The organism is Actinomadura rudentiformis (assembly GCF_008923185.1).
Lineage (GTDB): Bacteria > Actinomycetota > Actinomycetes > Streptosporangiales > Streptosporangiaceae > Spirillospora > Spirillospora rudentiformis.
In genome coordinates, this window is the sequence record NZ_WBMT01000012.1 from 277,951 (window position 1) to 335,621 (window position 57,671).

At 71.1% G+C, this 57,671-nt stretch carries 34 protein-coding genes (2 of these 34 only partly in view); 19 read left to right on the top strand and 15 right to left on the bottom strand.

Going from position 1 to position 57,671, the window contains the following annotated elements:
- A protein-coding gene (locus tag F8566_RS25945; protein ID WP_225993530.1) for a DHA2 family efflux MFS transporter permease subunit crosses the window boundary here: on the bottom strand, positions 1–810 show its 5' portion. Its footprint begins 663 nt before the window's first position; only the first 810 of its 1,473 coding nucleotides appear in the window; the start codon lies at positions 808–810; its stop codon lies off the left edge, out of view.
- A gap of 138 nt (positions 811–948) precedes the next feature.
- Between F8566_RS25945 and F8566_RS25950 the strand changes: the two genes are divergently transcribed.
- Positions 949–2,091: a methyltransferase gene (locus tag F8566_RS25950; RefSeq protein ID WP_225993531.1), complete on the top strand. Its 1,143-nt coding sequence runs from the start codon at positions 949–951 to the stop codon at positions 2,089–2,091.
- Positions 2,092–2,108: 17 nt separating this feature from the next.
- On the opposite strand, the gene F8566_RS25955 is transcribed toward F8566_RS25950, so the two are convergent.
- Both F8566_RS25955 and F8566_RS25960 read right to left on the bottom strand, forming a co-directional pair.
- On the bottom strand, positions 2,109–3,302 hold the full coding sequence (locus tag F8566_RS25955; protein WP_151564314.1) for a cytochrome P450 family protein: 1,194 nt from the start codon (positions 3,300–3,302) through the stop codon (positions 2,109–2,111).
- Between the two features lie 43 nt (positions 3,303–3,345).
- Entirely contained in the window at positions 3,346–4,128 is a 783-nt protein-coding gene (locus tag F8566_RS25960) for an SGNH/GDSL hydrolase family protein (RefSeq protein WP_151564315.1), read from the bottom strand.
- A 126-nt stretch (positions 4,129–4,254) separates the two neighbouring features.
- Here F8566_RS25960 and F8566_RS25965 point away from each other — a divergent pair, with 126 nt between their 5' ends.
- Complete coding sequence (locus F8566_RS25965; RefSeq protein WP_225993532.1) at positions 4,255–5,175, top strand: ACP S-malonyltransferase; 921 nt, start codon at positions 4,255–4,257, stop codon at positions 5,173–5,175.
- Between the two features lie 2 nt (positions 5,176–5,177).
- Here the strand turns inward: F8566_RS25965 and F8566_RS25970 are convergent, their stop codons facing one another.
- Entirely contained in the window at positions 5,178–5,414 is a 237-nt protein-coding gene (locus F8566_RS25970) for a phosphopantetheine-binding protein (protein WP_151564316.1), read from the bottom strand.
- A gap of 100 nt (positions 5,415–5,514) precedes the next feature.
- On the opposite strand from F8566_RS25970, the gene F8566_RS25975 reads away from it, so the two are divergent.
- The 6 genes from F8566_RS25975 to F8566_RS26000 all read left to right on the top strand — a co-directional run bounded on the left by F8566_RS25975 (position 5,515) and on the right by F8566_RS26000 (position 27,151).
- Positions 5,515–7,041 (top strand): AMP-binding protein, encoded by a 1,527-nt coding sequence (locus F8566_RS25975; protein WP_151564317.1) that lies wholly within the window; start codon positions 5,515–5,517, stop codon positions 7,039–7,041.
- A 95-nt stretch (positions 7,042–7,136) separates the two neighbouring features.
- A complete protein-coding gene (locus F8566_RS25980; RefSeq protein WP_151564318.1) occupies positions 7,137–8,651 on the top strand; it encodes an AMP-binding protein in 1,515 nt (504 codons plus the stop codon).
- The gene (locus F8566_RS25985; RefSeq protein ID WP_225993533.1) at positions 8,648–9,883 is read left to right on the top strand and encodes a type III PLP-dependent enzyme domain-containing protein; all 1,236 of its coding nucleotides are present in this window, start codon (positions 8,648–8,650) and stop codon (positions 9,881–9,883) included. The genes F8566_RS25980 and F8566_RS25985 overlap by 4 nt, the downstream gene beginning before the upstream one ends.
- Positions 9,880–10,374 (top strand): cobalamin B12-binding domain-containing protein, encoded by a 495-nt coding sequence (locus F8566_RS25990; protein WP_151564319.1) that lies wholly within the window; start codon positions 9,880–9,882, stop codon positions 10,372–10,374. Before F8566_RS25985 ends, F8566_RS25990 begins: the two co-directional genes overlap by 4 nt.
- Positions 10,371–11,678, top strand: a complete 1,308-nt coding sequence (locus F8566_RS25995; RefSeq protein ID WP_151564320.1) for a methylaspartate mutase — start codon at positions 10,371–10,373, stop codon at positions 11,676–11,678. Before F8566_RS25990 ends, F8566_RS25995 begins: the two co-directional genes overlap by 4 nt.
- On the top strand, positions 11,675–27,151 hold the full coding sequence (locus F8566_RS26000; RefSeq protein WP_151564321.1) for a type I polyketide synthase: 15,477 nt from the start codon (positions 11,675–11,677) through the stop codon (positions 27,149–27,151). Before F8566_RS25995 ends, F8566_RS26000 begins: the two co-directional genes overlap by 4 nt.
- A 139-nt stretch (positions 27,152–27,290) precedes the next feature.
- On the opposite strand, the gene F8566_RS26005 is transcribed toward F8566_RS26000, so the two are convergent.
- The 5 genes from F8566_RS26005 to F8566_RS26025 form a co-directional block, all read right to left on the bottom strand.
- Complete coding sequence (locus F8566_RS26005; RefSeq protein WP_151564322.1) at positions 27,291–28,100, bottom strand: ABC transporter permease; 810 nt, start codon at positions 28,098–28,100, stop codon at positions 27,291–27,293.
- Complete coding sequence (locus F8566_RS26010) at positions 28,097–29,062, bottom strand: ATP-binding cassette domain-containing protein (protein ID WP_151564323.1); 966 nt, start codon at positions 29,060–29,062, stop codon at positions 28,097–28,099. Before F8566_RS26010 ends, F8566_RS26005 begins: the two co-directional genes overlap by 4 nt.
- A 127-nt stretch (positions 29,063–29,189) precedes the next feature.
- Positions 29,190–30,176 carry a hypothetical protein gene (locus F8566_RS26015; RefSeq protein ID WP_151564324.1) on the bottom strand — a complete coding sequence of 329 codons (987 nt, stop codon included), beginning with the start codon at positions 30,174–30,176 and terminating at the stop codon, positions 29,190–29,192.
- 29 nt (positions 30,177–30,205) lie between these two features.
- Positions 30,206–30,919, bottom strand: coding sequence for a class I SAM-dependent DNA methyltransferase (locus F8566_RS26020; protein ID WP_151564325.1), 714 nt, complete (start codon positions 30,917–30,919; stop codon positions 30,206–30,208).
- A 19-nt stretch (positions 30,920–30,938) separates the two neighbouring features.
- Positions 30,939–32,399: an activator-dependent family glycosyltransferase gene (locus F8566_RS26025; protein WP_449692484.1), complete on the bottom strand. Its 1,461-nt coding sequence runs from the start codon at positions 32,397–32,399 to the stop codon at positions 30,939–30,941.
- 79 nt (positions 32,400–32,478) lie between these two features.
- Between F8566_RS26025 and F8566_RS26030 the strand changes: the two genes are divergently transcribed.
- Genes F8566_RS26030 through F8566_RS26055 form a run of 6 tightly spaced genes read left to right on the top strand, consistent with a single transcriptional unit; the run spans position 32,479 to position 38,589 of the window.
- Positions 32,479–33,783, top strand: coding sequence for an activator-dependent family glycosyltransferase (locus tag F8566_RS26030; protein WP_151564327.1), 1,305 nt, complete (start codon positions 32,479–32,481; stop codon positions 33,781–33,783).
- Between the two features lie 16 nt (positions 33,784–33,799).
- Positions 33,800–35,149: an activator-dependent family glycosyltransferase gene (locus tag F8566_RS26035; RefSeq protein WP_151564328.1), complete on the top strand. Its 1,350-nt coding sequence runs from the start codon at positions 33,800–33,802 to the stop codon at positions 35,147–35,149.
- Between the two features lie 56 nt (positions 35,150–35,205).
- Positions 35,206–36,729, top strand: coding sequence for an acyl-CoA carboxylase subunit beta (locus F8566_RS26040; RefSeq protein WP_225993539.1), 1,524 nt, complete (start codon positions 35,206–35,208; stop codon positions 36,727–36,729).
- Positions 36,726–36,932, top strand: coding sequence for an acyl-CoA carboxylase subunit epsilon (locus F8566_RS26045; protein ID WP_151564330.1), 207 nt, complete (start codon positions 36,726–36,728; stop codon positions 36,930–36,932). Before F8566_RS26040 ends, F8566_RS26045 begins: the two co-directional genes overlap by 4 nt.
- A complete protein-coding gene (locus tag F8566_RS26050) occupies positions 36,929–37,705 on the top strand; it encodes a thioesterase II family protein (RefSeq protein WP_151564331.1) in 777 nt (258 codons plus the stop codon). The genes F8566_RS26045 and F8566_RS26050 overlap by 4 nt, the downstream gene beginning before the upstream one ends.
- An 8-nt stretch (positions 37,706–37,713) precedes the next feature.
- Positions 37,714–38,589 (top strand): proline iminopeptidase-family hydrolase, encoded by an 876-nt coding sequence (locus F8566_RS26055; RefSeq protein WP_151564332.1) that lies wholly within the window; start codon positions 37,714–37,716, stop codon positions 38,587–38,589.
- A 64-nt stretch (positions 38,590–38,653) separates the two neighbouring features.
- Here the strand turns inward: F8566_RS26055 and F8566_RS26060 are convergent, their stop codons facing one another.
- A complete protein-coding gene (locus F8566_RS26060) occupies positions 38,654–39,865 on the bottom strand; it encodes a cytochrome P450 family protein (RefSeq protein ID WP_151564333.1) in 1,212 nt (403 codons plus the stop codon).
- 221 nt (positions 39,866–40,086) lie between these two features.
- Here F8566_RS26060 and F8566_RS26065 point away from each other — a divergent pair, with 221 nt between their 5' ends.
- Positions 40,087–41,307: an FAD-dependent oxidoreductase gene (locus tag F8566_RS26065; RefSeq protein WP_151564334.1), complete on the top strand. Its 1,221-nt coding sequence runs from the start codon at positions 40,087–40,089 to the stop codon at positions 41,305–41,307.
- A 112-nt stretch (positions 41,308–41,419) separates the two neighbouring features.
- Complete coding sequence (locus F8566_RS26070) at positions 41,420–42,715, top strand: activator-dependent family glycosyltransferase (protein WP_151564335.1); 1,296 nt, start codon at positions 41,420–41,422, stop codon at positions 42,713–42,715.
- A gap of 62 nt (positions 42,716–42,777) precedes the next feature.
- On the opposite strand, the gene F8566_RS26075 is transcribed toward F8566_RS26070, so the two are convergent.
- The 3 genes from F8566_RS26075 to F8566_RS26085 are packed head-to-tail and all read right to left on the bottom strand — an operon-like array spanning position 42,778 to position 46,662.
- Entirely contained in the window at positions 42,778–43,974 is a 1,197-nt protein-coding gene (locus F8566_RS26075) for a class I SAM-dependent methyltransferase (RefSeq protein ID WP_151564336.1), read from the bottom strand.
- 29 nt (positions 43,975–44,003) lie between these two features.
- On the bottom strand, positions 44,004–45,494 hold the full coding sequence (locus F8566_RS26080; RefSeq protein WP_151564337.1) for an NDP-hexose 2,3-dehydratase family protein: 1,491 nt from the start codon (positions 45,492–45,494) through the stop codon (positions 44,004–44,006).
- A 58-nt stretch (positions 45,495–45,552) separates the two neighbouring features.
- On the bottom strand, positions 45,553–46,662 hold the full coding sequence (locus F8566_RS26085) for a DegT/DnrJ/EryC1/StrS family aminotransferase (RefSeq protein ID WP_151564338.1): 1,110 nt from the start codon (positions 46,660–46,662) through the stop codon (positions 45,553–45,555).
- 238 nt (positions 46,663–46,900) lie between these two features.
- Between F8566_RS26085 and rfbA the strand changes: the two genes are divergently transcribed.
- The gene (gene rfbA / locus F8566_RS26090; protein WP_151564339.1) at positions 46,901–47,851 is read left to right on the top strand and encodes a glucose-1-phosphate thymidylyltransferase RfbA; all 951 of its coding nucleotides are present in this window, start codon (positions 46,901–46,903) and stop codon (positions 47,849–47,851) included.
- 76 nt (positions 47,852–47,927) lie between these two features.
- Here rfbA and F8566_RS26095 read toward each other — a convergent pair whose 3' ends face one another.
- Complete coding sequence (locus F8566_RS26095; RefSeq protein WP_151564340.1) at positions 47,928–48,998, bottom strand: nucleotide disphospho-sugar-binding domain-containing protein; 1,071 nt, start codon at positions 48,996–48,998, stop codon at positions 47,928–47,930.
- A 32-nt stretch (positions 48,999–49,030) separates the two neighbouring features.
- Positions 49,031–50,029: an NAD-dependent epimerase/dehydratase family protein gene (locus F8566_RS26100; protein ID WP_151564341.1), complete on the bottom strand. Its 999-nt coding sequence runs from the start codon at positions 50,027–50,029 to the stop codon at positions 49,031–49,033.
- Positions 50,030–50,195: 166 nt separating this feature from the next.
- Here F8566_RS26100 and F8566_RS26105 point away from each other — a divergent pair, with 166 nt between their 5' ends.
- Positions 50,196–55,217: a type I polyketide synthase gene (locus F8566_RS26105; RefSeq protein ID WP_151564342.1), complete on the top strand. Its 5,022-nt coding sequence runs from the start codon at positions 50,196–50,198 to the stop codon at positions 55,215–55,217.
- Between the two features lie 8 nt (positions 55,218–55,225).
- Positions 55,226–57,671, top strand: partial view of a type I polyketide synthase gene (locus F8566_RS26110; RefSeq protein ID WP_151564343.1) — the 5' end (the start) only. It continues 2,684 nt past the right edge of the window; 2,446 of the gene's 5,130 nt are visible here — the first part of the coding sequence; it begins with the start codon at positions 55,226–55,228; its stop codon lies beyond the right edge, outside the window.

Here is a 57,671-nt window from a genome sequence, read left to right on the forward strand (position 1 = left end):
GGTGACCAGTCCGGCGATGAGCGGGACCAGCGAGTCGGTGGACGTCCAGCCGTACGTCTCGGTACGCGTGATGCCGAAGTTGAGCAGCGCCACACCGGCGGTGACGAGCGCGGCGCCGGGCAGGTCGAGGCGCGGGCGGCCGGTGGTGTCGCGCTCGTCGCGCAGCCACACCGCGGCGATGACCGTCACGACGATGCCGATCGGCACGTTGATCAGCAGGACCCAGCGCCAGTCGAGGTAGTCGGTCAGCAGCCCGCCGACCAGGCCGCCCGCCGCGCCGCCGGCCGTGCCGACGGCGGTCCAGGTGGCGATGGCCTTCGTCCGGGCCGGACCGGCCGGGAACGTGCTGGTGATCAGTGACAGCGTGACGGGCGCCAGGATCGCGGCGCCGAGGCCCTGCGCGGCGCGGGCGGCGATCAGGGTCCCACCGTCCGGCGCGAGGCCGCCGGCGAGGCTGGCGACCGTGAAGACGCCGAGTCCCACGATGAAGATCCGCTTACGGCCGAACAGGTCGGCGGCGCGGCCGCCGAGCAGCAGGAAACCGGCGAACGTGAGCGAGTAGGCGTTGACGACCCATTGCAGGCCGGTGGCGCCGAGCCCGAGCCCGCTGCGCATGCCGGGCAACGCCACGTTGACGACGGAGATGTCCAGGACGACGAGGAACTGCCCGATGCTCGCGGCGAGGAGCGCCGCCCACGCCGGCGTGGAGGGGCGCCCTCCGGTCTTGTGCGCTGTGGGCTCCGTGTGCGGCATGGATTTCGTGTGCGGTGTGGACTCGTCGGCGAGCCCGGGCTCTTGGGTCGCGGTCATGGCCTTCATGCTGGCCATGGTCCGTCCGGTCCCGCGTCGGCCAGGGGGACCAGGATCCGCCGGTAGTTGGACCTAGGACCATCGCGCCGGGGCTGGGAGACCTGGGTGGCTCAACGATGCCGTTAGCCTGGTCAGGCTATGGATCTGCTGGCGACGGCCTGGGGCGACTTCACGCTCGCGCGCTTCCCGGACAACCCGCGTGACAGGCTGCGGGCCTGGGACGCCTCCGACGAGTACGTGCTCCGGCACCTGGCCGATGAACGAGTGGACCTCTCGGGTCCGGTGGTCGTGGTCGGTGATCGCTGGGGTGCCCTGTCCACCGCGCTGGCCGCGTTCCGTCCCGTCCAGATCTCCGACTCGTTCCTGGCGCAGTCAGCCACCCGGGCCAATCTGGAGCGGAACGCCGTCGGCACAGGCGCGGTCCGGCTCATGACCACCAGGGACGCGCCGCCCGAACGCATCGACGTCCTGCTGATCCGGATTCCCAAGAGTCTCGCGCTGCTGGAAGACCAGCTGCACCGTATCGCACCCGCGATCCACGAGCGCACGGTGGTCGTCGGCACGGGCATGGTCAAGGAGATCCACACCTCGACCCTGCAACTGTTCGAGAAGCTCATTGGCCCGACCCGTACCTCGCTGGCGGTCAGGAAGGCCCGGCTCATCTTCTGCACACCCGACCCGAGCATCCCCAGGCGTCCCAGCCCTTGGCCCCACACCTACTCCTTGCCGGACGGCATCGGCATCGCATCGGGCCGTACGGTGGTCAACCACGCCGGGATCTTCTGCGCCGACCGCCTCGACATCGGCACCCGCTTCTTCCTCCAGCATCTTCCCGAAGACGGCGACTTCGGCCGCATCGTCGACCTCGGCTGCGGAAACGGAGTGGTGGGCATGGCCGCCGCGCTGGCGCACCCCGACGCGGACGCGCTTTTCGTGGACGAGTCCTTCCAGGCCGTCGCGTCCGCCGAAGCCACGTTCAACGCCAACACGTCCGGTACCCGCGATGCGGAGTTCCTTGCGAGTGATGGGCTCTCGGCCGTTCCGGCCAAGTCGGCGGATCTCGTTCTCAACAACCCGCCGTTCCACTCGCACCAGGCGACCACCGACGCGACCGCTTGGCGGATGTTCACCGGCTCCCGCAAGGTCCTCCGGCCGGGCGGTGAGCTCTGGGTCGTGGGCAACCGGCACCTCGGCCACCACGTGAAGCTCCGGCGGATCTTCGGCAACTGCACGACCGTGGCCGCCAATCCCAAGTTCGTCATCCTGCGGGCCACTGTCTGACAGGAACGCGCCGGGTCCTACCGCAGGCGAACGGGGAGGCTGGAGAGACCGCGGACGATCGAGCCGGAGCGTTTCCAGTCGAGCTCGGCGGGGTCGACGGCGAGTGCGAGTTCGGGGAAGCGGGCGAGCAGCGTGCCGATGGCGACCTGCCCCTCCAGCCGTGCGAGCGGGGCACCCAGGCAGTAGTGCGGGCCGTGGCCGAACGCGACGTGCCGGTTGTCGGCGCGTGCCACGTCCAGGGAGTCCGGCTCGTCGAACGCCCCGGGATCCCGGCCTGCGGCGCCGATCGACACATGCACCCAGGAGCCCTTCGGGATCGGGACTCCGGCGATCTCCACGTCCGCCAGCGCGATCCGCTGGGTCGCCCGTTCGACCGGGCCGTCGTACCGCAGCAACTCCTCGATCGCGCCGGGCAGCAACTCCGGACGTTCCTTGAGCAGTTTGAGCTGGCCGGGTGAGGACAGCAGCGCCAGCACGCCGTTGCCGATCAGGTTGACCGTGGTCTCGTGCCCGGCGATCAGCAGCAGCGCGATGGTGTTGAGGAGCTCTCCGTGCGAGAGGCGGGCGTCGCCGTCCCGCACCGCGAGCAGCGCGCTGATGAGATCGTCGCCCGGTGCCGCGCGGCGTTCGGCGAACACGCCCAGCAGGTAGTCGTTGAACGCGATCGCCGCTGCACGCCGCCGTTCGGCCGTCTCCCGGGAGACCACCGGCACGGTCAGGTCCGCGGTCCAGTGCCGGAAGTCCGCCTGATCGTCCGCGGAGACCCCGAGCAGCTCGCAGATCACGATGATCGGCAGCGGGAACGCGAACGCGTCGATGAGATCCGCCTCGTCCCGTCCGGCCAGCGCGTCGAGCAGCCCGTCGGTGATCTCCTGCACGCGCGGCCGCAGCGCCTCGGCGCGGCGAGGGGTGAACGCCTTGGCCACCAGCCCGCGCAGTCTGGTGTGGTCCGGCGCGTCCAAGCCCAGCAGCGTCTCGCCGAAGAACTCCTCGGCGCGCACCGGCGTACCGCTGTGCCGCGTGTCCTTCGCCAGCCGCGGATCGCTGAGCGCCGCGCGCCCGTGCTCGTGGTCCACGACAAGGAACGCCTGGACACCGGCCGGAAACTCGATCGCGTGGACCGGCCCCTGCTCGCGCAGGTCCGCGTACACCTCGTACGGATCTTGGTTGAACGCGCGGCCGAAGAACATCTCTGCGGAAAGAACGGCCATCAACGCTCCCTCTCCAAACGACGTTCCCCTCGGGTGGCTTCGGTCAGGGAGCGGGCTGTGTGTCGCGCACGGGAAGGAGGTCTGGGCGCTTGGCCACCCGGCCGTCGCCGGACGAGCGGCCGCGCAGGCGGCGCATCACCCAGGGGCCCAGGAAGCTGCCGACCCAGAACGCCTCATTGCCGACGCGGCGCAGGGTGCCGATGGGCCTCGCGGCTGGAAGCGGATTCGTCCACGAGTCGTCGCTGTCCGGCAGGCCGAGCGCGTGGGCCGCGGCGGCGGCCATCAGGGCGTGCCCGAGGGGCGCGGCGTGGATCCGGTCGGGACTCCACAACCGTGCGTCGCAGGTCACGGCATGCGGAAAGGCGTCGACGACGATGACCCCATGCCGGCGCGCCGCGTCCCGGATGCCCGCGTTGAGCTCCAGCACCCGCGGCCGCAGCCGCGCCACGACCGGTGCGATCTTCGCGATGTCGGGGAAGGTGAACGTGACCACCTGGGCACCCTGGCCGGTCAGTGCCGCGAACATCGCCTCCAGCTCACCCGTCACCGCCGCCGCGTCGAAGCCCGGCCGGACCAGGTCGTTCATCCCCGCCATGACCGAGGCCAGATCCGGCTTGAGGGCCAGTGCGGGCGCCAGCTGTTCGGCTCTGACCTGAGCCGCGAGCTTGCCCCGTACCGCCAGGTTGGCATAGGTCACCGCCGGCTCGGTCGCCGCAAGCAGTTCGGCCAGGCGGTCCGCCCACCCCCGGTAGCCCGTGAGCTCGTCACCGTCCATGAGCCCCTCGGACTGGCTGTCTCCGATCGCGACATACCGCAGGTAGGACATGGCGAGCCACCTAGTCAAAAATTGGAATATTCCATCTGCGGGTCATCGTACTGGACAATCTGGACTATGAGGAGTTAGGGGAACGTAGGGGTTCTCCGGGGATGAGGCGATCAGCAGGCTGGGCCCATGGAACCCGATGTTCGCACGGGCAGCGCCGTCGTCTTTCCGGGAATGGGCCCGTCGAGTTTCGCCGACGTGGCGCGGTTCATGCTCATCAATCCAGCGGCGCGGAAGCTGGTGAAGGCCGCTGACGAGGTCCTCGGCTACTCGCTGGTCGACCGGTACCGCGAGAACGACGGCGACTACAGCGAATATGCGCAGGTGGCGTTCTTCGTCAACTGCCTGGCGCTCGCCGGGGAAGGGCTCGACCCCGAGGTGTGCACCGGCCCGAGCTTCGGCGGGAAGATGGCGGCGGTCTACTCGGGGGCCCTGTCGTTCGACGACGGCGTGTGGATGACCTCGCGGTGGGCTCGGTGCCTTGACGAGTACTTCGCCGAGGAGCACGGCGAGCTGATCACCCATTCGTTCGCACGGACTCCGCCAGAGCGGCTGGGCGAGATCCTGGCCGAGTTGGACGCGCGGGGCACGTGGCACGAGATCTCGTGTCACGTCGACGACGACTTCACGATGCTCACCCTCGGCCAGAACGAGCTGGAGTGGCTGGAGAAGAGGCTGCGGCAGGCCGGGGGGCTGCCGCTCTACTCGATGTATCCGCCGATGCACGCGAGCGTCTTCGCGCCGCTGCGGGAGAAGATGGAGAACGAGGTCTTCCGTGAGCTGACGTTCTCCGATCCCGCGCTACCAGTGATCGCGGACCAGGACGGGGCCGTGCTGGAGACCGGGGCGCAGGTCCGGGAGATGTTGCTGGACGGGCTCGTCCGGGCGGTGCGGTGGCCCGACGTGGTGGCCGCCCTGAAGGCGCGGGGGATCGGGCGGCTCGACGTCGCCGGGCCGGATCGGCTGTTCGGCCGGGTGCCGTGCACGACACGGAACTTCGAGGTCGTCCGGCACGATCCTCGATCGGCCACCCGGCCGCGCCGACGCTGATGTCACGTCATCTGGGTGAGCGTCTTCCAGAGAGTGGCGGGGGTGGCGAAGGTCTCCATGGTGAGCGCGTCGTCGACGAAGCGGACGCCGTAGGTGCCTTCGAGCAGGGCCAGCAGTTCGACGGTGCCCAGCGAGTCCAGGCCGAGGTCGCGCAGGCTCGCGTCGGCCCCGAGCTCCTCGTCCGGCTCGATGAAGGGCAGGAATCCGCGCAGAATGTCCTCGAATTGTGCATCCCACATGGCTACTCCCTGGGTCTTTCGACTTTTTGTGCGCTGTCACCACTTAATGCGGTCGCCGGGGAATGGGACAACCCTTGGCGACCCCTATGGAGGGACTCCGATGAATGACCAGGCATTGCACGCGCGATTCATGCGAGGGCTCGGCAAGGCGCCACGACAGGTCGCCGTGCGGGTGGGGGCCGATTCGCTCACCTACGAGGAACTGCACGAGCGGGCGGCGCTGTGGGCGGGCGCGCTGCTGGCGAGCGCGGACGAGCGCCCGCGGCAGGTCGGCGTGCTGGCGGCGAAGAGCCTCGACGCCTACGCGGCGGTGCTCGCGGCACTCTACGCGGGGGCCACGGTCGTGCCGCTGAACCCCGGCTTCCCGGCGGCGCGGATCCGGCGGATGCTGGAGTTTGCGGACGTGTCGGCCGTCGTCGCCGACGAGCGTGGGCTGGACGCGTTGCCGCACGTGCTGGACGCCGGATTCGCCCCGCCGGTGCTGGCGGCCGGCGGGCGGATGCCGGTCTCGGCGGTCGCCGCGCAGGTGCCGGTCACGGCGGCGGGCGCGCTGAGCGAGCCCTGTGCGGTACGGGGAGACGACGTCGCGTACGTCCTGTTCACCTCCGGGTCGACGGGCAGGCCGAAGGGCGTGCCGATCACGCACGGGAACATGGCCCACTACTTCGGGCTCCTCGACCGGCGGTACGACTTCAACGCCGATGACGTGTTCTCGCAGACGTTCGACCTCAACTTCGACTGCGCCACGTTCGACATCTTCTGCGCCTGGGGAGCGGGTGCCGCGGTGCACGCCGTGCCGCCGCAGGCGTACCGGGACATGCCCGCGTTCGTCGAGGAGCGGGGGATGACGGTGTGGTTCTCGACCCCGAGCGCCATCTCCCTGGTGCGTCGGCTCGGCGGTCTCGGAGCGGGCACGATGCCGTCGTTGCGGTGGAGCTTCTTCGCAGGGGAGGCGCTGAGGTGCGCCGACGCGGCCGGCTGGCAGGAGGCGGCGGACGGGTCGACGGTGGAGAACCTCTACGGGCCGACCGAGCTGACCGTCACGGTGACCGGGCATCGCTGGGATCCGGAGATCTCGCCCGGACTCGGCGTGAACGGGATCGTTCCCATAGGCCGGCCGCACGACGGCCACGACCACCTGCTGCTCGACGAGCATGACGGCGAGGGTGAGCTGTGCGTCGCCGGGCCCCAGCTGACGCCGGGATATCTCGATCCGGCCGACAACGAGGGCAGGTACCTGGAGCGGGACGGACGGACCTGGTACCGGACGGGTGACCGGGTGCGGTGCCTGGGCAACGGGGAACTGGCCTACCTGGGGCGGCTGGACTCGCAGGTGCAGGTCCAGGGCGTACGCGTCGAACTCCCCGAGATCGAGCACGCGCTGCGGGGTTGTGACGGGGTGGAGGACGCCGTCGTCGTGCTGGGGGAGAGCACCGCCGGGGGCGATGAGCTCGTCGCCTTCTACACCGGTGCGCGGACGGGCCCGGGTGAGCTGGCGGCGCGGTTGCGGGAGACCCTCCCGGCCGCGATCGTGCCGCGGCGCTACCGGTATCTGCGCGACTTCCCACTGAATTCCAATCGGAAAATCGACCGCCGTTCGCTGGCCGCGGAGGCTAGGGGCTCTTAGGGGTGTGGGTGTGAGGCGGCCCCTGCCTACATTTTCTGGTATCGCAGTCCAAAATATGTGTGCCTTTTGGGTGCGCATTTTCCTGTCATAGGGGAATGGCGTTGGAAGCGCAGCTGATCCACGATCTGTTGTACGACGCGGTGTCGACCGCGCCGGACGTGCCCGCCATCCGAGACGCCACCGGGGTGTGGTCCTACCGAGAACTGTCCGAAGCGAGCCACGCGTTCGCCCGCTGGCTGCGGGCGCGGGGCCTGCGGCCGGGCGATCGCCTGGTCGTGCGACTGCCGAGCCGCCGCGAGTTGGTGGCCATGTTCTACGGCGCGAGCCGGTGCGGGGTGGTCTTCGTGCCGCTCAACCCGGCGATGAAGACGTTCCATCTCTCGTCCGTGCTGGCCAATGCCGAGCCGGCTCTCGTCGTGGGCGAGGGAGAGGGGCTCGGGAGCCTCCGGGCGGCCACCGAAGCGCCGGTCCGGGACGCACGCGAGATCTGGGCCGAGGTCGCGGGGACGGCGGGGCAGGGACGCGGTGCCGATGCCGACGACGACGTCGACGTCCGGCCGGACGACCTCGCGGTACTGATCTACACCTCCGGCAGCACCTCGGCGCCCAAGGCGGTGATGTGCGCGCACGCCCAGGTCGTCTTCGCAACGGCGGCGATGCAGGCGGAGCTGGGGTACCGGCCGGACGACGTGGTCTTCTGCCGCTTTCCGATCTCGTGGGACTACGGCCTCTACAAGGTGCTGATGTCGGCGGTCGGGCGGTGCGAGCTCGTGCTGGCGGGTGAGGAGGGGGACCTCACGCTGCTGCGGCGGATGCGGGAGGTCGGCGCGACGATCGTGCCGATCGTGCCGTCGTTCGCCGCGATGGTCGTCACGATGGCCGGGCGGGACGGCGCGGCGCCGCCGCCGGTCCGGATGTTCACCAACACGGGCGCGGCGCTGCCTGCCGCCACCATCGACGCCCTCCGGGACCGCTTCCCCGGGGCCCGGGTGGTCCGCCAGTTCGGGCTGACCGAGTGCAAGAGGATCTCGATCATGCCTCCGGAGCAGGACCGGGAACGGCCAGGCTCGGTCGGCCGTCCGCTGCGCGGCACCACCGTGGAGATCCTCGGCCCCGACGGCGCGCCGGTGCCGGCCGGGGAGGTCGGTGAGATCGTCGTGAGCGGACCGCACGTCATGCCCGGCTACTGGAGGCTGCCGGAGCTCACGGCCCGGACGTTCCGTCCCGATCCGCGCACGGGCACGCCGCGGCTGCACACCGGCGACTACGGGAGCGTCGACGAGGACGGCTACCTGTACTTCGAGGGCCGCCGCGACGACGTCTTCAAACGCAAGGGCATCCGGATGAGCACCCTGGAGATCGAGGCCGCCGCCATGGACCTTCCGGGGGTGCGCGGAGCCGCCGCGCTGCCGCCGGGCGAGGGGCGCGACCTGGCGATCGTGGTGGCGGGCGACCTGGCTCCGCGCGAGGTGCTGCGCGGCCTGGCGGAACGTCTCGAACCCGCGAAGGTGCCGGGCATCTGCAAGGTCGTGGACGAGCTGCCGCTGACCCAGCACGGCAAGAACGCCCGCGACGCGCTCGCCGGCCTGCTCACGGCGGGCACGCGATGAACGGCCGGCACGCGATGAACGGCCGGTACGCGGAGCTGGCCGCCCGGTTCGGGACACCGCTGTACGTGTACGACCTCGACGAGGCGGAGGCGGCGCGCCGCGAGCTGGCCGAGGCTCTGCCGGACGGGGTCGAGATCTTCTACGCTCTGAAGGCCAACCCGCATCCCGAACTGGTCCGGGCGCTGCGCTGCCGGCCCGAGATCAGCTCCACGGGCGAGCTGGCGGCCGCGCTCGCCGCCGGGGCCGCCGGCGCCGACTGCCTCTACACCGGACCGGGCAAGACGGCCGGTGAGCTGCGCGAGGCGATCGCACGCGGCGTCCGGGCGTTCTCCGCCGAGTCCGCCACGGACGTGGAGCACATCGGCGCGGCGGCGCGGGAGCGGAACGTCGTCGCCGACGTGCTGCTGCGGATCAACGCCGCGTCGGCGAGCGCCACCACCGGGATCCGGATGACGGGCACGCCGACGCAGTTCGGCTTCGACTGCGAGGCGCTGCCCGCGGTCATGCCCCGGCTCCGGCGCGCGCGGGGCGTACGGCTGGCGGGCCTGCACTTCTTCCCGCTGAGCAACGCCACGGACGAGGCCGCGCTGACCGGCGAGTTCCAGGCGACGATCGAGCTGGCGGCGCGGCTGGCGGGCGAGCTGGAACTGCCGCTTCGGCTGGTCGACATCGGTGGCGGGTTCGCGGCGCCGTACGCCGTGCCGGGGCGGCGGGCCTCCTATCCCAAGCTGCGTTCCGACCTGGAGAGCGCCCTCGACCTGCACCTGCACGGATGGCGCGACGGCGAGCCGCAGATCGCCTGCGAGTCCGGCCGGTACCTGATCAGCGGCGCCGGGACGCTGGTGGCCTCGGTCAGCAACGTCAAGGTCAGCCGGGGCCGCAAGTTCGTGATCCTGGACGCCGGCATCAACGCCCTCGGCGGCCTGTCCGGGCTGGGCCGGCTGCTGCCCGTCGAGGTCGGGCCGGACTCGGGCGAACCGGTCGAACGCGCCAGCCTCGTCGGGCCGCTCTGCACGCCCGGCGACATCCTCGGCCGCCAGATCGAGGTGCCGGCGCTCGGCCCGGGCGATCTGGTGACCGTCCCGAACGTCGGCGCCTACGGGGTGACCGCGAGCCTGCTGGCGTTCCTCGGCAGGCCCGCACCCGTCGAGGTGATCGTGCGGGGCGAGGAGGTCGTGTCGGTCTCGCGGCTGGAGTACGCCCGCCGCCACCAGGTGAGCAGCAGCGGATGAGCGACGTCGTGCCCCGTCCCGGGGTCGTGGTGGTGAGCGGCGTCGCGTCCGACTCGCACACGTGGAATCTGGTCTTCCTCCAGCTGCTCTTGGAGGAGCTGGGGTACGAGGTCGTCAACCTTGGGCCGTGCGTACCCGACGACGTCCTGGTCGAGGAGTGCGAACGGCTGGCGCCCGTGATGGTGGTCCTCAGCAGCGTCAACGGGCACGGTCACCAGGACGGCGCGCGGTCTGTCCGGCGGCTGCGGGCATCACAGCAGCTGGTGGGCCTGCCCATCGCGATCGGCGGGAAGCTCGGCATCCACGAGAAGGACAACGCGGCGCACGTGCGCAAGCTGCTGGACGCGGGCTTCGACGCCGTCTTCGCCGACGGCGACGAGCGGGTGGTCGACTTCCAGCGGTTCGTCCGCGCCCTTCCGGGCGGTGCTCCAGGACCGGCCGTGGACGGCGGTGTTCCGGAACCGGCGGTGGACGGCGGCGTTCCGCGATGAGGCCGCCTCTGGACTTCGGTGCGTTCGTCCGGCGGCACGGCGGCGGGGACGGCGGCCCCGTCGTCCAGCCGCGCATGGGGTTCGGCCGGCCCGCGCAGATGCGGGCCGGGCTGGCGGCGACGCGGCGGGCGAACGCCACCACCGTCGGCACCATCACGCTCGACTCCTACACCCGGGTCGGCGAGCCCGACATGGCGGCGCGGGCGCTGCACGAGGGCGCCGAGCTGAACGGGTATCCGATCGTCACCCACGACGCGGCGGTCACGGGCGCGGTGCTGTCCGGGATCGTCGATGACGACTTCCCTGTGCAGATCCGGCACGGCTCGGCGATGCCGCGCGACATCTTCACCGCGCTCACCGCGCTCTCCCTGAACGCCACCGAGGGCGGCCCGATCTCCTACTGCCTGCCCTATGGCCGCACCCCGCTGGAGGAGTCGGTCCGCAACTGGGCCGAATGCGCGGAACGTTTCGCGGGGCTTCGCGAACGCGGGATCGAGCCGCATCTGGAGACGTTCGGCGGTTGCATGCTGGGGCAGTTGTGCCCGCCCGGCCAGCTCGTGGCGCTGAGCGCCCTGGAGGCGCTCTTCTTCTACCAGCACGGCATCCGCAGCCTCTCGGTGAGCTACGCGCAGCAGACCAGCTTCGAGCAGGACTGCGAGGCGCTCACGGCGCTGCGGCGGCTCTGCCGGGCACTGCTGCCGACCGACAACTGGCACGTTGTGGTCTACGCGTACATGGGCCTCTACCCGGCCACCGACGGCGGCGCCTACCGGCTGCTGGGGCAGGCCGCCGAACTCGCGGCGGCCACGGGAGCCGAACGGCTCATCGTCAAGACCGTCGCCGAGTCGCGGCGCATCCCGACCATCGAGGAGAACGTCGCCGCCCTCGAGTACGCGGGGGCGGCCGCGGCGGCGACCGAGACGATGGCGGGCGGCGCCCCGGCCGACTCGGAGACCTACCAGGAGGCGCTCGCACTGATCGAGGCCGTCCTGAACCTCGACGGCGACGTCGGGCGCGCGCTGCTGACCGCGTTCCGGCGCGGCTACCTCGACATTCCCTACTGCCTGCACCCCGACAACGCGGGCCGCGCCCGCGGCTACATCGCCGACGACGGGCGGCTGCGGTGGGCCGAACGGGGCGCGCTGCCCCTGGGCCGCGGCGGTCCGGGCGGTGACGGCGGCACGGGCGCGCGGCGCGTGACCTCGGCGGGTCTGCTCGCCGACCTCTCGTACGTACGGCGGACCTTCGACACGGAACCGCTGAAGCCCGGAGACACACAGGGCCGATTGGGAGCACACCAATGACTGATCTCGACCGTTGTGACATCTCAGGCCTGGCGGCGCTTCCGGAGGCCGAACGGGCCCATCGGCTGCTGGAGGTCGTGCTCGCGCACACCGAGGCCGCCCTGCGGCAGGTCGAGCGGGCCGGAGACATTCCGTCCCCCGAACCGGCGACCGCGTTCCGCGACCTGGGCCTGGACTCGCTCGCCCTGGTCGACCTGCAGACCCGCGTGAACGCCGCGACGGGGCTGTCCCTGCCGCCCACGGTCGCGTTCGACCATCCGAGCCCGGCCGCGCTGGCCCGCCATCTGGGTGAGCTGCTCTTCCAGGACACCGGCACCGGCACGGGAACGGGCACGGGCATCCGGGAAGAGGCCGCTCCCGCTCCCGCCGTCCACGACGAGCCGATCGCGATCGTGGGGATCGGGTGCCGCTATCCGGGCGGGGTGGCGTCGCCGGAGGACCTGTGGAGGCTGCTCGCCGACGGCCGCCACGTCATGTCCGGGTTCCCGGCCGACCGCGGCTGGGATCTGGACCGGCTCTTCGCCGACGACCCCGACGAGCCCGGGACGACGTACGTGCGGGGCGGCGGTTTCCTGCCGGACGCCGCCGAGTTCGACGCGGACTTCTTCGGGATCGGCCCGCGCGAGGCCGGCGCCATGGACCCGCAGCAGCGCCTGGTGCTGGAGACCGCCTGGGAGGCCATCGAGCGGGCGGGCATCGACCCGCACTCGCTGCGCGGCAGCCGTTCCGGCGTCTTCATCGGAGCCGAGCCGCAGGACTACGGGATGCGGCTGCACGAGGCGCCGGACGGGCTCGACGGCTACCTGCTGACCGGCAACACCCCGAGCGTGGTGTCCGGACGGGTCGCCTACGTGCTCGGGCTGGAGGGCCCGGCGCTCACGATCGACACGGCGTGCTCGGGGTCCCTGGTGGCGCTCCACCTGGCGGTCCAGGCACTGCGGCGCGGCGAGTGCTCGCTCGCCCTGGGCGGCGGCGTCGCGATCATGGGGAGCCCGGGGACGTTCACCGCGTTCAGCAGGCAGCGCGGCCTGGCGGCGGACGGGATCGTCAAGCCGTTCGCGGCGGCGGCCGACGGCACCGGCTTCGCCGAAGGCGTCGGCGTCCTGGTGCTGGAGCGGCTGTCGGACGCGGTCGCGGCCGGTCATCCGGTGCTGGCGGTGGTGCGCGGCTCGGCGATCAACTCCGACGGGGCCAGCAACGGCCTCACGGCACCGAGCGGACCGGCGCAGCAGCGGGTCATCCGGCAGGCGCTGGCCGACGCGGGCCTCACGGCCGGCCAGGTCGACGCGGTGGAGGCGCACGGCACCGGGACCACGCTCGGCGACCCCATCGAGGCGACCGCGCTCCTGGCCACCTACGGGCAGGACCATCCGGCCGAGCGGCCGCTGTGGCTGGGGTCGGTCAAGTCCAACCTCGGCCACACCCAAGCCGCGGCGGGCGTCGCCGGTGTGATCAAGATGATCCTCGCGATGCGGCACGGTCTGCTCCCGAAGACGCTGCACGTGGACGAGCCCTCGCCGAACGTGGACTGGTCGGCGGGCGAGGTGCGGCTGCTCACCGAGCCGGTGGACTGGCCTGCCGATGACCGCCCGCGCCGCGCCGGCGTCTCGTCGTTCGGAGTCAGCGGGACGAACGCGCACCTGATCGTGGAGGATGCTCCGGCGGCGGCCGAGCCCGCGGAAGGCGGCCAGGCCGACTTCGTGACGCCCGTCGTCCTTTCGGCCAAAAGCGAGGAGGCCCTGCGCGGACAGGCCGCACGGCTCCTGGACGTCGAGGTCACGGCAGGCGACCTCGGCTACTCGCTGGCCACGTCGCGTGCTCTCTTCCGGCATCGTGCGGCGATCGTCGCCGCCGGACGTGACGAACTGGCACGAGGGCTGCGAGCCGTCGCGGCCGGGGAGATCCCCGGCACGGTGGCGGGAGGCAGGCTCGCCTTCCTGTTCACGGGGCAGGGCGCGCAGCGGCCCGGGATGGGCCGCGAGCTGTACGAGGCGTTCCCGGCGTTCGCCAAGGCCCTCGACGACGCGATCGGCTATCTCGATCTGCAGCTGGACGTCTCGCTCTGGGACGTGCTGTTCGGGAACGAGCCGGATCTGCTCGACCAGACGATGTACGCCCAATCCGCTCTGTTCGCGGTGGAGGTGGCTCTTTTCCGGTTGGTGGAGTCGTGGGGGTTGCGGCCTGATTTTGTGGCGGGTCATTCGGTGGGGGAGTTGGCGGCGGCGCATGTGGCGGGTGTGTTGTCGTTGGAGGATGCGGCGACGTTGGTGGGGGCGCGTGGTCGTTTGATGCAGGAGCTTCCGGCTGGTGGCGCGATGGTGGCGTTGCGTGCGTCGGAGGCCCAGGTCGCTCCGCTGTGTGGTGAGGGTGTGGCGATCGCTGCGGTGAACGGGCCGGAGTCGGTGGTCATTTCTGGCGTGGTCGAAGCGGTGGAGGCGGTCGCGGCGCGGTTTGAGAAGGCGACGCGGTTGAGGGTGTCGCATGCGTTCCACTCACCGCTCATGGAACCGGTGCTGGAGGAGTTCCGGCGGGTCGCCCGGATCCTGGAGTACGCGCCGCCCCGGATCCCGGTCGTGTCGAACGTCACCGGGCGGGCGGCCACCACGGAAGAGCTGTGCTCACCGGACTACTGGGTCAGGCACGTGCGGGCGGCCGTCCGGTTCCGCGACGGCATCGAGTGGCTGGCGGCGCAGGGCACCGAGACGTTCCTCGAACTGGGGCCGGACCCGGTGCTGTCGGCGATGGGCCGCGAGTGCGTCGACTCCGACGTCGCGTTCGCGTCGGCGCTGCGCCGTGAACGTGACGAGACACGGGAACTGCTGGCGGCGGTGGCCATCGCGCACACGCGAGGCGCCCGAGTGGACTGGGAGGCGTTCTACCAGGGACGCGGCGTGCGGAGAGCCGATCTGCCGACGTACGCGTTCCAGCGGCGCCGTTTCTGGCTGAACACGCCCGCCCCCTCCGCGGGCCCGGCATCGGTCGGCCAGGGCGAACTCCGGCATCCGCTGCTGGGCGCGGTGGTCGCGCTGGGCGATTCCGGTGGGGTGGTGCTGACCGGAGTGTTGTCGCCGCGCACACAGCCGTGGCTCGCCGACCACGTGATCGCGGGATCGACGCTGGTGCCGGGGACGGCGTTCGTCGAGCTCGCCGTGCGGGCCGGTGACGAGGTCGGCTGCGGGACGGTCGAGGAGCTGACGCTGGAGGCGCCGCTGGTGCTGCCGGGCGACGAGGGCCTGCCGGTGCAGGTCGTGGTCGGCGCGGCGGACGAGAGCGGTCGCCGTTCGGTGGAGTTCCACGCGCGTACCGCCGAGGAGACGTGGGTGCGGCACGCGAGCGGTGTCCTCGGTCCCGGCACGGTCGCGGGCGGTGAGCTGATCCAGTGGCCGCCGACCGGTGCCGAACGCATCGACATCGACTGCCTCTACGAGGAGATGGCCGAGCAGGGCTACGGCTACGGGCCGTCGTTCCACGGACTCCGGGCCGTTTGGCGCCGGGACGGGGAGGTCTTCGCCGAGGTCGCCCTGCCGGGTCCGCTCCGGGACGAGGCGGCGGCCTTCGGGCTGCATCCGGCATTGCTGGACGCCGTCCTGCACGCCACGGACTTCGCCGCCGAGCCCGCGTCCGAAGGGGAGATCCGGCTGCCGTTCGCGTGGTCGGACTTCGTGCTGCACTCCACCGGCGCGTCCGCCCTGCGGGCGCGGATCGTGGCGACCGGCGCCGACGAGGTCTCGATCGACCTCGCCGACGCGACCGGTGCCCCCGTCGCGTCGGCGGGCTCCTACCGCGTGCGGCCGGGAACGCCGGTGTCGAACGCGCCGCTCATGGGCGTTGAGTGGGTGCCCGTGCCGGTGCCCGCCGAGAATGATTCGGCGTTCGAGGTCTTCGAGGTCCCCGCCGGTCCCGATGCGCTCCACCGCACGCTGGAGGCCGTTCAGGGCTGGGACGGCGACGCGAAGCTCGTCGTGGTGACGCGCGGCGCCGTGGCGACGGACGATCCTGATCTGGACCAGGCGCCGGTGTGGGGGCTCGTGCGCGCGGCGCAGGCGGAGAGCCCCGGCCGGTTCGTCCTGGCCGACATCGACGAGGATGCGGCGCTGGCCGCCGCGGTCGCCTCGGGCGAGCCGGAGGTCGTGGCGCGCGGAGGGCGGCTGCGCGTTCCGCGCCTGCGCCCCTTGCCTCGCGCGGAGAGAGCCGTGCCCTGGGAGAGGGAGGGGACCGTTCTCATCACGGGCGGCACGGGAGCGCTCAGCCGCGTCGTCGCGCGGCATCTCGTCGAGCAGCACGGCGTCCGGCATCTGCTGCTGCTCTCCCGGAGCGGTGGCCCGGCGCCCGAACTGGACGCCGAGGTCACGGTCGTCCAGGTCGACGTCGCCGACCGGGACGCGCTGGCCGCCGTTCTCGCGGAGATTCCCGCCGAGCTTCCGCTGACCGCCGTCGTGCACACGGCGGGCGTGCTCGACGACGGGCTGATCGGGTCGCTGACGCCCGGAAGGATCGACGCGGTCATGCGGGCCAAGGCCGGCGGCGCCCGCAACCTCCACGAGCTGACCGCCGGGCTGGACCTGTCGGCGTTCGTGCTGTTCTCCTCGACGGCCGGGCTGCTGGACGGCGCCGGGCAGGGCAACTACGCGGCGGCGAACACCTACCTCGACGCCCTCGCGGCGCACCGCCACGCGGCCGGTCTTCCGGCCACCTCGCTGGCGTGGGGTCTGTGGGCGGACGCAGGCGGCATGGGCGCCACCCTGGACGAGGCCGCACGCCGCCGCATCGCCCGCCTCGGGCTGGTCACGTTGTCGTCCGGCGAGCATCTGCGGCTGCTGGACGAGGCGGTCGCCGCCGGTCACCCGTGCGCGGTGCCGGTCCGCGTCGACCGTCGTGCGCTGCGGGATGCGGGAGAGCTGCCGCCCGTGCTGCGCGGCATGGTCGTCCAGACGCGCCGGCAGGCCGCGGACACTGCCACGGCCGGCATGAACGTCATGGACGAGGGCGCGCTGCTGGAGCTGGTCCGTGCCCACACCGCCGCCGTGCTGGGGCACGACGGGCCCGGCGAGATCGACCCGGCGCGGGCGTTCAACGAGGCGGGCTTCGACTCGCTCGCCGCCGTGGAACTGCGCAACCGGCTCGCCTCGGCGCTCGGGGTGAGGCTGAGCGCGACCCTGACCTTCGACCACCCGTCGCCCGCGGCCCTGGCCGCCCATCTGGCCGAGCGGACGGGGGCGCCCGCCGAACGGGCCGAGGCGCGGCCCGCCGTCGCCGACGACGGCGAGCCGATCGCGATCGTCGGCATGGCCTGCCGCTATCCGGGCGGCGTGAACTCGCCGGAAGATCTGTGGCGCATGGTCGCCGAGGGCCAGGACGTCATCTCGCCGTTCCCGGCCGACCGCGGCTGGGACGGGGACGGGCAGGGCGGTTTCCTCGCGGGCGCCGCCGACTTCGACCCCGGCTTCTTCGGGATCGGGCCGCGCGAGGCCCAGGCCATGGACCCGCAGCAGCGGCTCATGCTGGAGGTCTCCTGGGAGACGCTGGAACGCGCGGGCATCGACCCGCACTCGCTGCGCGGCACCGCCACCGGAGTCTTCGCGGGCGTGATGTACCACGACTGGGGGCTGCGGCTCGGCCCGCTGCCCGAGGACCTCGCCGGCTACCACGGCACCGGAAGCCTCGGCAGCGTGGTGTCCGGCCGCGTCGCCTACGCGCTGGGGCTGGAGGGCCCGGCGGTCACCGTCGACACGGCCTGCTCGTCCTCGCTGGTCGCGATGCACTGGGCCGCGCAGGCGCTGCGGCGCGGTGACTGCGTGCTCGCGCTGGCCGGCGGCGTGACCGTGATGTCGACGCCCGACACCTTCGTGGACATGCAGCGCCAGGGCGGCCTGGCCGCCGACGGGCGCTGCAAGTCGTTCGGCGACGGCGCCGACGGCACCGGCTGGAGCGAGGGCGTCGGCATGGTGCTGCTGGAACGCCTGTCGGACGCGCGCCGCAACGGCCACCGCGTGCTCGCGGTCGTGCGCGGGTCGGCGGTCAACTCCGACGGCGCCTCCAACGGGCTGACCGCGCCGAACGGGCCGTCCCAGCGGCGCGTGATCCGGCAGGCCCTGGCAAGCGCCGGGCTGACGGGCGCGGACGTCGACGCCGTCGAGGGCCACGGCACCGGGACCACGCTCGGCGACCCGATCGAGGCACAGGCCCTCCTGGAGACCTACGGGCAGGACCGCCCGGACGGACGCCCCCTGTGGCTGGGGTCGATCAAGTCCAACATGGGGCACACGCAGGCGGCGGCCGGTGTCGCCGGGGTCATCAAGATGGTGCTGGCGCTGCGGAACGACAGGCTGCCCGCGACCCTGCACGCCGCCGAACCGTCCGGCGAGGTCGACTGGTCGGCGGGCGAGGTGCGGCTGCTCACCGAGCCGGTGGACTGGCCCGCCGATGACCGCCCGCGCCGCGCCGGCATCTCGTCGTTCGGCATCAGCGGGACGAACGCTCACCTGATCCTGGAACAACCACCGGCCGAGGAGCGGGCACCGGTGGGGGACGGGCCCGCCGTCGTGCCGTGGGTGATCAGTGGCAGGTCGGCGTCGGCTCTGCGCGGCCAGGCCGAACGGCTCCGCGCGCACCTGAACACCGTGGCCGACGACCGGATCGCGGCGGTGGGCGCTGCGCTCGTGACGACGCGGGCGGCGCTGGAGCACCGCGCCGTGATCACCGGTAAGGGCCGCGACGAGCTGGCACGCGGGCTGGAGAACATCGAAGTCGTCGAGCCGCGCAAGGGCAAGGTCGCGTTCCTGTTCACCGGGCAGGGTGCGCAGCGCCTCGGAATGGGCCGTGAGCTGTACGAGACGTTCCCGGCGTTCGCCGAGGCGTTCGACGCCGTCACCACCGCACTGGACCTTCCGCTGCGCGAGGTGATCTGGGGCGAGGACGAGGCGTCGCTGAACGAGACCGGCAACGCCCAGCCCGCGTTGTTCGCGGTGGAGGTGGCTCTTTTCCGGTTGGTGGGGTCGTGGGGGTTGCGGCCTGATTTTGTGGTGGGTCATTCGGTGGGGGAGTTGGCGGCGGCGCATGTGGCGGGTGTGTTGTCGTTGGAGGATGCGGCGACGTTGGTGGGGGCGCGTGGTCGTTTGATGCAGGAGCTTCCGGCTGGTGGCGCGATGGTGGCGTTGCGTGCGTCGGAGGCCCAGGTCGCTCCGCTGTGTGGTGAGGGTGTGGCGATCGCTGCGGTGAACGGGCCGGAGTCGGTGGTGATCTCTGGTGCGGTGGAGGCGGTGGAGGCGGTCGCGGCGCGGTTTGAGAAGGCGACGCGGTTGAGGGTGTCGCATGCGTTCCACTCACCGCTGATGGACCCGATGCTGGATGGCTTCGGTGACGTCGCGCATTCGCTGACGTATGCGCGACCGCTGGTTCCGCTGGTGTCGACCGTCACAGGAGGGCTGGAAGGCGAACTTCCGGCGCACTACTGGGTCCGGCAGGTCCGCGAGCCGGTCCGCTTCGCCGACGCCGTCGCGGAACTGGAGGCACAGGGCGTCACGACCTTCGTCGAGATCGGGCCGGACGCGGTGCTGTCGGCCATGGTGGACGCCGTTCCCCTGATGCGCCGGGACCGGTCCGAGGCGCGGGAGTTGGTCGCCGGACTCGGCCGGGCGTACGCACATGGGGCGGACGTCGACTGGCGCGCGTACTTCGGCGACCCCACGGGCTTCGTGGATCTACCGACCTACGCGTTCCAGCACGGCCGCTTCTGGCTGGACGTGCCCAGCGCCCGAGCCGCACGTGGCGCCGGGCTGGAGGACGTCGGGCATCCGCTGCTGAGCGCGGCGGTGACCTCGCCCGACTCGGGTGAGACGGTGCTGATCGGATGGCTTTCGACCGCCGACCAGCCTTGGCTCGCCGACCACGGCGTGCTCGGCGGGGTCGTCGTGCCCGGCACCGCGTTCGTGGAGATGGCGGTCAGGGCCGGGGACGAGGTGGGCTGCGGCGCGGTCCATGAGCTGACCATCGAGAATCCACTCACGCTTCCCGAGCGGGGCGGTGTCGCGCTCCGGGTCGTCGTCGGCGCACCGGACGACGGCTCCGGCGTACGGACGATCACCGTCCACGCGCGCGACGCCGACACCGAGGCGTGGACCCGGCACGCCTCCGGGCTCCTCAGCCCGGACGTTCCAGGGCCGTCGTTCGAGTTGACGCAATGGCCGCCCGCCGGAGCGGTCGCCGTGGACGTGGAGGACGCCTACGAACGCTTGGCGGAACGCGGTTACTCCTACGGCCCGGCCTTCCAGGGACTGCGTGCGGCTTGGCGGCGCGGTGCCGACGTGTTCGCTGAGGTGGAGCTCCCGGAGCATGCACGGGACGAGGCCTTCGCCCTGCATCCGGCGCTGCTGGACGCCGCCATGCACGCCGATCTGCTGAGCGAGAACGACGAGACGCTGATGCCGTTCTCCTTTAACGGCGTCGTCCTCTACGCCTCCGGCGCGTCCGCGCTGCGGGTGCACATCCGCGGTCTTCGCGGCGAGGAGCTGTCGGAGATCAGGCTCGCGGACGAGACCGGTGCGCCCGTGGCCGCCATCGTGTCGCTCACCTCGCGTCCTGTTACGGAGGAGCGGCTCAGGGGTAACAGGGCTGGTCTCCTACAACGTGTCGAGTGGCGGGCGCTCTCCGCCGCCCCGGCAGCCGCCGCGCGTGAGGCCGCGGTTCACGTGCCCGCAGGTGAGGACGTCTATGAGATCGCGAACGACGCGCTCCAGGCGATCCAGTCCTGGCTGACCGGCGATCGTTCTGAGCCGCTGACCGTGCTGACCAGCGGTGCCGTCTCCATCGGAGGGGAGGACGTCGACCTCGTTCAGGCTCCGGTGTGGGGCCTGGTCCGCGCGGCTCAGGCGGAGCACCCGGGGATGTTCGTGTTGGCGGACACCGACGGGTCGGTGGACCCCGCGCAGGCCCTCGCCTCGGGAGAGCCCGAGATGGCGTTCCGGAACGGACGGATCCTCACGCCGCGACTGACCCCGTCGACAGGCGGAACCGAGACCTGGGACCCGGACGGAACGGTACTGATCACTGGTGGCACGAGCGGTCTCGGCGCGCTCATCGCCCGTCACCTCGTCGAGCGGCACGGCGTCCGTCACCTCATCCTGACCAGCAGGCGCGGCCCGGACGCCCCGCAGGCTCGGATGCTGCGCGACGAGCTGGACGCCGACGTCGAGATCGTCGCGTGCGACGTGACCGACCACGACGCGTTGGCTGCCCTGCTGGCCTCTGCCCCGGACGGTCGGCCGCCGGTGCGCGGCGTCGTGCACGCGGCCGGAGTCGTGGATAACGGGCTGGTGGAGGCGCAGACCCCGGACCGGCTCGCGGCCGTCCTGCGGCCGAAGGTCGAGGGCGCCCGGAACCTGCACGAGCTGACCCGGGACCTCGATCTGACGGCGTTCGTGCTCTTCTCGTCCGCCGGCGGCCACATCCTGGCGGAAGGCCAGGCCGGATACGCGGCGGCGAACGTCTACCTGGACGCCCTCGCGGCTCACCGCCGTGCGGCCGGGCTCCCGGCACTCTCGCTCGCGTACGGGATGTGGGCCGTCGACACCGGGCTCGGCGGCCCGCTCACCGGCGCGGACCTGGACCGGCTGCGCCGCCTCGGCCTGCCCGCCCTGTCCGCCGAGGAGGGACTGGCGTCGTTCGACGCCGCGCTCGGCGCCGATGCCGCCGTCCTGCTGCCGCTGAAGGTCGACACTGCGGCCGTGTCCGCGCGGGGCGAGGTCCCGGCGTTGCTGCGCGGCCGTCGCCCGGTGCGGCCCGCCGCCCGGGAGGACGGCCTGGCGCGGCTTCTGGGCGGACGGACCGAGTCCGAACGCGACCACGTCCTCGTCGAGCTGGTGCGCGACCATGCCGCCGCCGTCCTCGGACATGCCTCCGGCGATGCCGTGGAACCCGATCGGGCGTTCCGCGACCTCGGATTCGACTCCCTGGCCGCAGTCGAGCTGCGCAACCGGCTCGGCGCCGCGACCGGCCTGCGGCTCCCGGCGACCCTCGTCTTCGACCACCCCACGTCCCGGGCCCTGGCCGCCCACCTCACGACGCACTTCACCGAGCCCGCCGTGGCATCCGAGCCCGCAGTGGTGTCGCGGGCCGAGGACGACGAGCCGATCGCGATCGTCGCGATGAGCTGCCGCTTCCCCGGCGACGTCCGGACGCCCGAGGATCTGTGGCGGCTCGTCGCCGAAGGCCAGGACACGATCTCCGGCTTCCCCGAGGACCGTGGCTGGGACCTGGCGGGGTTGTACGATCCGGAGCCCGGCGTCCCCGGCAAGACGTACGTGCGCACCGGCGGATTCCTCCACGACGCCGCCGACTTCGACCCCGAGTTCTTCGGGATCATGCCGCGTGAGGCCCTCGCGATGGACCCGCAGCAGCGGCTGCTGCTGGAGACGGCCTGGGAGGCCTTCGAACGCGCCGGGATCGACCCGGGGGCGATGCGCGGCAGCCGCACCGGTGTCTACGCCGGCGTGATGTACCACGAGTACGCCAGCCGCCTCGGCGAGCTGCCCGACGACCTGGCGGCCTACGCCGGCAACGGCAGCGCCGGGAGCATCGCGTCCGGCCGGGTCGCCTACGCGCTCGGGCTCGAGGGCCCGGCGGTCACGGTCGACACGGCCTGCTCGTCGTCGCTGGTCGCCCTGCACATGGCGGCCCAGGCGCTGCGCCGGGGCGAGATCTCGATGGCCCTGGCCGGCGGCGTGACCGTGATGCCGACACCCGAGATCTTCGTCGACTTCTCCCGGCAGCGCGGCCTGGCCGCCGACGGCCGCTGCAAACCGTTCGCCGCCGCCGCCGACGGCACCGGCTGGGCCGAGGGAGCGGGCCTTCTGCTGCTGGAACGGCTGTCGGACGCCCGCCGCAACGGCCACCCGGTGCTCGCGGTCGTGCGCGGGTCGGCGGTCAACTCCGACGGTGCGTCCAACGGGTTGACCGCGCCGAACGGGCCGTCCCAGCAGCGCGTGATCCGGCAGGCACTGGCGGAGGCCGGGCTGTCGGCGGCCGACGTGGACCTGATCGAGGGCCACGGCACCGGTACCCGCCTCGGCGACCCGATCGAGGCTCAGGCGTTGCTCGCGACCTACGGGCAGGACCGTCCCGCCGGCCGTCCGGCCTGGCTCGGCTCGATCAAGTCCAACATCGGGCACGCCCAGGCGGCCGCCGGAGCGAGCGGCCTGATCAAGCTGGTGATGGCCCTCCGGAACGGCCTGATGCCCAAGACCCTCCACGTCGACGAGCCGTCCCCGCACGTGGACTGGGCCGCCGGGTCGGTCCGCCTGCTGACCGAGCCCGTCGAGTGGCCGCGGAACGGTCACCCGCGCCGCGCGGCGGTCTCCTCGTTCGGGCTCAGCGGCACCAACGTGCACGTCATCATCGAGGAGACACCCGCCGAGGAGACACCCGCCGAGGAGACACCCGCCGGGGGGACCGGGCACGCCCCTGCCGGCCCGGCCGTCGTGCCGCTCGTGCTTTCGGCCGCCAACCCCAAGAGTCTTCCCGCGCAGGCCGAGCGGCTCCGCGCGTTCCTCGCCGGGCAACCCGAGCTGAGCCTGACCGACGTCGCGTACTCGCTGGCGACCGGCCGCGCCGCGCTGCCCCACCGGGCCGTGATCGTGGCCGGGGGCCGCGAGGAGGCACTCCGCGCACTGGCGGGTGGCGTGGAGCCGGCGGCCGCCCCGTCCGGCGGGCTGACCGCGTTCATGTTCTCCGGCCAGGGCAGTCAGCGCTCCGGCATGGGCCGCGAGCTCTACGACGCCTACCCGGTCTTCGCCGAGGCGCTGGACGCCGTCTGCGAACACCTCGGCCGCGACGCCGTCTTCGCCGAGGGCGAGTCGCTGGACGAGACCGCCAACACCCAGCCCGCCCTCTTCGCCATCGAGGTCGCGCTGTTCCGGCTCCTGGAGTCGTGGGGGCTGAGGCCCGACTTCGTGATGGGCCACTCCATCGGCGAGCTGGCCGCCGCGCACGTCGCCGGAGTCCTGTCCCTGGCCGACGCGTGCACGCTGGTGGCCGCCCGGGGTCGACTGATGCAGGCGCTCCCCGCGGGCGGCGCGATGATCGCCGTCCAGGCGGCCGAGGAGGAGGTCGCCGGACACCTCGGCGACCAGGTCGGCATCGCCGCGATCAACGCTCCCGGCTCCGTGGTGCTGTCCGGGGCGAGCGACGCCGTTACCGAGGTCGCCGCCCGCTTCGAGGCAGAGGGCCGCCGGACGACCCGGCTGCGGGTGTCGCACGCGTTCCATTCGCCGCTGATGGAACCGATGCTGGCGGAGTTCCGGGAGATCGCAGGGCGCCTGTCGTTCCGCCCGCCGCGGATTCCCGTCGTGTCCAACGTGACCGGCGGCGCGATCGACGACGAGACGCTCTGCTCACCCGAGTACTGGGTTCGGCACGTACGGGAGGCCGTCCGTTTCGCCGACGCCGTGCGGCACCTCCGCACGGAAGGCGTTACCCGATTCGTCGAGATCGGTCCTGACGGCGTTCTGACCGGGCTGGTACAGGCATGTCTTGAGGGCCAGGACGCCGTGACCGTCCCCGTTCTGATCGTCCCCGTTCTGACCAGGGACGCGCCTGAGCCGTACGCGCTCCAGCGCGCACTCGGGCGTCTGCACGGTGGCGGGCTGAGCCCCGACTGGCCCTCGGTCTTCGCCGGGTTGAACGCACGCCGGGTCGACCTGCCGACCTACGCGTTCCAACGCGATCGTTACTGGCTGGATGAGGCCGCCTCCGAGCCCCCGCTCCTCACCGCGACTGTCCCGTCCCCCGACTCGGACGCGGTCGTCCTGACGGGCCGCCTGTCGACCGCCACGCATCCCTGGCTGGCCGACCACGACGTCCTCGGCATGGTGCTCTTCCCCGGCACGGGCTACGTCGAGCTGGCCCTGCGCGCCTGCGAGGAGACCGGCTGCGACATCATCGAGGAACTGACGATCGAGGCCCTCATGCCGCTGGCCGAGAGCGGCGGCGTCGCGATCCAGGTGGTGGTCGGCGCTACCGACGCGGCGGGCCGCCGCGCGTTCACCGTGTACTCCCGGCCGGACGGCGCCGAGGAGTGGAGCCGCCATGCCTCCGGATCCCTCGCGACCCAGGACGTGCCGCGACCACCGCACCGCACCGGAGCCTGGCCGCCCCCCGGCGCCACCGAGGTCGACATCTCCGGCGTCTACGACTACCTCACCAGCCAGGGCTACGGATACGGTCCGATGTTCCGGGGCCTGCGCGGGATCTGGTCACGCGGCGAGGAGACGTTCGCCGAGGTGGCGCTGCCCGAGTCGGCGACCGACGCCGCGGCGCGGTTCGCGCTGCACCCGTCGATCCTGGACGCCGCCCTGTCGGCCACCGACTTCATGGACGGCCGCAGACCGCAGGACGTCGGCGGAACGCAGCTTCCGTTCGCCTGGGAGGGCGTCAGCCTGCACGCCACCGGTGCGTCCCGGTTGCGGGTGCGGATCGTCCGGGGTCCCGCCCGGGCCGAGCAGGGCTCCGACTCCGTACGCCTGGAGCTGTCCGACCCGTCCGGGACGCCCGTCGCGACCATCGAGTCCCTGGTGGTCCGGCCCGTGACCGCCGCCAGGGTGAACGCCGCCGCGGCCACAGGGCGGCACCGCGAGTCGCTCTTCCGCCTCGATTGGACCCGACTGCCGCTGGGAAGCGCCGTCGCCGCGGACACCACCGGCTGGGCCGTGCTCGGTGCGGATCCTGGCCTGGGCGTTCCTGGCCTGGAAACCCTGGAGACGGTGCCCGAAACCGTGATCTACCCGGTGGTCGCCGCGCCCGGAGACGTCCCGGAGGCGGCGCGCGCCACCACGGCGGCGGTCCTGCGGGATCTGCGCGACTGGCTGGCGGACGCGCGGCACGGTGGCTCCCGCCTTGTCGTCGTCACCCGGAACGTCGCCGCCGATCTTGTCCAGGCGCCGGTCTGGGGCCTGGTCCGCGCGGCCCAGGAGGAGAATCCGGACCGCTTCGTCCTGGTGGACGTGGACGGCTCCGACGCCGCCCTCCGCATGCTCCCCGCCGTGGTCGCCTCGGGCGAGCCCGAAGCCGCACTGCGCGGCAGCGAGGCCTTCGTCCCCCGCTTGGCCGCGGTGCCGGCAGGCGACGACGCGCCACCGCCCTGGACGCCCGCCGGCACCGTACTGATCACCGGCGGCACCAGCGGGCTGGGGGCCCTTGTGGCCCGGCACCTCGTCACCGAACACGGCGTCCGCCGCTTGATCCTCACCAGCCGCAGGGGAACGGCCCCGGATCTCCACGAGGAGCTGGCCGGCCTGGGCGCGGACGTCACGATCGCGGCCTGCGATGTGGCCGACCGCGACGCCCTGGCCGCACTTCTGGCCGAGCGGCCGCCGACCGCCGTCGTCCACGCCGCGGGCGTGATGGACAACGCGCTCCTCGCCTCCATGGACGAGGACCGGCTGAACGCGGTGCTCCGCCCGAAGGTGGACGGCGCCTGGAACCTTCACGAGCTGACCCGGGGGATGGACCTGACGGCGTTCGTCCTGTTCTCCTCGACCTCCGGTCTGGTCGTCTCCGCCGGGCAGGCCAACTACGCCGCGGCGAACCGTTTCCTGGACGCCCTGGCGGCGCATCGCCGTTCGGAAGGGCTTCCCGCGACGTCCATGGCCTTCGGGCTGTGGTCGCACAAGACGGGAATGGGCGGAGGGGTGTCCGAAGCGGACCTCCACCAGCTCGACCGGCTGGGGATGCCCGCCCTCTCCACGGACGAGGGCCTGGCCCTCTTCGACGAGGCCCTGGGCGTCGACGTGCCGGCCCTCGTCCCGTTGCGGCTGTCCGAACCGGACCCCGGCACCCCGGCCCCCGCGCTCCTGCGCGATCTGCGCCGCTCCAAGCAACGCCGCGTGGTCCCTGCGGCGGCCCCGGCCCCGGCTTCAGCAGCGGCCGCGCCCGCCGTGACCGAACGGACCCTGGAGCAGCAGCTGGCGGACCTGCCGGAGGTGGACCAGAAAGAGCTGGTGCTCGACCTGGTGCGCTCGCACGTCGCCGCCGTCCGGCATGCCGACCCCGACTCCATCGACCTGACCATGGGCTTCACCCAGCTCGGCCTGGACTCCCTGGCCGCGATCGAGCTGCGCAACCGCCTGCAGACCGCCACGGGGCTGCGCCTGGCCGCGACCCTGATGTTCGACTACCCCAACCCCGAGTCGCTGGCGGGGTACCTGCACGACGAGGTCCGCCCCGCCGGATCTCCGGCCCCGCCCGTTCACGAGGGGGACGAGGCCCTCCGCCGGATCATCGAGTCCGTCCCGCTGGCCCGGATCCGCGAGGCCGGCCTCCTGGACGCGCTCCTCGACCTGGCGAACGAGAGGGAAGAACTCCCGGCCCAGGAACCGGCTGAGGAGCCGGCCGGGGAAGCGGTCGAGGACCCGAGCGAGGCCATTAAGAACATGAACGTCGACGACCTCGTCCGCGCGGCCCTGGCCGCTCGGGAAGGCTGAGGGCCGCCGCTCCACTCCACGGCCGTGCTCCCGGTGGTCCGAGATCTACTGAGATCTTGAACCACCGGGAGCTTCGTTCATGACCTGTGGAAACACGAAGTCCCCGCCCGGGGAGCCGGGCGGGGACTCTGGGAGTCGTTCAGGAGAAGCGCCTGCGGAAGACGCGGTTGGAGAGGGGAACGGCGACGGCCAGGATGCCGCCCCACCAGAGGATCGCCAGCCACGCGTTGTTATGGACGGGCTGGTCGAGGAGCAGGGCGCGGACCGCGTCGATGACGGCGGTGACCGGCTGGTTGGCGACGAAGTGCCGCAGGCCCTCGGAGATCATGTCGGTGGGGGTGAAGACGTTGCTGGCGTACGGGAGGAACGCCAGGATCAGGCCCAGGCCGCTGGCGCCGTCGGCCGTCTTGGCGATCTGACCGAACAGGGCGGAGACCCAGGCGACGGAGACGGCGAAGAGAGCCATGATCGCCATGGCGAACAGCCACTGCAGCGGGTCGGCCTTGGGGCGGAAGCCGATGGCCAGGCCCAGGGCGATCACCACGGACAGGGCGATGGCGGCGCGCAGGACGGCGGCCATCACATGGCCGACGATGATGGAGGTGGTCATCATCGACATGGAGCGGAACCGGTCGACGAAGCCCTCCTGCATGTCCATGAAGACGCTCACGGTGGTCGACACCGCGATGAGCGTCACGCAGACGGCCATCACACCGGGGACCAGGAAGTTCGCGTACGAGCCCGCGTCGCGCGCGTCGATCGCGCCGCCCAGCATGTAGCGGAACAGCAACATCATCACTGTCGGGATGAGCACCGCCATCACGATCTCCTCCGGCTGGCGGAGGATGTGGTTGACGTAGCGGCGGGTGAGGACGGCCGAGTCGGTCATGGCGGCCGACAGCCAGGAGATCTGAGGGGTGCCGGCGGGCCGGTGGGTGACGGTGGTCATTTCTGCAGGATTCCTTCCGCCGGTGCCGGCTCCGGGGTTCGCTGGGTGAGTCTGAGGAACACGTCGTCGAGCGAGGGCTGGTCGAGGGAGAGGTTCGCGATCTCGGCCCCGGCGCGCTCGACCCGGTCCAGCGTCCAGATGAGGTGCTTGATGTCACTGGTGGCGAGGCTGAGCCGGCTCGCCTCGCGGTCCCAGTGCAGGCCCTCGTCGTCGACGAGGGCGCGTGCGGTCTGGAAGTCGGCGTCGGTGGCGAACTCGACCTGCATGCGTTCCGTGCCGACCCGCTCCTTCAGCTCGGTGGCGGTGCCGTGGGCGACGATCCGGCCGTCGTCGATGACCGCGACCCGGTCGGCGAGCTCGTCGGCCTCCTCCAGATACTGGGTGGTCAGCAGGATCGTCGAGCCGCCGTCGAGGAGCTCGCGGATGGCGTCCCACAGCACGTTGCGGCTGCGGGGGTCCAGGCCGGTGGTCGGCTCGTCGAGGAAGACGACGGGCGGCGAGGTGATGAGGCTGATCGCCAGGTCGAGCCGGCGGCGCATGCCACCGGAGTAGGTGTTGACCGGGCGGTCGGCGGCCTCGACCAGATCGAACTGCTCCAGCAGCTCGTCGGCGCGGCGTTTGGCGGCGGCGCGGCCGATGTGCTGGAGGCGCCCGAGCATGACCAGGTTCTCGCGGCCGGAGTGGACGTAGTCGAGCGCCATGAACTGGTTGACCAGGCCGATCGAGGAGCGCACCCGGCCCGGGTCGCGCGCCACGTCGAAGCCGTTGACGGTCGCCGTGCCGCCGCTCGGCGCGGTCAGCGTGGTCAGAATCTTCACCGTGGTGGTCTTGCCCGCGCCGTTCGGTCCCAGGAGCGCGAGCATGTCGCCGCGCTCGACCGTGAGGTTCACTCCCTTGAGGACCTCGCGTTCCCCATAGGATTTGCGGAGATCTGAAATCTCGATCGCGTGACTTCTCTGCACTTGTCGACCTCTCCCTGCTAGGTCTCGGGGGTTGGCGAGATCACCTTCTTTTCACTACGGAACGTTATTGAGTGCTCCGGAGCGTCGATACCCCTAGAGACCCTTGAAAGGGAGGGTCGAGGTCAGTTCATTCGCGGTACGCGGCGGCCATGGCGTGGAAGACCTCCTTGGGCTCCCACTGCACCTCGTCAAGCATCTTGACGACGCCGTAAGAACCCAGGTCGAGATCGCGACCGGGTTCGGGGTCGTGCGGGCGCGCGTACCCGGCGAACGTGAACCAGAACGCGGCGTCGACGCCCTCGGCCTCGTAGACCGCCAGCAGGTCGTTCAGGTAGCGGACCTGCTCTGACTCGTCACGGACCAGTTCCGGCGAGACCCGCGGCGTGCCGCCCGACCAGTCCGTGACGGCCCAGGCCATCCCGCCGCGGTCGGCGGCGCCCTGGTAGGCGCAGGTGCCGAACTCGGTCACCGCGACCGGTTTTCCGTGCTGGAAAAGGCCCCTGATCTCGTCCGAATAGGTGTCGGTGTTGTAAGAGGCGCGATAGGCGTCAACGGAGACGATGTCGAACGGCGTCCAGTCGATGAATTCCCAGGGTGCGGCGGCATAGGTGACCTTGCCGTGGAAACGTTCGCGGACGGCGGCGGTCGACTCGGCCAGGAACGCGCTCAACTTTTCCAGAACGGGACCCAGATTGCTCCAGTCCTCCATCGTGAAGGCGGACATTCCTTCGATCCGTTCCGAGGTGGTCGCGCCGGGCAGGAAACCCGGGGCGAACGCGCTCAGCTCGCAGCCGGTCACCAGCACGACCTCCGCGCCGCCCGCCCTGAGCGACTCGGCCCGTTCGGCGCAGTCGGCGAAATAGGGGAGCATGTCCGCGGCCGCCAGCTCGCACGGGAAGGGCGAGTACCAGATCTCCAGCCCGGCGGCGGCGGCGTGCTCGGCCGCGGCGGTCAGGCGCGCGGGGTCCCCGCCGGAGATCCGTACCGCCGAGCAGTGCAGTTCCTCGGCGATGACCCGCAGTTCGCGGCGGGCGAGCTCGGGGTCGAAACGCGGGCGGGTGTCGCCACCGTCGGGAAAGAAGCCGGTGTCGTAGTTGATGCCTTTGGCGCGCAACGGGCAGCTCCTGAGCGAAGGGAAGGGGGTCAGCGGCGGATGCCGACGAACAGGCCGCGCCCCGTCGGGCCGCCCGCCACATAGGTTGGTGTCCAGGATGCCTCGTCGAACGCGGTCTCGTACTCTCTCCGCGTGAAGAGCGAGACGATCGAGGTCTCCACGAAATGGTGCGCGCCGCCGTCGGCGTCCGCGACCAGATAGTGGACCTCCATGCGGGTGTTCCCCTCATGCCAGGAGGAGTGCGAGACCCGCGCCACCGAACGCCGCTCCGTCCGGGCCACGTCCGCCGCGACCCCCGGGTGGTAGGCCTCGGGGAACCACCACGGCTCGATGACCGCGACGCCGCCCGGCACCGTGTGCCGCGCCAGGCAGGTCATCGCCGCGCGCAGCTCGGACACGTCGGCCATGTGCCCGATCGAGCTGAACATGCAGGTCACGGCGTCGAATTTGGCGTCCCCGAGGTCGAAGTCACGCATGTCACCCAGATGGAACGGGACGTCCGGCAGCCGCCGCCGGGCGATGTCGAGCATGTCGGCCGACAGCTCCAGGCCCGCGACGCGGTCGAACTCCGTGCGGAAGTGGCCCAGGTGCAGCCCGGTCCCGCAGGCCACGTCCAGCAGCGAGGCGGCGTCCGGCCGGTGGGTCCGGATGAGGTCGATCACGAGGCGTGACTCGCCCGCGTAGTCCTTCCCCCGGCCCTCGTTGACGAGGTCGTAGATCTCGGCTTCCGTGCCCTCGTACATGCGATCTCACCCTGTCCGGTCACCCGGCCCGGCCCTTCCGGCCGGACCTTCCTGGTCGACGGTCTCCGGGCCGCCGGCGCGGCGTCGTGTGCCGGGCGGCCAGCTCCTGCAGTTGTGGAACGATCTCGTGCGGGCTCGGGGTGGCGGCCATCTCCTTGCGGAGCCGTCCGGCCGACTCGGCGAACCCGGGTTCGGTCAGCAGCCGCGACAGCTGCCGGGTCAGCGCCTCGGCGGTCAGCTCGCCGGCCTCCAGCACCAGCCCCGCGCCACGCTCGGCCAGCCGCCGCATCTCGTCTGCCTCGCCCCAGGTGTTGCCGGGCACGGCCAGTTGCGGAACGCCGTGCACCAGCGCGCCGCCGAGAACCCCGGTGCCGCCGTGGTGGACGACCGCCGAGCAGGTCGGCAGCAGCTCGTCGAGCGGAAAATAGTCGAAGAGCCGCACGTTGTCGGGCACGCGGGTGCCGGGCGGCAGCTGGTCGGCGCTCAGCGTCGCGACGACCTCGACGTCGAGCGAGGCGATCGCCTCCAGCAGCTCGGGAAGCGTGATGCGCTTGCCGACGCCTTCCCTGCCCTTGGCGCCGACGCTGCGCAGCGCCTCGCCGAGCGTGAGGCAGACGCGGGGGCGCCGGGGAGGCCTGCGCAGCCATACAGGGCGCGTGGCGGGGCCGGTGTAGGGGATGAAGCGCACGGAGCGGTAGTCCACGCCGGGCAGGGGCGGCCGCATCCATTCGGGCCGCGGGTCGAGGGTCGCGTGCGCGTCGACCATTTCGGCGTCGAACGCGTGGCCGTGGGGCGCCAGCTTGCCGCCCAGATAATCTGCGAGAGGGTCCGCGGGCGGGCTCTCCTCCCGCGCGGCGAGCTCGTGGAAGAGGCGCCACATGCGGGGCCAGTGGTCGGGCGCGTTCAGGATCCGGACGTGGGCGGCGCCGCAGACCTTGGCCACCACGGGGCCCGTAAAGGTGTGCGCGTCCCAGATCACCAGGTCGGGCCGCCACCGCCGCGCGAAGTCCAGCAGGTCGTCGAGGACGGCCTCGCCGGCCATGCGCTCGCAGATCACCGACGAGTAGGCGGCCAGGGCGCCTCGCACGTAGTCGAGCGTCAGCACCTCGGGCCGCGTCTCGGCGATGTCGTAGCCGAGGCCGTACGGGGTGGTCGTGCCGTCGTCCGGCATCGCCTCGGCGTCCATGCCGTCGCGGGGCCGGGGAAGGTCGAGCGGCTCGCCCACCGGGATGGCGGGCAGGCCCGACCGTCGCATGGTCGCGAGCAGGTTCGGCTGACTGGCGAAGACGACGTCATGGCCCGCCGCGCGCAATGCCCACGCCGTCGGGACCATATTGAAGAAATGTGAGGTCACGGCGATCGTCGTACAAAGGACTCGCATGACACCCCCGGGACCCTGAAAAACGGTCGGCTCATTGGCTCGTATTGCTCCGGATTGCCTCGGTGGCGTCACGCTAGCGTGGGGGACCGCTTTCAACATCCCCTATCTTTCGCTTCCGCCGTACCGCCAGGGGTGCCTAGGGGTGGGCGATATCGGGCCGTGCGCCGACCATGGGATCATGCGCGTTCTGTTCACGGTATTCGCGGCGAAGACACATTTCTTCAATCTGGTGCCGCTGGCTTGGGCGCTGCGCGCAGCCGGGCACGAGGTGCAGGTGGCCAGCCAGCCCGACCTCGCCGAGGCCATCACCCGCGCGGGCCTCACCGCCGTTCCGGTCGGGGAGCCGCTCAACATGGGCGGGGCCTCCGCCGGCGGGTCTGGCGGCGGGTCCATGACGCGGACGTTCGAGACGCTCGCCGGGGGCATGATCGACGACAGCGGGGAGCCGCCGACCTGGGATCGGGCGCTGGGCGCGTTCACCGTGGCGTGCTCGGTGGAGTACGAGTACTTCTCCGGCGGGCAGGTGCTGGACGACCTCGTCGAGTACGCCCGGCACTGGCGGCCGGACCTGGTGGTCTGGGACGCGCTGACGTTCAGCGGCGCCGTCGCGGCGAAGGCGTGCGGCGCGGCCCACGCGCGGACGCTCTTCGGCATCGACTACGTGCAGCAGATGTACGGCCATTACCTGCGGCTGCTGGAAGAGCAACCCGAAGAACGGCGCGACGACCCGGTGTCGGACTGGTTGCGCGGCCGTCTCTACCGTTTCGGATGCGACTTCGATGAGAGTTCGGCGCGGGAAATGCTCGCTGGTCAGTGGACCATCGACCCCACTTTTCCCGGAATGCAGCTTCCCCTGGACCTTCCCTACGTGCCGGTGCGGTACGTGCCTTACAACGGCCAGTCGGCCATCCCGGACTGGGTCCATCAGGATCCGGGCCGCCCGCGGGTGTGCCTGTCACTGGGAATGTCGGAGCGTTATCTCCCGGGCGGAGCCCAGGTCTCGATCGGCGGTGTGCTGGAGAGCCTGGCCGAGCTCGACATCGAGCTGGTCGCGACGCTGAACGCCGACCAGGTCGCGTCGGTGCCGTCGATGCCGCCCAACGTGCGCGCCGTCGCGTTCGTCCCGCTGTACGAGCTGCTGCCGACCTGTGCGGCGGTCGTGCACCACGGCGGATTCGGAACGCTCGGGAACGTGCTGGTCCACGGCCTGCCGAGCGTGACCGTCCCGGCCGCGTGGTGGGACGAGGACAGCCTCGGACGGCAGCTCGGCGCGCGCGGCGCCGGGATCTACCTCGCGCCGCAGGACGTCACCCCCGCCCGCCTGGCGCAGGCCGTCAGCCGGGTGCTGGACGAACCGTCGTTCCGGGACGGCGCGCTGCGGCTCCAGAGCGAGCTGCGGGCCACGCCAGGTCCTGGCGACCTCGTTCCCGAGCTGGAGGAATTGACCGAACGCCACCGCGTCCGCCGGCCGGTGCACGCCTGATCACGGGAGCACCGCGATGCGCGTCCTGTTCACTGTGTACGCGGCCAAGCCGCACTTCTACAACCTCGTCCCGATGGCGTGGGCGCTGCGCGCCGCCGGGCACGAGGTCGTCGTCGCCAGCCAGCCGGACCTCGTCCCGGCGATCACCCGGGTCGGCCTCACCGCCGTCCCGGTCGGCGATCCGCTCGACCTGGCGGGCTCGTTCCAGGCGTCGCCCGGGGACGACGGCCCGGCGGGCGGCGGCGGGTGGCAGCGCCTCAGCGGTGTCACCGAGACCCGGCCCGACAAGCTCACCTGGAACTACGTGCTGGGCACGTTCACCATTGCCTGCTCCATGGAGTACGAGCACGTCACGGGCGTGTCGATGGTCGACGACCTGGTCGATTTCGCCCGGTACTGGCAGCCGGACCTGGTGGTCTGGGACGCGCTCACGTTCGCGGGCCCGATCGCCGCCAGGGCGTGCGGCGCCGCGCACGCGCGCACGCTCTTCGGCATCGACTACCTGTCCAGGATGCTCGCCACCTACCGTCGTCTTCTGGCCGAGCAGCCGCCCGAGACACGCGACGACCCGGTCTCGGACTGGCTCACCGGCCGCCTGGCCCGCTACGGTCTGCCGTTCGAGCCGGACATGGTCACCGAGCTGATGACCGGCCAGTGGACCATCGACCCGACGCCCGGCTGGATGCAGCTCCCGCTGGAGATCCCGCACCTGCCCGTCCGCTACCTGCCGTTCAACGGCTCGGCCTCGGTGCCCTCCTGGGTGCACGAGACACCGGAACGCCCGCGGGTCTGCTTCTCGCTCGGCCTGTCCGGCCGTGAGCTGGTGGGCCGCGACAAGGTCGCCATCAGCCCCGATACCAGCGCCGACACCAGCGCCGAGGTCGCGATCGGCGACATTCTCACCGCGCTGGCCTCGCTGGACGTCGAGCTGGTCGCCACCCTCACCGCCGAGCAGCGCGCCGCCGTTCCCGACCTGCCGGCTAACGTGCGCGCGGTCGATTTCGTCCCGCTGAACGAGCTGCTGCCGAGCTGCGCCGCGATCGTCCACCACGGCGGCTTCGGCACCGTCGGCAACGTCGTCAACCACGGCGTGCCGAGCATCACGATCCCCGCGCCGTGGTGGGACGAGGAGGCGCTCGGCCGGCTGCTGGACGAGCGCGGCGCCGGAATCCTCATCGACCCGTCCGAGGCCACGCCGGCGGCGCTGCGCGACGGTGTCGCCCGCCTGCTCGCCGAGCCCTCGTTCGCCGTCGCCGCCACCGGTGTGCGCAGCGAGCTGCGGGCCGTCCCGACCCCGTACGAGGTCGTTCCGGAGATCGCACGGCTGACCGCTCACCACCAGAACCGACAGGGGAACCAGAGTTGACGGTAGACACGGCTTGCACGGAAGACACCGCTCACACCGAAACGCACGTGGCCAAGGTGACCGAGCTGCTGCTCCTCAAGGAGGAGGTGGCGCGCGGCCCGTCCGCCGAAGCCCAGCATGCCCGCGGCAAGCTCACGGTCCGCGAGCGCCTGGAACTCCTCTTCGATCGCGGGACCTTCCGCGAGATCGAGGGGCTCCGCCGGCACCGCGCCACCGGATTCGGCCTGGAGGACCGGCGTCCCTTCACCGACGGCGTGGTCACCGGCTGGGGCCGGGTCCACGGCCGCGAGGTGTTCGCCTACGCGCACGACTTCGGCATCTTCGGCGGCTCGCTCGGCGAGGCCCACGCCGCCAAGATCCACAAGCTGATGGACCTCGCCGAGTCCGCCGGCGCGCCCCTGGTCAGCCTGAACGACGGAGCGGGCGCCCGCATCCAGGAGGGCGTGACGGCGCTGGCGGGCTACGGTGGCATCTTCCGCCGCAACGTGCGTGCCTCCGGCGTCATCCCGCAGATCAGCATCGTGCTCGGCCCGTGCGCGGGCGGCGCCGCCTACTCGCCGGCCCTGACCGACTTCGTGTTCATGGTGCGAGGCATCGCCCAGATGTACGTGACCGGTCCCGACGTGGTCCGGGCCGTGACCGGCGAGGAGATCACCCACGAGGGCCTCGGCGGCGCCGACGTGCACGCCGCCGTCTCCGGAGTGGCCACGGTGGTGTGCGACAACGAGCACGAGTGCTTCGAGGAGGTCCGCTACCTCCTGTCGCTCCTGCCGTCCAACAACCGTGAGCTCCCGCCGGGCGCCGCGACCGCCGACCCGCCCGACCGCCGCAACGACGTGCTGCTGGACCTCGTCCCCGCGCAGCCCAACCAGTCGTACGACATGCGCGCGGTCATCGGCGAGATCGTGGACGACGGCGACTTCTTCGAGCTGCACGAGAGGTGGGCCACCAACATCATCTGCGCGTTCGCCCGGCTCGGCGGCGAGGTCGCCGGCATCATCGCGAACCAGCCCGCGTCACAGGCCGGGGTCCTTGACATCCACGCGTCCGAGAAGGCGGCGCGCTTCGTCCAGACCTGCGACGCCTTCAGCATCCCGCTGGTCACCCTCGTCGACGTGCCCGGTTTCCTGCCCGGCACAGGGCAGGAGCACGACGGCATCATCCGGCACGGCGCCAAGCTCCTCTACGCCTACTGCAACGCCACCGTGCCCCGCGTCCAGGTCATCCTCCGGAAGGCCTACGGCGGGGCCTACATCGTCATGGACTCCCGTTCGATCGGCTGCGACCTGTCCTTCGCGTGGCCCACCAACGAGATCGCCGTCATGGGCGCCGAGGGCGCGGCCAACATCGTCTTCCGCCGTGAGATCGCCGCCGCCCCCGACCCCGAGGCCGCCCGCGCACAGCGGATCAAGGAGTACCGGCAGGAGCTGATGCACCCCTACTACGCGGCCGAACGCGGCCTGGTGGACGACGTCATCGACCCGGCCGACACCCGCGCCATCCTCATCGACGCTCTGGCCACCCTCCGTGCCAAGCACGCGGCCCTCCCGTCCCGCAAGCACGGCAACCCGCCGGCATGAACATCACGGTCGTCCGCGGGTCGCCGAACGCCGAGGAACTCGCCGCCGTCACCGCCGTGCTCGTGGCCCTGAGCCGCCGGACCCTGACCCGGACCCGGGCCCGGGCCCGAGAGACCGTCTCACCGCGCCCGGCGAACTGGGGCCGGGGATACCGCGCTCCGGGCGCCTGGACTTCCATGAGGAATGGAGCAACACCCCGATGACAACCCTGACCACCTCCGCCTGGGTCCGCCGCTTCCATCCGGCGGACGATGCCGCCACGCGGCTGATCTGCTTCCCGCACGCGGGAGGATCGGCCACGTACTTTCACCCGGTGTCCCGGACGCTCTCCCCGGACGTGGACGTCCTCGCCATCCAGTACCCGGGCCGCCAGGACTGCCGCTTCGAGGCGTGCGTCGAGGACCTCTTCGAGATGGCCGACCTCGTCATCGAGGCGCTGCACCCGTGGCTGGATCGTCCCGTCTCACTCTTCGGCCACAGCATGGGCGCCACCATCGCCTACGAGGTGGCCCGGCGCCTCGAAGCCGGTGGCCACGCGCCCCTGGGCCTGTTCGCCTCCGGTCGCCGCGCGCCGTCCCGCCACCGCGACGAACGCGTGCATCGAGCCGACGACGACGGCATCGTCGCCGAACTCCTCCGCCTCGACGGCACCGACGCCCAGGTCCTCCACGACCCGGACCTGCGCCGGATGATCCTCCCTGCGGTCCGGGCCGACTACCGGGCCGCCGAGACCTACCGCTGCGTTCCCGGCTCCACGGTCGGCTGCCCCGTCATCGCCCTGGTCGGAGACGCCGACCCGCACGTGACGGTCGACGAGGCGAGCGGCTGGCGCGACCACACCACCGGGCCGTTCGACCTCAAGGTGTTCCCGGGCGAGCACTTCTACCTGAACGACCACGCCCCGGCAGTCATGAAGACCATCACCGACCACATCTCCGAGCCCATCGCTAAGCCCATCACCGAGCCCATCACCTAGGAGGCGGCATGCCCACGATCCCGTTCGGCCCCCTCCAGACCTGGTACCGCGTCACCGGCGACCTGGACTCGGGCAGACCCGCCCTCGTCGTCCTCCACGGAGGACCGGGCAGCACCCACGACTACCTGGCCAACCTCAAGGTCTTCGCCGACCACGGCTGGCCCGTCGTCCACTACGACCAGCTGGGCAACGGCGGCTCCAGCCACCTGCGCGACCGGGGCGCCGACTTCTGGACCGTGCCGCTCTTCCTGGCCGAACTGGACAACCTCCTGGCCCGCCTTGAGATCACCGACTACGTCCTCTTCGGCCACTCCTGGGGCGGCATGCTGGCAACAGCCCACGCCGCAGGGAATCCGCCCGGGCTGCGCGGTCTCATCATCGCCAATTCCCCGGCCTCCTACCAGCTGTGGCTTCAGGAGATGGACGTCCTGCGCGCGGATCTGCCTCCGGGCGTCGACGAGACCCTCCGCAGGCACGAGAAGGCCGGCACGACCGACAGCGACGAGTATTTCGCGGCGCTCAAGGTGTTCTACGAGAAGCACGTCTGCCGCCTCAAGCCCTGGCCCCGCGACTATTTGGCGTCGTTCTACGAGGTCTACAACGACCCCACGGTCTACTTCACCATGAACGGCCCCAGCGAGTTCCACGTCATCGGGACGTTGAAGGACTGGTCGGTCATCGACCTGTGCCCCAAGGTCATGGCGCCCACCCTGATCCTGTCCGGTCGCCATGACGAGGCCACTCCGGTGACCGTCCAGCCCTTCCAGGACCGCATCCCGGACGCCCGCTGGGAGATCTTCGAGGACTCCAGCCACACACCCCATCTGGAGGAGCCCGAGCTCTTCCAGAAGGTCGTCCTCGACCACCTCACGTCGCTCATCTGAACGCCGGTGCCCGTCTGGACGGGCACCGGCGTTCCGGGTGATGATCAGGCGTTCCGGGCGATGATCAGCGGCTCACCGGCACGCGGGTCAGAGCCTGGGTGACGGGTGACCTCATGCGGCGGACCGTCTCGCCGTCGCGGCGAAGGTCCGTGCCGCTGAGGGCCTCCAGCGCCGCCGCGGCCAGCCGGCGGGCGGCCGGGGCGGCGAAGGCGGCCGGGGAGTGCCCGGCCAGTGACAGGTGAGGCTTCCGCTCGCGGGTGATGTCGAAGGTATCTGGGTCGTGGAAGACATCGGGATCGTGGTTGGCGGCGTCGACGAGGACGACCAGCTGGTCGCCGGCCTCGACGGGCTGCCCGGCGACGGTCAGGTCCCGGGTGGCGATCCGGCTCTCCAGGCGGACCGGGGGCACATGGCGGAGGGTCTCCTCGACGGCGTCGGCGGCCAGGGAGACGTCCTCGTGGAGGGCCCGCCACTGGGCCGGATGGTCGAGGAGCGCCAGGACGGCGCCGCAGATGAGATTCGCGGTGATGTCCACCCCGACGGTGAAGGCGATCGTCCGGGCCTTGAACTCGTCGCCGTCCTCGTGCTCCAGGAGGGAGCGGAGTCCGTCGAAAGCCTTGATCATCCGCTGTGTCATGCCCAGTGTGGGCGGGCAGAGCAGGGCGTCCAGGAGCCCGGACGCCTCGGCGCACAGGGGGAGGGCACCGGCCCGGATTTCGGCGGGCAGCGCGTAGGCGTCTGCCAGAGCGTCGACGGTGGCCGGACGGGCGAAGTCCGTCATCAGGTCGAAGCCGTCGCCCGCCTCGCCGAGGACGCGGGAGAAGACCGCGACGGGGTCGTGGAACGTGGGCTGGGGCAGGCCGGTGTAGCCGGGGCCGTCCATGGCCAGGAGAGAGTCGTCCACGGTCAGGACGTGCTTCAGGGTGGCGGTGGCCTCGATGCCGAAGATGCGCTGGCGTGTCCCGCCTCGGCCGCCGGCCCTCCTCGAACGGGTCGTCCGGGCCTTCTCGGCGAGAGCGAGGGCCGGGTCGGCGAGGATCTCGGTCCCGGCGGCGTGGCAGGCGGTCACCCAGACGTCGGACTGGCTCTGGCGGAGCGCGGGGCGGCCCCGCATTCCAGGGAAGAGCCGGCGCGGTTCGACGCCCTGGTCGCGAAGGATCAGCGCGTAAGCGTCACCGCGGTTGCCGCGCATCCATTGGGTGCCGCGGGCGGCCAGCAGGTGCCGGGCGAGGTCGCTCTCCGTGCACAGCCGCGGATCTATCTGATGTTTGGTCATCTGGGAGTCCCCTCTCCAAATGGGGCGCACCTAGAATGCCCCAACCCTTTTTCTAGCGGCCGCCGAAGAACTGCGGCACCCCTGATTCGCCGCGTATGGGCCGCGTATGGACAGGGGGTCTTTAGGGGCTGTGGGACAAGGGGTCGGCGTGTGAATCTGGGCCTGTCATCGACCCGAGAAAATGAGCAGTGGCTGCGTACCGACAGGACGGTGGAAAGGCCATGACCACAGCCTTGGTTATCGGTGGGGGCGTCGCCGGGCCGGCGAGCGCGATTGCGCTGCAGAAGGCCGGGATCGAACCCATTCTCTACGAGGCGTACGACCGCGGCGCGGATGGGATCGGCCAGAATCTCGTCCTCGCCGTGAACGGTTACAGCGCCCTTCTCGAGCTGGGCGTGGGGCACCTGAAGCCGGGATTCGACATTCCGCGTTACCGGTTCCATCTCGGCAACGGCAAGCAGCTGTGCCAGGTGCTGAACGGCGATCCGCTGGAGGACGGCACCGCCGCGCACGCGATCACGCGTTCCGACCTTTACAAGGCACTCCGGGACGAGGCGATCGACCGGGGCATCGAACTCAACTTCGGCAAGAAGCTGGTCGACGCCAAGATCGAGAACGACGGGGTCACGGCGTACTTCTCCGACGGGAGCAGCGCGCGCGGTGACCTGCTCGTCGGCGCCGACGGCCTGCACTCGGTCACCCGCAAGCTCATCGATCCGCAGGAGCTGACGTTCCGCTACGGCGGGCTGTGGACCACCGGCGGCTACGCGACCGGGATCAACCCGCCCAGCCAGGCCGGGACCGAGTTCATGTACCTGGGCCGGCGGAGCTTCTTCTGCTACATCCCCGACCATGACGGGCGCATCTGGTGGTACGCCACGGTCACCCGGCCGCATGAGCCCACGCCGCAGGAGCTGTCGGAGATCACGCCGGAGGCGTGGCGGAAGACCCTGACCGACCTGTTCGGCGTGGACCGCAGCGCGGCGGTCGACATCATCAACGCCACCGAGGCGATCTGGCCGCCGCGCCCGATCCAGGACATCCCGCACGTGCCGAAGTGGCACAACGGGCGAATGATCATCATCGGCGACGCGTGCCACGCGGTCTCGCCGTCGGCGGGACAGGGCGTCTCGATGGCGATCGAGGACTCGCTGGTGCTGGCCAAGTGCCTGCGCGACATCCCCGACATCGCCGCGGCCTTCGACAAGTACGAGGAGATCCGGCGGCCGAGGGTCGAGAAGATCGTGGAGTTCGGCAAGGACTGCGGGCGGATGCTGGAGGTCCGCAACCAGGTGCGCCGGACGGGACGCGACGTGTTCGCGCGGTTCGCGTTCAACCAGAAGGCCGCCGAACGGGGGCACGAGAGCATGCGATGGCTCTACGACCACCGCATCAAGTGGGAGACCCCCGTCGGACGCGAGAGCGTCGGCGCCGGGGGATAGCGGACGCGGAAACGCCGCCGTCGGGAATCGGCGGCGGCGCCTTTCGCGTGCGGTGATCCCCTGCGGTGCCCGCGTGCGGTGCAGTTGTCGCTTCGATGCCGGGAGGCCTGCCATGCGCGTACTTTTCGCCGTGTACGCGGCGAAGACGCATTTCTACAACATGGTGCCGCTGGCCTGGGCGCTGCGCGCCGCGGGCCATGACGTGCGGGTCGCGAGCGAGCCGGCGCTGGTCCCCGCGATCACGCGGACCGGCCTCACCGCCGTTCCGGTGGGGGACGAGGCCGACACGCCCCGGGACGAGGCCACCAGCGGCACATCGTGGCGGGACCTCAACGCGGGCGTGACCGAGACCCGCCCCGAGGTTCTGACGTGGGACTACGTGCTCGGAACGTTCACCATCGCCTGCTCGATGCACTACGAGCACGCGACCGGTGGCCGGTCGATGCTGGACGACCTGGCGGGGTTCGCCCGCGACTGGCGGCCCGATCTGGTGGTCTGGGACGCGCTCACGTTCGCCGGGCCGGTCGCGGCCCAGGTGAGCGGCGCGGCGCAGGCCCGGATGTTGTTCGGCATCGACTACATCGGGCGGATGTACTGCGACTACGCCCGGCTGCTGGCCGAGCAGCCGCCGGAACGCCGTGACGACCCGATCGGCGACTGGCTGGCCGGCCGGCTGGCCCGGTTCGATACCGCGTACGAGCCCGGGCTGGCCACCGAGATGATGACGGGGCAGTGGACGATCGACCCGACCCCCTCGTTCATGCAGTTCCCGCTGGACCTGCCGTTCCGGCGAATGCGATACGTGCCCTACAACGGGCCCAGCGACGTTCCGGAGTGGGTGCGCGTGCGGCCGGAGAAGCCGCGGGTCTGCCTCACGCTCGGCATGACGGCGCGCGAGTCCCTCGGCGGCGACCTGTTCTCGGTCGCCGACATGCTGGAGGCCGTGGCCGAGCTCGACATCGAACTGGTCGCCACCCTCAACTCCGAGCAGATCGCCGAGATGCCGGTGCTGCCCGCCAACGTGCGGGTCGTGGACTTCGTGCCGCTGAACGACCTGCTGCCGAGCTGCTCGGCGATCATCCATCACGGCGGGTTCGGCACGCTGGGGAACGCGATGGTGCACGGCGTTCCCAACATCATCGCGCCTGGCCACTACTGGGACGAGGTCGGTTTCGGCCAGGCCCTGGAGGGCCGCGGCGCCGGGCTGATGCTCGACTACCGGCAGAAGGCGGGCGAGGGCCTGCGCAGCGGCCTCGACCTGGACGGGCTGCGCACGATGCTCGCCCGCGTCCTGGATGAACCGTCGTTCCGCGCGAACTCCGCGTTGATCCGCGAGGAGATCGAGGCGACGCCCAGCCCGCGCGACCTGGCCCGCGACCTGGAACGGCTGGCCGCCGGAGACCGCTAGACCGGCCCACACGGCACAAGACCCGGCCACCTTCCGGTGGCCGGGTCTTCGCTCGTGTGTGGTCAGACGATGTGGACCTCGGGGACGTAGATGATCCACTTGCCGCCGGCAGCGCGGAACGCCTCCTCCTTGGCCATGATCTCTTCGGCGTGGTTCCAGGCGAACAGCAGCGCGTAGTCGGGGTAGTCGTCGCTGAACGCCGCCGGTGGGCGCACCGGAATGTGGGCGCCGGGAGTCACCTTGCCGTGCTTGGACGGGGTGGTGTCGCAGACGAACGGGACCAGGTCCGGGCCGATGCCGCAGTAGTTGGTGACCGTTGAGCTCTTGGCGGTGGCCCCATAGCCGGCGACGCGCTTGCCGTCGGCGGCGAGCCTCTCCAGCAGCTCCCGCAGGTCGGTCCGGATCCGGGTGACGCGGTCCGCGAACGCGGCGAGCGTCGAAGGATCGGTCAGCCGGTCGTTCTCCTCGGCGGCGAGGAGCCTCGCCACGGCCGGGGTCACTGGAGCGCTTCCGGCGCGGCCGAGCGTGTAGCGGATCTGACCGCCGTGCACGGGAAGCCATTCGGCGTCCAGGAGCTCGAAGCCGAAGTGCCGGGCCATGCTCCGCACCGAGCCGACCGTGAAGAAGTAGAAGTGCTCGTCGTAGATCTGGTCGAAGCTGGTCCGGCCGATGATCTCGCCGAAGTAGGGGTCCTCGAAGACCAGCACCCCCTGTGGCGAGAGCAGCGCGTCGGCCCCCGCGATGACGGCTCCGATGTCGGGGATGTCGCAGATGGTGTTGGCGGCGTAGATGACGTCGGCGGGACCGTCCGAGGCCCTGACCTCGGCGGCGGACTCGGCGTCGAAGAACGCGCCGTGCGTGCGCACCCCGCCGACGCCGGTCGGTTCGAAGGCCAGATGGCGGACGCCCGCGTCGCGCACGGTCTGCAGCGTGACGCCGTCGTTGCAGCCGATCTCCACCATGAACGGGTCGGGACCGGTCAGCCGGTCGGCGAGGAAACGGCGCGCGGTCTCCTCGAAGTGCGCGCGCATCACCGTGGAGTTGGACGAGTGGTAGGGGTAGCCCTTGTGGAAGAGCTGCTCCGGCGGGATCTCCTCCAGCAGCTGCACCATGCCGCACGACTCGCAGGCGCCGATGGCCAGCCGGTAGAAGAACTCGTCGCCGACCTGCTCAGGCGTGATGAACGCCTGCGACAGGGGGTGGCGGCCGAAGTCGAAGAACTCGTGGACGGGGGCGCGGCAGACCCGGCAGTTCGACATGAGCAGGCATACTCCGGAAGTCGTGGGGATCAGGCGGCGGGCGGGGCGGACAGGCTGTGCAGGCAGGCCACCAGGCTGCGCGCCTGGATGTTGACGTAGTGGCTGTGCCGTAGCAGATCCACCAGCTGGTGGACCGCGATCCAGCGGAAACCGGGATGCTCGGCCTCGGTCTCGGCTGCGGTGCCGGCCTCGTCGGCCTCCACGATGAGATAGCGGCTGGCGGCATGGTGGAAACGCCCGCCCTCCTCCGAGAGCGTGACGTCGTAGCGGATGCGTTCCGGCGGCGCGGACAGGACCGCGTCCAGGAACGGCGGGCGAGCCTGGCCGGGAAGCGCGTCGTAGTTGGTCGGTGCGACGTCGACCGTCGGGGCCAGCTCGGCGGTGTCGCGGCAGCCCGGCTCGGGCCGCAGATGCAGCAGGACGTGCAGGACGCCGTCGATCCGGCGGGTGAGCAGTGCGACGATGCCGTTCTCGGACGGCTCGATCATCGGCTGGGACCAGCGCCGCACCTCGCGGCCCGACGCCTGGATGTCCACGGCGATGACCTCGAAGAACCGGCCGGTGTCGTGTGCGATGGAGTACTCGCCGCGGTGCCAGCGTTCCACCCGGTTGAGCGGGATCCGGCTGACGGTGACGTCGGCGTTGCTGCGGTAGTCGGTGATCCAGCGCAGCAGCTCGCCGGTCGAGTGGACGCTGCCGTGCGCCGACGCGCAGGAGCGCGCCAGCGCCAGCCGGAAGGGGTCGCCGCCCGGCCGCATCGTCTGCAGCAGGTGGGCGCCGTCGAACGGCAGGCACGACAGGACCGTGCGGGCGTCCATGTTGACGACGTTCTCCAGCGCGAGCAGCCTGTGCAGCTGGCCGAGCGTCAGCCAGCAGAAGCCGTCGAGCAACTCGACGTCGTCGGTGACCGCGACGACCATGTTGCGGTTGTGCTTGCGCAGGAACCACGAGCCCTGCTCCGACTGGCGCACATCGGTGATCAGCAGGTGCCGGGAGGGATCGCGGAAGTACTCCAGGTACGGCACGCCCCGGCCCCGGTGCACCCCCTCGTAGTTGCTGCGGGTGGCCTGCACGGTCGGCGAGATCTGCAGCCCGTTGGCGTTGCCGGGCTCGACCTTGGCCTGCATCAGGCAGTGCAGCACGCCGTCGAACTCCTTGACCAGGATGCCGAGGATCCCGATCTCCGCCTGGATGATGATCGGCTGGGTCCAGCGCGGCACGGCGTGCCCGGGCACGTGCGCCGCCACGCCCTCCACGGTGAAGAACTTGCCGCTGTCGTGGCCGATGTTGCCGGTCAGCGGATCGATGTGCCAGCCGTCCAGGTCGTTCAGCGGGATCCGGGTGACGTGCGTGGACGACCGGTTCCCGAATTCGGCCAGCCAGCCGTGGAAGTCCCGCATCGGCATGAGCGGGCTGTCCGGGGTCAGGACGGACCTCGCGATCTTCTCGGAGATCCATCGGTCGTCCAGGCCCGCCGGGCGGGCCGGGACCGTCCGGCGAGGGGCGGAAAGGTGGGTCATCGTGGGGCTCCTCGGCCGCCGCGCGGCGCCTCGGGCGCCGGACCGCGCTGGCTCACGGTCACAGCGTCCGCAGGACTTCGCGGACGGCGTAGATCACCTTGTCCTGGACGTCCTCGGACAGGGACGGGTACATGGGCAGCGAGAAGATCTCCTTGGCCAGCGCCTCGGTGACCGGCAGCGAGCCCTCCGCGTACCCGAGATGGCTGAAGCCGGTCATCGTGTGGACCGGCCACGGATAGCTGATGTTGAGGGAGATGTCGTAGCCCTTGAGCGCCTCGATGATGCGATCGCGCTCGGGGTGGCGGACGACGTAGACGTAGTAGACGTGCTCGTTGCCCGGATTGGTCGCCGGAAGGACCAGCCCGGTGTCGCCCAGGCCCTCCTCGTACCGGCGCGCCACCGCGCGGCGGCCCTCGACGTAGCCGTCCAGCCGCGTGAGCTTGCGGCGCAGGATCTCGGCGTGGACCTCGTCGAGGCGGCTGTTGTGGCCGGGCGTCTGGACGACGTAGTAGACCTTCTCCATGCCGTAGTACCGCAGCCGGCGCAGCGCCGCGTCGACCTCGGGATCGTCGGTGACGACCGCGCCGCCGTCCCCGTAGGCGCCGAGCACCTTGGTGGGGTAGAACGAGAACGCGGCGGCGTCGCTCATCGTCCCGGCGAGCCGGCCGTGGTGCGTCGCGGAGTGCGCCTGCGCGCAGTCCTCCAGGATCTTCAGGCCGTGCTCGGCGGCGAGCCGCTCCAGTGGCGCCATGTCGACGCACTGCCCGTACAGGTGGACTGGCAGCAGGCACTTGGTCCGCGGAGTGATGGCCGCCTCGACCTGCCCGACGTCCATCAGATAGTCCTCGGCGCGCACGTCGACGAAGACGGGTGTGGCGCCGGCGCCGTCGATGGCGAGGACCGTGGGCGCGGCGGTGTTGGAGACGGTGATGACCTCGTCGCCGGGGCCGACGCCGAGGGCCTGCAGCCCGAGCTTCACCGCGTTGGTGCCGTTGTCGACGCCGACGCAGTGGCCGAGCCCGTGGTGGCCGGCGAACTCCCGCTCGAATCCTGCCACGCTGTCGCCCAGCACCAGTTTCCCGGAGCCGAACACCTTGTCGACGGCATCGAGGATGTCGTCCCGTTCCTTCTCGTACTCCGCTGTGTAGTTCCACACATAAGTGGTCACGGCGGGCTACCTCCTGCACGACACGGCACGCTGGCCAAAGGGAAGACTGGTCGTTGCCCTATTTAAGAGTCCAATCGGAATTCAATGTCGCGGGGGAGTGTGCGGCAACCCCTAATTGCCCCAGCGCCCGGGGCCGTACCCCAGACCTTTCGGCAATCCATGACGGGTTCGCGGAATCGGGGTTAGCGTCGGTTATCTTTGGCCTTATCCATGGCATCCGTTACGAGGATGGGATCAGATGAAGGGCATCATTCTCGCGGGGGGCAGCGGTACACGGCTCAATCCCGTGACCATTTCCGTTTCCAAGCAGCTGCTCCCGATCGGCGACAAGCCGATGATCTACTATCCGCTGTCGGTGCTGATGCTGGGCGGCATCACCGAGATCCTCCTCATCGCCCGGTCGGTGGACCTGCCGCAGTTCCAGCGCCTGCTCGGCGACGGGTCGCATCTGGGTCTGCGGATCGACTACGCCGAGCAGGAGCACCCGAACGGTCTCGCCGAGGCGTTCATCATCGGTGCCGACCATGTCGGCGACGACACCGCCGCCCTGGTCCTGGGCGACAACATCTTCCACGGGCCGGCCTTCCAGCCGCTGCTCGCGGATAACGTCCGTGACGTGCGGGGATGTGTCCTGTTCGGCTATCCGGTCAAGGACCCCGAGCGCTACGGCGTGGCCGAGGTGGACGCCACGGGCCGCCTGGTGTCGCTGGAGGAGAAACCCCTGCGCCCCCGGTCCAACCGGGCCGTCACGGGCCTGTACCTGTACGACAACGACGTCGTCGACATCGCCAAGAACATCCGGCCCTCCGCCCGCGGCGAGCTGGAGATCACCGATGTCAACCGGGTCTACATGGAACGCGGCCGGGCCCGGATGGTCGACCTCGGCCGCGGTTTCGCGTGGCTCGACACCGGAACCCCCGAATCGCTGCTCCAGGCGGGCCTGTACGTCCGCACCCTCGAAGAGCGCCAGGGGGTGAGGATCGCCTGCATCGAAGAGATCGCGCTGCGGATGGGCTTCATCGACGCCGATGCCTGTTACGGGCTGGGCGCCGCCATCGAGAAGTCGGCCTATGGCCGGTATGTCATGGACATCGCCCAGGAAATAGAACTGCAGCGGTTCGCCGACGAGGAACTCGCGGCCAACGAACTCGTTGTGGAGGGATTCGTGCCGTCGGAGTCCCTGGCCTGAGGCCATTCCGAAAGCCGTACGCCGCCTCCCGGATTCCGGGAGGCGGCACTTTTATTGCGTTTCCGGTTCGATCGTGTCAGCGGCGGGCGGCGAGCTTTTCCAGGCCAGGAACGATGTCGTGCGGGCTCGGCGCGGACAACATTTCCTTCTGCGCCCTTTCGGCACCGTCGCGCAGCGCCGGATCGTCCAGGAGCCGGGCGAGATCCCCGGCCAGCGTGCCCGCGGTGCCGGCCAGGCCGGCGGACTGCTCCTCCAGCCGCTCGGTCACCCAGGACGAGCCGCCTGTCACCAGCTGCGGGACGCCGTGCACGACGGCGGCGTTCAGCGTGGAGATACGGCCGTCGTGGACGATCACCGCACAGCTCGGCAGCAGCGGGTCCAGCGGCAGCGAGTCGAAGATCCGCACATTGTCGGGCAGGTCGACGCCGGCCGGAACGCGGTCGGCGGGCAGCTCGGCGATCACCTCGACGTTCAGGTCCGCGAGAGCACCCAGCACCTCCGCCACGGGCTGATCCGGTCCCGGGACCAGGCACACGCGAGGGCGGCGCGGCGTCCGGCGCAGCCAGCTCGGGATGACGGTCTGCCCGTGGTGCGGCACGTGCCGCATCGGGCGCCGGTCGAGGCCGGACGGCACCCGCAGCCATTCCGGCAGCGGATCGATCGTTGCCTGACCGAAGAGGAGGTCGTCGCCGTGCTCGTGGTCGCCGGCCAGCTCGGCCAGGCGGGCGGCGAGCGGGCCGGGGTCCGGGAAGCGCGCCAGGTGGTCGGGTTCGGCGAGGACCCGCACGTGTGCGGCGCCGACGGTGCGCGCCAGCAGCGCACCGGCGTGACTGCGGGCGTCCCACAGCACCAGGTCGGGCTTCCAGGCCCGCCCGTATTCGACGAGGCCGTCCACGAGCACCGGGTCGATGGCGGCCACGTAGGCGGCGAGCGCCGCGGGGTCACCCTCCGAGAGGTCCGGAATGCCGGACGAACCCTCGCCGGCCGGAACGGAGACCGAGGTCAGGCCGGAGTTCTTGGTGACCTCTGCCAGCTCGGGGCGGCCCGCGACGCAGACCTCGTGCCCCGCGGTCCGTGCCGCCCAGGCGAGCGGCACCAGATTGTGCAGGTGGTCGGGGATCGGGGAGGCGGTGATGAGGACACGCATGGAAAGTCTCCAACCGGGTGTTCAGCGGATCGTCAGCGCGCGGCACGGGCGGGCACGCGGTGCCGCCGGTACCACTCGACGGTGTCGCGCAGCCCGTCGCGCAGCGAGCGCGGCTCGAAGTCGATGACGTCGTAGAGGCGGCCGACGTCCAGGGTCCGGTTGGGCCGCCCACCGGATCTGGCGGGGTCGAACCGGATGCGCTCGGGCTCTTCCAGCGCTTCGCACACCAGGCGCGCCAGGTCGTGCACGGTGACGATCTCGCTGGTGCCGATGTTGAGCACGTGGTGCTTGCCGACCTCGACCATCCGCAGCACGGCGCGGACCAGGTCGGTGACGTGCATGTAGGTCCGGGTCTGGCTGCCGTCGCCCCAGATCTCGATCTCCTGACCGGCCATCACCTTGGCGAACATGCTCGGCACCACCCGGTCGGTGTCGGGCTCGAAGTTGTCGCGCGGCCCGTACACACTCGTCAGCCGGGGCAGGAAGATGTTGGTCCCGTACTCGATCCGGTGCGTCTCGGCGAGGATCTCCGCGTACACCTTCGACAAATAGTAGCCGTCCGGTACGTATTTCATCTGCCGGGTGAAGTCGTCGTCCTCGTGAATGGGATAGGTCTCGGGATTGAGATAGATGTCGCTGGAACTCAGCAGGGCGACGTCCGGGACTCCGTGCGTCCGCGCCACCTTCAGCACATTCGAGGTGACTCGCATGTTGGTGTCGAGGATCTGCCCGGAATGGTCGCGGCGGAATTCCACGCTGCCCGACACCGCGGCGCAGTGGAAGAACGCGTCGACGCCGCCGCGGGCCAGCTCGAAGACGGCGGACAGGGCGTCCTCGTCCCGCAGGTCGAGCTGGGCCGTGCGCAGCCGCGACGAGTCGGGAAGCTGGGCCAGGACCCCCCGGCGGTCCCTGCGGTACAGGCAGATGACCGAGGCCTCCCGCTCCAGCAGCTGCTCGACGATGTGAGACCCGATGAAACCGGCTCCGCCCGTGACGACCACGGTTTTCCCGGCCCAGCTTCCGTTTGGCACGTTGTTCCCCTCTTATCATAGAAAGGTCTGTGGATAACGTAGGGTCCGCGCATTGCCGGGGACGACCCCTAGGCGCCCTTATCGTCAATTGTTCGGCTCGGTGAACTCCGGTTAAGGGGACGTAGGGGTGGGGGCGGGACGAAGAGCTTCCTAGCGTGTCGGTTTTATGGACGACCAGGCGAAGCTCCTCGACTATCTGAGGCGGGCCACGGCCGACCTCAAGGAATCGCGTCGCAGGCTGCGCGAGTTGGAGAACCGCGACCACGAACCCGTGGCGATCGTCGGCATGGCGTGCCGGTTTCCGGGTGGCGTCCGTTCACCCGAGGACCTGTGGACGCTGGTCGCCGGCGGCGGTGACGCGATCGGCCGGTTCCCGGAGGATCGCGGCTGGGACCTGGACCGGCTCATCGACGAGACGGGGGAAAGGCCCGGCACGACCTATGCCGGGGCGGGCGGCTTCCTCTATGACGCGGGTGACTTCGACCCGGGTTTCTTCGGCATCGCGCCGCGCGAGGCGGCGCTCGTCGATCCCCAGCAGCGGTTGCTCCTGGAGGTGGCGTGGGAGGCCCTGGAGCGGTCCGGGATCGACCCGGTGTCCCTGAAGGGCAGCCCGACCGGGGTGTTCGCCGGAGTGATGTACCACGACTACCCGGGAATGGCGGCGGTCGGAAGCATCGTCACAGGACGGGTCGCCTACACGCTCGGCTTGGAGGGGCCGGCGGTCAGCGTCGACACGGCGTGCTCGTCGTCGCTGGTGGCGCTGCACTGGGCCGCGAGATCGCTCCGCGCCGGAGAATGCTCGCTCGCGCTGGCCGGCGGCGTCACCGTCATGGCGACGCCCGAGACGTTCGTGGAGTTCAGCCGTCAGCGGGGCCTGTCTCCCGACGGGCGGTGCCGGTCGTTCGCCGCCGCCGCGGACGGGACGGGCTGGTCTGAAGGCGCCGGGCTGGTCGTGGTGGAACGCCTCGCCGACGCCGTCCGGAACGGCCATGAGATCCTCGCCGTCATCCGCGGGTCAGCCGTCAACCAGGACGGGGCCTCCAGCGGGCTGACCGCCCCGAACGGCCCGGCCCAGCAGCGGGTGATCGGCACGGCCCTGGCCGACGCCCGGCTCACCCCGGCCGACGTGGACGCGGTGGAGGCGCACGGGACCGGCACGACGCTCGGCGACCCGATCGAGGCCCAGGCGATATTGGCGACCTACGGACGCGACCGGCCCGCCGGCCGGCCGCTGTGGCTGGGGTCGCTCAAGTCCAACATCGGGCACGCCCAGGCCGCGGCCGGGATCGGCGGTGTGATCAAGACGGTCATGGCGATGCGCCATGGCCGTCTTCCCCGGACCCTGCACGTCGACGAGCCGACCCCGCAGGTGGACTGGACGGCGGGCGACGTCAGGCTCCTCACCGAGGCGGTCTCCTGGCCCGACCACGGCCGTCCGCGTCGCGCCGCTGTCTCCTCGTTCGGCATCAGCGGCACCAATGCCCACCTGATCCTTGAGGCGCCGGCCGACGCGCCCGCGGCCGGACGATCGGCCCGACCCGGCCGTCCGCTGCCCTGGGTGGTGTCCGCCAGAAGCCCGGCCGCGCTACAGGCCCAGGCGGAGAGACTCGCCGATCATCTGGACGAACATCCCGAGCTGGACGCGGGTGACGTGGCGTACTCGCTGGCTGTGTCGCGCGCCCACCTGGACCACCGCGCGGCGGTCGCCGCCGGGGACGTGGCCGGGCTGCGGAAACTGGCCACGGCCGAGACGCACGCCCCTGTGTCGCACGGGGCGACGGCGTTCCTGTTCTCGGGTCAGGGTTCGCAGCGGGTGGGGATGGGCCGGGAGTTGTATGAGGCGTTCTCGGTGTTCGCTGAGGCTTTTGATGCGGTGGACGCCGAGTTCCCGTTCTCGCTGCATGAGGTGATTGCGGACGAGCGCGTTAACCAGACGGCCTTTACACAGGCCGCTCTCTTTGCGATTGAGATAGCGCTTTATCGCCTTGTCGAGTCGTGGGGTGTGCGTCCGGATTGGTTGGTGGGTCATTCGATTGGGGAGTTGGCGGCTGCTCATGTGGCTGGGGTGTGGTCGCTGCCGGATGCGGTTCGTGTGGTGGAGGCGCGTGGTCGTTTGATGCAGGCGCTTCCGGGCGGTGGCGCGATGGTGGCGATCGCTGCGGACGAGGAAACGGTGCGGCCGTTGCTGAGGGCCGGGGTGGACATCGCGGCGGTGAACGGCCCGTCGTCAGTGGTGATCTCCGGCGTGGAAGCGGAGGTCATTGACATTGCGAGTCGGTTTTCTCGTACTAAGCGGCTGAAGGTGTCGCATGCGTTCCACTCATCGTTGATGGAGCCGATGCTGGCGGAGTTCCGGCGGGTTGCCGAGTCGGTGACGTATCACCCGCCGCAGATTGCGATGGCGTCGGGTGAGGTTTCGTCGCCGGAGTATTGGGTCCGTCAGGTGCGGGACACCGTCCGGTTCCATGACGCGGTCGAACAGGTCACCGACCAAGGAGCCACGTGCTTTTTGGAGATCGGTCCGGATGCCGTTCTGTCGGCGCTGGTCGATGGTGGGATTCCGGCTCTGCGTCGAGGACGGTCTGAGGCGGCGGCCCTGGCCGAAGCCATCGGGCGCCTGCACGTCGCCGGGGCCTCCGTGGAGTGGCCCGCGTTCTTCGAGGGACACGACGTGCGGCGGGTCGACCTGCCGACCTACGCGTTCCAGCGGCAGCGGTACTGGCAGCCGCCTGCGGAGCGGTCGGCGGGCCTCGCCCACCCCTTGCTGGACAGCGTGATCGGGTTGGCCGACTCGGATGAGCAGGTGTTCTCCGGCCGGTTGTCAGTGGAGACCCAACCGTGGCTCGCCCATCACGCGGTGCGGGGGCACGTGGTCGTTCCGGGTGCCGCGCTGGTCGAGATGGTGCTGTGGGCCGCCGGTGGGGCCGTGGTCGAGGACCTGACCCTGGAAGCGCCCCTGGTGCTCCCCGACCGAGGTGGTGTCGACGTCCAGGTGCGGCTTGGCGCCGAGGAAGGGCGCCGCATGGTGACGGTCCATTCGCGGACCGGAGAGCTTCCCTGGGTACGGCATGCGTCGGGCTCCCTGGTCGCGGGCGGCGGCGAGCCGTCGTTCGAGCTGAGCCAGTGGCCGCCGGCGGGCGCCGAACCGGTCCCCGTCGACGAGCTGTACGACGACCTGGCGGATGCCGGTCTGGCCTACGGGCCCGTCTTCCAAGGGATGAAGCGCGCTTGGCGGCGAGGTGACGAGGTGTTCGCCGAGGTCGCCCTGGCCGAGCCCGGTGATGGCGAGTTCGCGCTGCATCCGGCGGTGATCGATGGAGCCCTGCACGCGATCTGGCTCGCCGGTGTCGCGGGTGAGGGCGTGTGGCTGCCGTTCTCCTGGTCGGACGTCGAGCTGTTCGCCTCCGGTGCGACAACGATCCGCGTCCGCGTCACCCGTTCGGGAGCGGACGGCGTCTCGCTGCAGATCACCGATACGGAAGGCCGCCCTGTCGCCTCGGTGGGGTCGCTGGTGCTCAGGCCGTTGCCCGAGGGGCAGCTGTCGGCGGCCACCGGGCTGTTCGGCGTGGAGTGGGTACCGAGTTCGATCCCCGCGAGGGGAGAGCACGTTCCGGATCCGGTTCGGGTGGCTGGCGGCATGGACGCCGCGGCGGTGCTGGCGGAAACGTCACGCGTGCTGGAAGCGATCCAGATGTGGCTGGCAGAGGAACGACCTGCATCGGCAAGGCTCGTGGTGGTCACCCGGGGCGCGGTGGCGCTTCCGGGAGAGGACATCACCGATCTCGCCGGTGCCGCCGTCTGGGGACTGGTGCGTTCGGCGCAGGCGGAGAACCCCGGCCAGCTCGTACTGGTGGACGCGGATGGCGAGCCGGACCTCGCGGCGGTCGCCGGGATGGGGCAGCCGCAGGTGGTGGTCCGGGGCGATCGCGGATTCCTGCCCCGGGTGACGCGGGTGACGGGGGCGACGACCGAGGCCGGGACCGCATCCGGCTTCGGCGACGGGCAGGTGCTGATCTCGGGCGGGACCGGGGCGCTCGGCGGCCTGGTGGCGCGGCATCTGGTGGAACGCCATGGCGTGCGGCGGCTGCTGCTCGTCGGCCGCCGTGGGAAGGCCGGCGGCGTGGTCGGGGAACTGTCGGCGCTGGGCGCAGAGGTCGAGGTGGCCGCCTGCGATCTCGCCGATCCCGACGCCGCCGCGAGGCTGCTCGCGGGGCGGCGGTTGAGCGCGATCGTCCATGCGGCCGGGGTGCTCGCCGACGGGATCGTCGAGTCGCTGACGCCCGAGCGGCTGGAGGCGGTGCTGCGGCCCAAGGTGAACGCGGCGCTCAACCTCCACGAGCTGACGCGCGACCAGGACCTGTCGGCGTTCGTGCTGTTCTCCTCGGTGTCAGGGGTCTTCGGAGCCCAGGGACAGGGCAACTACGCCGCCGCCAACGCCTTCCTCGACGCTCTGGCATGGCACCGCCGGACGGCGGGCCTTCCGGGGCAGTCGCTCGCGTGGGGGCTGTGGGAACTGGCCGACGGAATGGCGGGTGGCCTCACGGGCGGCGAACGGTCGCGGATCTCCCGTTCGGGAGTCGCCGCGCTCACCGCCGCGGAGGGGCTCGCGCTCTTCGACGCCGCCATCGCCACCGGCGAGCCGTTGCTGGTGCCCGTGCGGCTGGCGGACGCCGCTGAGCGACCCGCCCGCTCCGCGGCGCCGGGCAGGGACGCCGGCACTGATCCGCTGACGCTGGTACGGTCCGCCGCCGCCGAGATCCTGGGGTACCCCGACGCGGACGCGATCGGCCCCGATCGTTCCTTCAACGAACTCGGCTTCGACTCGCTCGCGGCCGTCGAGCTGCGCAACCGGCTCTCCGCCGCCACCGGCAGGCGCCTGCCGACGACCCTGATCTTCGACTGCCCGACGCCGCGGGCGCTGGCGTCGTCGCTGGCCGCGCCCACCGACGCGGCACGCGGCGCGGCATCCGGCACGGCCCCCGACCCCGAACGCGAGATCCGCCGGGCGCTGCAGCGGATCCCCCTGGAACGCCTGCGGGATCTGGGGCTGCTAGGGGTCCTGCTCGACCTGGCCGACGGCGATGATCCAGAGCAGGTGCCGGAGAGCTCCATCGACGAGATGGACGCCGACACGTTGATCGACTTGGCCATGCGAGACGCCGAGCAGGACACGGCCTCGGGGGTGTGAGACAGGCGATGAGCACATCCGAACAGCGGATGGTCGAGGCGCTGCGCGTCTCGCTCAAGGAGAAGGAACGCCTTCGCGAGCAGAACCGCAGACTTGTCGAGGCGACGCGGGAGCCGATCGCGATCGTCGGGATGGCGTGCCGCTTCCCAGGGGGCGTGCGTTCCCCCGAAGACCTGTGGCGGCTGGTCGCCGGCGGGAACGAGACCACGACCGGCTTCCCCGAGGACCGCGGCTGGGACACCGCAGGGCTGTACGACCCGGAGCCGGGCAGACCCGGGAAGACCTACACGCGTTCGGGCGGCTTCCTGCACGACGCCGCCGACTTCGATCCCGCGTTCTTCGGGATCAGCCCGAACGAGGCCCGGGCGATGGACCCGCAGCAACGGCTGTTCCTGGAAACGTCGTGGGAGGCCGTCGAACGTGCCGGGATCGACCCGGTCGCCCTGCGAGGCACGCCGACCGGGGTGTTCGCCGGGGTGATGTACCACGACTACCCCGGAAGCGCGGCGATCGGCAGCGTGGTGTCGGGACGGGTCGCCTACACGCTCGGCCTGGAGGGTCCCGCGGTCAGCGTCGACACGGCGTGCTCGTCGTCGCTGGTGACCCTGCACCTGGCGGTGCAGGCGCTGCGGCGCGGCGAGTGCTCGCTCGCCCTGGCTGGAGGCGTCACCGTGATGGCTACGCCGGGAACGTTCGTCGAGTTCGGCCGCCAGCGCGGGCTGTCCGCCGACGGCCGTTGCAAGGCGTTCGGCGCGGGCGCGGACGGAGTCGGCTGGGCCGAGGGCGTCGGTGCCCTGGTCGTGGAGCGTCTGGCCGACGCGCGTCGTCATGGCCGTCAGGTGCTGGCGGTGGTGCGGGGGAGCGCGGTCAACCAGGACGGCGCGTCCAACGGGCTCACCGCGCCGAACGGCCCGTCGCAGGAGCGCGTGATCCGCCAGGCGCTGGCCGCCGCCGGGCTGACCGTCGATGACGTCGACGCGGTCGAGGCGCACGGTACCGGGACCACGCTGGGTGACCCGATCGAAGCGCGGGCGTTGCTGGCGACCTATGGCAAGGACCGTGACCGGCCGCTGTTCCTCGGCTCGGTCAAGTCCAACATCGGGCACACTCAGGCCGCGGCGGGCGTCGCCGGTGTCATCAAGACGGTGATGGCGCTGCGGCACGGTGAGCTGCCCAAGACGCTCCACGCCGACGAGCCGACTTCACATGTCGACTGGTCCACCGGCAACGTCCGGCTCCTCAGCGAGACCATCGGCTGGCCCGGCACTGGCCGCCTTCGCCGCGCGGGCGTCTCGGCGTTCGGATACAGCGGAACGAACGTTCACACGATCATCGAACAGGCTCCGGACGCCGAGCCCGCGCCCGTAGCACCGCGTGCGGCTCTTCCAGTGCCGCTCGTGGTCTCGGCGCGGACCCAGGAGGCGGTCCCCGCTCAGGCCGAACGGCTGCTGGCTCACCTGACCGAGCACCCCGAGCTGGACCTGCTCGACGTCGCCTATTCCCTCGCCACCACCCGGACCGCGTTCCAACACCGAGCGGTCGCGGTCGGCGGGACGCGCGAAGAACTGGCCGGCTTCGTGTTCGGCGAAACCGAGGAGGGCAGGCTCGCCTTCGCCTTCTCGGGTCAGGGTTCGCAGCGGGTGGGGATGGGCCGGGAGCTGTATGAGGCGTTTCCGGTGTTCGCTGAGGCCTTCGATGCGGTGGATGCGGAGTTCTCGTTCTCGCTGCACGAGGTCATTGGTGATGACCGTGTTCATCAGACGGCTTTCACCCAAGCGGCTTTGTTCGCGTTCGAGGTGGCGCTGTATCGACTGATCGAGTCGTGGGGCCTGCGTCCGGATTGGCTGGTCGGTCATTCGATCGGTGAGCTGGCGGCGGCTCATGTGGCCGGAGTGTGGTCGCTGGCAGACGCGGCTCGTTTGGTGGAGGCGCGTAGCCGTTTGATGCAGGCGCTTCCGGCCGGTGGCGCGATGGTCGCGATAGCTGAGGCCGAGGAGAGGGTGCGGCCGTTGCTGATGCCCGGGGTGGACATCGCGGCGGTGAACGGCCCCTCGTCGGTCGTGATTTCTGGTGTTGAGTCGGAGGTCATCGACGTTGCGGGTCGGTTTTCTCGTACCAAGCGGCTGAAGGTGTCGCACGCGTTCCATTCGGCGTTGATGGAGCCGATGCTGGCGGAGTTCCGCAGGGTCGCAGAGTCGGTGACGTATCACCCGGCCCGGATCGCGATGGCGTCGGGGGAGGTGAGCTCGCCGGAGTATTGGGTCCGTCAGGTGCGGGACACCGTCCGGTTCCATGAGGCGGTCGAGCAGGTCACTGGTCAGGGGGTGACGTGCTTCTTGGAGATCGGTCCGGATGCCGTTCTGTCGGCGCTGGTCGAGGGCGGGATTCCGGCTCTGCGTCGAGGGCGGCCCGAGACGGCGGCCCTGGCCGAAGCCGTCGGGCGCCTGCACTTGA

Coding starts and splice junctions, on each gene's coding strand:
- F8566_RS25950 (WP_225993531.1), top strand. CDS start 949: ATGGATCTGCTGGCGACGGCCTGGGGCGACTTCACGCTCGCGCGCTTC.
- F8566_RS25955 (WP_151564314.1), bottom strand. CDS start 3,302: ATGGCCGTTCTTTCCGCAGAGATGTTCTTCGGCCGCGCGTTCAACCAA.
- F8566_RS25960 (WP_151564315.1), bottom strand. CDS start 4,128: ATGTCCTACCTGCGGTATGTCGCGATCGGAGACAGCCAGTCCGAGGGG.
- F8566_RS25965 (WP_225993532.1), top strand. CDS start 4,255: ATGGAACCCGATGTTCGCACGGGCAGCGCCGTCGTCTTTCCGGGAATG.
- F8566_RS25970 (WP_151564316.1), bottom strand. CDS start 5,414: ATGTGGGATGCACAATTCGAGGACATTCTGCGCGGATTCCTGCCCTTC.
- F8566_RS25975 (WP_151564317.1), top strand. CDS start 5,515: ATGAATGACCAGGCATTGCACGCGCGATTCATGCGAGGGCTCGGCAAG.
- F8566_RS25980 (WP_151564318.1), top strand. CDS start 7,137: ATGGCGTTGGAAGCGCAGCTGATCCACGATCTGTTGTACGACGCGGTG.
- F8566_RS25985 (WP_225993533.1), top strand. CDS start 8,648: ATGAACGGCCGGCACGCGATGAACGGCCGGTACGCGGAGCTGGCCGCC.
- F8566_RS25990 (WP_151564319.1), top strand. CDS start 9,880: ATGAGCGACGTCGTGCCCCGTCCCGGGGTCGTGGTGGTGAGCGGCGTC.
- F8566_RS25995 (WP_151564320.1), top strand. CDS start 10,371: ATGAGGCCGCCTCTGGACTTCGGTGCGTTCGTCCGGCGGCACGGCGGC.
- F8566_RS26000 (WP_151564321.1), top strand. CDS start 11,675: ATGACTGATCTCGACCGTTGTGACATCTCAGGCCTGGCGGCGCTTCCG.
- F8566_RS26005 (WP_151564322.1), bottom strand. CDS start 28,100: ATGACCACCGTCACCCACCGGCCCGCCGGCACCCCTCAGATCTCCTGG.
- F8566_RS26020 (WP_151564325.1), bottom strand. CDS start 30,919: ATGTACGAGGGCACGGAAGCCGAGATCTACGACCTCGTCAACGAGGGC.
- F8566_RS26025 (WP_449692484.1), bottom strand. CDS start 32,399: ATGTTGAAAGCGGTCCCCCACGCTAGCGTGACGCCACCGAGGCAATCC.
- F8566_RS26030 (WP_151564327.1), top strand. CDS start 32,479: ATGCGCGTTCTGTTCACGGTATTCGCGGCGAAGACACATTTCTTCAAT.
- F8566_RS26035 (WP_151564328.1), top strand. CDS start 33,800: ATGCGCGTCCTGTTCACTGTGTACGCGGCCAAGCCGCACTTCTACAAC.
- F8566_RS26045 (WP_151564330.1), top strand. CDS start 36,726: ATGAACATCACGGTCGTCCGCGGGTCGCCGAACGCCGAGGAACTCGCC.
- F8566_RS26050 (WP_151564331.1), top strand. CDS start 36,929: ATGACAACCCTGACCACCTCCGCCTGGGTCCGCCGCTTCCATCCGGCG.
- F8566_RS26055 (WP_151564332.1), top strand. CDS start 37,714: ATGCCCACGATCCCGTTCGGCCCCCTCCAGACCTGGTACCGCGTCACC.
- F8566_RS26060 (WP_151564333.1), bottom strand. CDS start 39,865: ATGACCAAACATCAGATAGATCCGCGGCTGTGCACGGAGAGCGACCTC.
- F8566_RS26065 (WP_151564334.1), top strand. CDS start 40,087: ATGACCACAGCCTTGGTTATCGGTGGGGGCGTCGCCGGGCCGGCGAGC.
- F8566_RS26070 (WP_151564335.1), top strand. CDS start 41,420: ATGCGCGTACTTTTCGCCGTGTACGCGGCGAAGACGCATTTCTACAAC.
- F8566_RS26075 (WP_151564336.1), bottom strand. CDS start 43,974: ATGTCGAACTGCCGGGTCTGCCGCGCCCCCGTCCACGAGTTCTTCGAC.
- F8566_RS26080 (WP_151564337.1), bottom strand. CDS start 45,494: ATGACCCACCTTTCCGCCCCTCGCCGGACGGTCCCGGCCCGCCCGGCG.
- rfbA (WP_151564339.1), top strand. CDS start 46,901: ATGAAGGGCATCATTCTCGCGGGGGGCAGCGGTACACGGCTCAATCCC.
- F8566_RS26095 (WP_151564340.1), bottom strand. CDS start 48,998: ATGCGTGTCCTCATCACCGCCTCCCCGATCCCCGACCACCTGCACAAT.
- F8566_RS26105 (WP_151564342.1), top strand. CDS start 50,196: ATGGACGACCAGGCGAAGCTCCTCGACTATCTGAGGCGGGCCACGGCC.